This is a genomic window from Lysobacter sp. TAB13, from assembly GCF_052113885.1.
Classification (GTDB): domain Bacteria; phylum Pseudomonadota; class Gammaproteobacteria; order Xanthomonadales; family Xanthomonadaceae; genus Lysobacter; species Lysobacter gummosus.
In genome coordinates this window covers 1-57,045 of the sequence record NZ_JBFRDR010000030.1, presented here as the reverse complement: position 1 = coordinate 57,045, position 57,045 = coordinate 1, and the positions used below count along the sequence as shown (strand labels likewise).

Annotated in this window: 44 protein-coding genes, 1 pseudogene and 2 riboswitches; of the genes and pseudogenes, 28 read left to right on the top strand and 17 right to left on the bottom strand. The window is 67.0% G+C overall.

Going from position 1 to position 57,045, the window contains the following annotated elements; genetic code table 11:
- The first annotated feature begins 78 nt into the window (after window positions 1–78).
- The 4 genes from AB4Y92_RS23445 to AB4Y92_RS23430 all read left to right on the top strand — a co-directional run bounded on the left by AB4Y92_RS23445 (window position 79) and on the right by AB4Y92_RS23430 (window position 6,003).
- On the top strand, window positions 79–1,455 hold the full coding sequence (locus AB4Y92_RS23445; RefSeq protein ID WP_441821824.1) for a dicarboxylate/amino acid:cation symporter: 1,377 nt from the start codon (window positions 79–81) through the stop codon (window positions 1,453–1,455).
- A 437-nt stretch (window positions 1,456–1,892) separates the two neighbouring features.
- Window positions 1,893–3,890 (top strand): transketolase, encoded by a 1,998-nt coding sequence (gene tkt, locus AB4Y92_RS23440; RefSeq protein WP_441821823.1) that lies wholly within the window; start codon window positions 1,893–1,895, stop codon window positions 3,888–3,890.
- A 148-nt stretch (window positions 3,891–4,038) separates the two neighbouring features.
- The gene (locus AB4Y92_RS23435) at window positions 4,039–5,298 is read left to right on the top strand and encodes an acyltransferase family protein (protein WP_441821822.1); all 1,260 of its coding nucleotides are present in this window, start codon (window positions 4,039–4,041) and stop codon (window positions 5,296–5,298) included.
- A gap of 216 nt (window positions 5,299–5,514) precedes the next feature.
- The gene (locus AB4Y92_RS23430) at window positions 5,515–6,003 is read left to right on the top strand and encodes an REP-associated tyrosine transposase (RefSeq protein WP_441821821.1); all 489 of its coding nucleotides are present in this window, start codon (window positions 5,515–5,517) and stop codon (window positions 6,001–6,003) included.
- Window positions 6,004–6,209: 206 nt separating this feature from the next.
- Here AB4Y92_RS23430 and AB4Y92_RS23425 read toward each other — a convergent pair whose 3' ends face one another.
- Window positions 6,210–8,255: an acetyl-CoA hydrolase/transferase C-terminal domain-containing protein gene (locus tag AB4Y92_RS23425; protein WP_441821820.1), complete on the bottom strand. Its 2,046-nt coding sequence runs from the start codon at window positions 8,253–8,255 to the stop codon at window positions 6,210–6,212.
- A gap of 85 nt (window positions 8,256–8,340) precedes the next feature.
- Between AB4Y92_RS23425 and AB4Y92_RS23420 the strand changes: the two genes are divergently transcribed.
- Both AB4Y92_RS23420 and AB4Y92_RS23415 read left to right on the top strand, forming a co-directional pair.
- Window positions 8,341–8,712: a BlaI/MecI/CopY family transcriptional regulator gene (locus tag AB4Y92_RS23420; RefSeq protein ID WP_441821819.1), complete on the top strand. Its 372-nt coding sequence runs from the start codon at window positions 8,341–8,343 to the stop codon at window positions 8,710–8,712.
- Entirely contained in the window at window positions 8,699–9,928 is a 1,230-nt protein-coding gene (locus tag AB4Y92_RS23415; RefSeq protein WP_441821818.1) for a M56 family metallopeptidase, read from the top strand. The genes AB4Y92_RS23420 and AB4Y92_RS23415 overlap by 14 nt, the downstream gene beginning before the upstream one ends.
- A gap of 27 nt (window positions 9,929–9,955) precedes the next feature.
- Here AB4Y92_RS23415 and AB4Y92_RS23410 read toward each other — a convergent pair whose 3' ends face one another.
- The 7 genes from AB4Y92_RS23410 to AB4Y92_RS23380 form a co-directional block, all read right to left on the bottom strand.
- Window positions 9,956–10,618, bottom strand: coding sequence for an ATP-binding cassette domain-containing protein (locus AB4Y92_RS23410; RefSeq protein ID WP_441821817.1), 663 nt, complete (start codon window positions 10,616–10,618; stop codon window positions 9,956–9,958).
- The gene (modB, locus tag AB4Y92_RS23405; RefSeq protein WP_057941776.1) at window positions 10,615–11,307 is read right to left on the bottom strand and encodes a molybdate ABC transporter permease subunit; all 693 of its coding nucleotides are present in this window, start codon (window positions 11,305–11,307) and stop codon (window positions 10,615–10,617) included. Before modB ends, AB4Y92_RS23410 begins: the two co-directional genes overlap by 4 nt.
- Window positions 11,308–11,341: 34 nt before the next feature.
- Complete coding sequence (gene modA, locus AB4Y92_RS23400) at window positions 11,342–12,142, bottom strand: molybdate ABC transporter substrate-binding protein (RefSeq protein ID WP_441821816.1); 801 nt, start codon at window positions 12,140–12,142, stop codon at window positions 11,342–11,344.
- Between the two features lie 217 nt (window positions 12,143–12,359).
- On the bottom strand, window positions 12,360–12,893 hold the full coding sequence (locus AB4Y92_RS23395) for a hypothetical protein (RefSeq protein ID WP_441821815.1): 534 nt from the start codon (window positions 12,891–12,893) through the stop codon (window positions 12,360–12,362).
- A gap of 88 nt (window positions 12,894–12,981) precedes the next feature.
- Window positions 12,982–13,509, bottom strand: a complete 528-nt coding sequence (locus tag AB4Y92_RS23390) for a hypothetical protein (protein WP_441821814.1) — start codon at window positions 13,507–13,509, stop codon at window positions 12,982–12,984.
- Between the two features lie 48 nt (window positions 13,510–13,557).
- The gene (locus AB4Y92_RS23385; RefSeq protein ID WP_441821813.1) at window positions 13,558–14,403 is read right to left on the bottom strand and encodes a S1/P1 nuclease; all 846 of its coding nucleotides are present in this window, start codon (window positions 14,401–14,403) and stop codon (window positions 13,558–13,560) included.
- Between the two features lie 195 nt (window positions 14,404–14,598).
- Complete coding sequence (locus AB4Y92_RS23380) at window positions 14,599–15,222, bottom strand: OmpW/AlkL family protein (RefSeq protein WP_441821812.1); 624 nt, start codon at window positions 15,220–15,222, stop codon at window positions 14,599–14,601.
- Between the two features lie 247 nt (window positions 15,223–15,469).
- Here AB4Y92_RS23380 and gap point away from each other — a divergent pair, with 247 nt between their 5' ends.
- The 3 genes from gap (at window position 15,470) to AB4Y92_RS23365 (ending at window position 19,123) form a co-directional block, all read left to right on the top strand.
- Entirely contained in the window at window positions 15,470–16,474 is a 1,005-nt protein-coding gene (gene gap, locus AB4Y92_RS23375; RefSeq protein ID WP_441821811.1) for a type I glyceraldehyde-3-phosphate dehydrogenase, read from the top strand.
- Window positions 16,475–17,066: 592 nt separating this feature from the next.
- Window positions 17,067–17,720: an ATP-binding cassette domain-containing protein gene (locus AB4Y92_RS23370; protein ID WP_441821810.1), complete on the top strand. Its 654-nt coding sequence runs from the start codon at window positions 17,067–17,069 to the stop codon at window positions 17,718–17,720.
- Window positions 17,717–19,123, top strand: coding sequence for a hypothetical protein (locus AB4Y92_RS23365; protein WP_441821809.1), 1,407 nt, complete (start codon window positions 17,717–17,719; stop codon window positions 19,121–19,123). The genes AB4Y92_RS23370 and AB4Y92_RS23365 overlap by 4 nt, the downstream gene beginning before the upstream one ends.
- 155 nt (window positions 19,124–19,278) lie before the next feature.
- Here AB4Y92_RS23365 and metE read toward each other — a convergent pair whose 3' ends face one another.
- Window positions 19,279–21,558: a 5-methyltetrahydropteroyltriglutamate--homocysteine S-methyltransferase gene (gene metE / locus AB4Y92_RS23360; RefSeq protein WP_441821808.1), complete on the bottom strand. Its 2,280-nt coding sequence runs from the start codon at window positions 21,556–21,558 to the stop codon at window positions 19,279–19,281.
- Window positions 21,559–21,755: 197 nt separating this feature from the next.
- Window positions 21,756–22,026: riboswitch (cobalamin riboswitch) on the bottom strand.
- Window positions 22,027–22,143: 117 nt separating this feature from the next.
- Here metE and AB4Y92_RS23355 point away from each other — a divergent pair.
- The 3 genes and pseudogenes from AB4Y92_RS23355 to AB4Y92_RS23345 all read left to right on the top strand — a co-directional run.
- Window positions 22,144–22,215, top strand: a pseudogene (locus AB4Y92_RS23355) (DUF6053 domain-containing protein); the annotation flags it as partial.
- A gap of 246 nt (window positions 22,216–22,461) precedes the next feature.
- Window positions 22,462–23,625, top strand: coding sequence for a hypothetical protein (locus AB4Y92_RS23350; protein WP_441821807.1), 1,164 nt, complete (start codon window positions 22,462–22,464; stop codon window positions 23,623–23,625).
- Between the two features lie 170 nt (window positions 23,626–23,795).
- Window positions 23,796–25,919, top strand: coding sequence for a TonB-dependent receptor (locus tag AB4Y92_RS23345; protein WP_441821806.1), 2,124 nt, complete (start codon window positions 23,796–23,798; stop codon window positions 25,917–25,919).
- A gap of 52 nt (window positions 25,920–25,971) precedes the next feature.
- On the opposite strand, the gene AB4Y92_RS23340 is transcribed toward AB4Y92_RS23345, so the two are convergent.
- On the bottom strand, window positions 25,972–27,018 hold the full coding sequence (locus tag AB4Y92_RS23340; RefSeq protein ID WP_441821805.1) for an aldo/keto reductase: 1,047 nt from the start codon (window positions 27,016–27,018) through the stop codon (window positions 25,972–25,974).
- Window positions 27,019–27,140: 122 nt separating this feature from the next.
- Between AB4Y92_RS23340 and AB4Y92_RS23335 the strand changes: the two genes are divergently transcribed.
- Complete coding sequence (locus AB4Y92_RS23335) at window positions 27,141–27,767, top strand: hypothetical protein (RefSeq protein WP_441821804.1); 627 nt, start codon at window positions 27,141–27,143, stop codon at window positions 27,765–27,767.
- Between the two features lie 88 nt (window positions 27,768–27,855).
- Here the strand turns inward: AB4Y92_RS23335 and AB4Y92_RS23330 are convergent, their stop codons facing one another.
- The 3 genes from AB4Y92_RS23330 to AB4Y92_RS23320 all read right to left on the bottom strand — a co-directional run bounded on the left by AB4Y92_RS23330 (window position 27,856) and on the right by AB4Y92_RS23320 (window position 31,913).
- A complete protein-coding gene (locus AB4Y92_RS23330) occupies window positions 27,856–28,212 on the bottom strand; it encodes an acyl-CoA thioesterase (protein WP_441821803.1) in 357 nt (118 codons plus the stop codon).
- Window positions 28,213–28,360: 148 nt separating this feature from the next.
- Window positions 28,361–29,380, bottom strand: a complete 1,020-nt coding sequence (locus AB4Y92_RS23325) for a ribonucleotide-diphosphate reductase subunit beta (RefSeq protein WP_441821802.1) — start codon at window positions 29,378–29,380, stop codon at window positions 28,361–28,363.
- 184 nt (window positions 29,381–29,564) lie between these two features.
- Window positions 29,565–31,913: a ribonucleoside-diphosphate reductase subunit alpha gene (locus AB4Y92_RS23320; RefSeq protein ID WP_441821826.1), complete on the bottom strand. Its 2,349-nt coding sequence runs from the start codon at window positions 31,911–31,913 to the stop codon at window positions 29,565–29,567.
- Between the two features lie 419 nt (window positions 31,914–32,332).
- Window positions 32,333–32,625: riboswitch (cobalamin riboswitch) on the bottom strand.
- 123 nt (window positions 32,626–32,748) lie between these two features.
- On the opposite strand from AB4Y92_RS23320, the gene AB4Y92_RS23315 reads away from it, so the two are divergent.
- From AB4Y92_RS23315 to AB4Y92_RS23290, 6 genes are all read left to right on the top strand, one after another.
- Entirely contained in the window at window positions 32,749–35,511 is a 2,763-nt protein-coding gene (locus tag AB4Y92_RS23315; protein WP_441821801.1) for a DUF2339 domain-containing protein, read from the top strand.
- A complete protein-coding gene (locus AB4Y92_RS23310) occupies window positions 35,508–36,881 on the top strand; it encodes a DUF3999 domain-containing protein (protein WP_441821800.1) in 1,374 nt (457 codons plus the stop codon). Before AB4Y92_RS23315 ends, AB4Y92_RS23310 begins: the two co-directional genes overlap by 4 nt.
- A 1,128-nt stretch (window positions 36,882–38,009) precedes the next feature.
- Window positions 38,010–39,185 carry a phosphoglycerate kinase gene (locus tag AB4Y92_RS23305; RefSeq protein ID WP_441821799.1) on the top strand — a complete coding sequence of 392 codons (1,176 nt, stop codon included), beginning with the start codon at window positions 38,010–38,012 and terminating at the stop codon, window positions 39,183–39,185.
- A 5-nt stretch (window positions 39,186–39,190) separates the two neighbouring features.
- Complete coding sequence (locus AB4Y92_RS23300) at window positions 39,191–39,856, top strand: HAD hydrolase-like protein (protein WP_441821825.1); 666 nt, start codon at window positions 39,191–39,193, stop codon at window positions 39,854–39,856.
- Window positions 39,857–40,292: 436 nt separating this feature from the next.
- Complete coding sequence (locus AB4Y92_RS23295; RefSeq protein WP_441821798.1) at window positions 40,293–40,517, top strand: DUF6289 family protein; 225 nt, start codon at window positions 40,293–40,295, stop codon at window positions 40,515–40,517.
- 198 nt (window positions 40,518–40,715) lie between these two features.
- Window positions 40,716–40,934: a DUF6289 family protein gene (locus tag AB4Y92_RS23290; RefSeq protein ID WP_441821797.1), complete on the top strand. Its 219-nt coding sequence runs from the start codon at window positions 40,716–40,718 to the stop codon at window positions 40,932–40,934.
- A gap of 101 nt (window positions 40,935–41,035) precedes the next feature.
- Here the strand turns inward: AB4Y92_RS23290 and AB4Y92_RS23285 are convergent, their stop codons facing one another.
- Complete coding sequence (locus AB4Y92_RS23285) at window positions 41,036–41,647, bottom strand: GNAT family N-acetyltransferase (protein ID WP_441821796.1); 612 nt, start codon at window positions 41,645–41,647, stop codon at window positions 41,036–41,038.
- 119 nt (window positions 41,648–41,766) lie between these two features.
- Here AB4Y92_RS23285 and pyk point away from each other — a divergent pair, with 119 nt between their 5' ends.
- Window positions 41,767–43,233, top strand: a complete 1,467-nt coding sequence (pyk, locus tag AB4Y92_RS23280; protein WP_441821795.1) for a pyruvate kinase — start codon at window positions 41,767–41,769, stop codon at window positions 43,231–43,233.
- A 297-nt stretch (window positions 43,234–43,530) separates the two neighbouring features.
- Here the strand turns inward: pyk and AB4Y92_RS23275 are convergent, their stop codons facing one another.
- On the bottom strand, window positions 43,531–44,820 hold the full coding sequence (locus AB4Y92_RS23275) for a hypothetical protein (protein ID WP_441821794.1): 1,290 nt from the start codon (window positions 44,818–44,820) through the stop codon (window positions 43,531–43,533).
- A gap of 334 nt (window positions 44,821–45,154) precedes the next feature.
- Between AB4Y92_RS23275 and AB4Y92_RS23270 the strand changes: the two genes are divergently transcribed.
- From AB4Y92_RS23270 to AB4Y92_RS23255, 4 genes are all read left to right on the top strand, one after another.
- Window positions 45,155–46,933, top strand: a complete 1,779-nt coding sequence (locus AB4Y92_RS23270; RefSeq protein ID WP_441821793.1) for a hypothetical protein — start codon at window positions 45,155–45,157, stop codon at window positions 46,931–46,933.
- 287 nt (window positions 46,934–47,220) lie between these two features.
- Window positions 47,221–48,231: a class I fructose-bisphosphate aldolase gene (locus AB4Y92_RS23265; protein ID WP_441821792.1), complete on the top strand. Its 1,011-nt coding sequence runs from the start codon at window positions 47,221–47,223 to the stop codon at window positions 48,229–48,231.
- A 194-nt stretch (window positions 48,232–48,425) separates the two neighbouring features.
- Window positions 48,426–49,055: a LysE family translocator gene (locus AB4Y92_RS23260; protein WP_441821791.1), complete on the top strand. Its 630-nt coding sequence runs from the start codon at window positions 48,426–48,428 to the stop codon at window positions 49,053–49,055.
- Between the two features lie 75 nt (window positions 49,056–49,130).
- Entirely contained in the window at window positions 49,131–49,793 is a 663-nt protein-coding gene (locus AB4Y92_RS23255; RefSeq protein WP_441821790.1) for a hypothetical protein, read from the top strand.
- Between the two features lie 172 nt (window positions 49,794–49,965).
- Here AB4Y92_RS23255 and cysK read toward each other — a convergent pair whose 3' ends face one another.
- A complete protein-coding gene (cysK, locus tag AB4Y92_RS23250; protein ID WP_441821789.1) occupies window positions 49,966–50,922 on the bottom strand; it encodes a cysteine synthase A in 957 nt (318 codons plus the stop codon).
- A gap of 369 nt (window positions 50,923–51,291) precedes the next feature.
- On the opposite strand from cysK, the gene AB4Y92_RS23245 reads away from it, so the two are divergent.
- The 3 genes from AB4Y92_RS23245 to AB4Y92_RS23235 are packed head-to-tail and all read left to right on the top strand — an operon-like array spanning window position 51,292 to window position 55,833.
- Entirely contained in the window at window positions 51,292–52,473 is a 1,182-nt protein-coding gene (locus AB4Y92_RS23245) for an efflux RND transporter periplasmic adaptor subunit (RefSeq protein WP_441821788.1), read from the top strand.
- A complete protein-coding gene (locus AB4Y92_RS23240) occupies window positions 52,466–52,711 on the top strand; it encodes a hypothetical protein (protein ID WP_441821787.1) in 246 nt (81 codons plus the stop codon). Before AB4Y92_RS23245 ends, AB4Y92_RS23240 begins: the two co-directional genes overlap by 8 nt.
- On the top strand, window positions 52,708–55,833 hold the full coding sequence (locus AB4Y92_RS23235; protein WP_057941800.1) for an efflux RND transporter permease subunit: 3,126 nt from the start codon (window positions 52,708–52,710) through the stop codon (window positions 55,831–55,833). The genes AB4Y92_RS23240 and AB4Y92_RS23235 overlap by 4 nt, the downstream gene beginning before the upstream one ends.
- Before the next feature lie 78 nt (window positions 55,834–55,911).
- Here the strand turns inward: AB4Y92_RS23235 and AB4Y92_RS23230 are convergent, their stop codons facing one another.
- Window positions 55,912–56,232: a peptidyl-tRNA hydrolase gene (locus tag AB4Y92_RS23230; RefSeq protein ID WP_441821786.1), complete on the bottom strand. Its 321-nt coding sequence runs from the start codon at window positions 56,230–56,232 to the stop codon at window positions 55,912–55,914.
- 88 nt (window positions 56,233–56,320) lie between these two features.
- On the opposite strand from AB4Y92_RS23230, the gene AB4Y92_RS23225 reads away from it, so the two are divergent.
- Window positions 56,321–56,881, top strand: a complete 561-nt coding sequence (locus AB4Y92_RS23225) for a GNAT family N-acetyltransferase (protein WP_441821785.1) — start codon at window positions 56,321–56,323, stop codon at window positions 56,879–56,881.
- Window positions 56,882–57,045 lie beyond the last annotated feature (164 nt).

Sequence of the window (57,045 nt, the reverse complement as noted above, 5' to 3'; positions counted from 1 at the left end):
GGGGGATTTGCTCCACCCACAAAAAGCCCCCGCCAACCCCTGGTGTATCCTTCCCGCTGTTTTAGCCAGGCCGGATTCATGAGCGAAACCCCCAACCCGGGCAAGAAACTGCCACTGCACTGGAAGATGGCGATCGGCTTCGCGGCCGGTCTGATCCTGGGGCTGATCGTCTACGCCGCCGGCATCGGCAGCGTGACCTGGGCGCAGCTGGCCGGCAACGCCTGCCCGGCGCTCGCGCCCGGCGCGGAACTGGGCTGGCAATGCCGCCCGCTGCTCAAGCTGTTCACCGAAATCGTCACCGCGCCGGCCGGCGAAATCTTCCTGCGCCTGATCTTCATGCTGGTGATCCCGCTGCTGTTCTCGGCCCTGGTCATGGGCGTGAGCGAGATGGGCGACATCCGCTCCTTCGGCCGCGTGGGTTGGCGCACCCTGGGCCTGACCGTGATCATGTCCGGTCTGGCGGTGGTGCTCGGCCTGGTCATGGTCAACATCTTCCAGCCCGGCGCCGGCGTCGATCCGGCCCAGGCCCAGCAGTTGATGAGCGAGAACGCCGAGCGCACGCAAAGCATCGTCGCCGGCAGCGCGCATGCCCCCAAGGGCATCCAGATGCTGATCTCGATCGTGCCCGACAACGTCATCAAGGCCGCCGCCGACGACGCGATCCTGGCGGTGATGTTCTTCGCCCTGATGATCGGCATCGGCACCGTGCTGACCCGTTCCAAGGCGGTCGATACGCTGCGCGAAGGCATCCAGGGCCTGTTCGATATTTCCATGACGCTGATCGGCCTGGTGATCAAGCTGGCGCCGTACGCGGTGTTCTGCTTCATGTTCAACCTGGCCTCGGCGTTCGGCTGGGACCTGCTGTTCAAGCTGGCCAAGTACGTGGCCGTGGTAGTCGCGGCGCTGGCCATCCACTTGTTCGTGGTCTATTCGCTGGCGATCAAGTTCATCGGCGGCCGCTCGCCGCTGGAGTTCTTCAAGGGCGCGCAGGAAGCGATGGTGCTGGCGTTCTCCACCGCGTCCAGCAACGCGACCCTGCCGACCGCGCTGCGCGTGGCCGACGAACTCAAACTGCCGCGGCGCATCTCGCGCTTCGTGCTCACCGTCGGCGCGACCGCGAACCAGAACGGCACCGCCTTGTTCGAAGGCGTCACGGTGATCTTCCTGGCGCAGTTCTTCGGCGTCGATCTGAGCCTGGGCCAGCAGGTGATGGTGATGCTGGTGTGCATCCTCGGCGGCATCGGCACGGCCGGCGTTCCGTCGGGCTCGTTGCCGGTGGTGGCGATGATCTGCGCCATGGTCAAGGTGCCGCCGGAAGGCATCGGCCTGATCCTGGGCGTCAACCACTTCCTGGACATGTGCCGGACCACGCTGAACGTCACCGGCGATATCGCCATCGCCGCGATGGTTTCGCGCGGGGTTGAGGATCCGCCGGCGGAGCAGTTGGCCGATTGAGTCGGGCCAAGCTGCGAGAAACGAAAAACCCGCCGGTTCGGCGGGTTTTTTTCTGGCCGAGCCTTCAGCTGTTGTGGGAGGGCCTTCAGGCCCGATGCTTTTCGCTCAGGTCGCTACGCAGCATCGGATCGAAAAGCATCGGGCCTGAAGGCCCTCCCACAAAAGCAGGCCCTCCCACTAGAGCGAAGGCCTTCCTACTAGAGCAAGGGCCCTCCCACTAGAGCGAGGGCCCTCCCGCACCGCACTGCCGGCCATGCCGATCCTGCCAATTCGCCAGCCCCAACCCGCCCCGCGCGCCTGAACCGGCGCCGCCGCGCCGCGGTTCGGGGCGACATCGCCGCCCCGGGATGGGACAATGCCGGCTCTTCGCCGCGTCCCGCCCGCTCGCCTCCGGGTCCGGCTTCCCAGCTCCGCCTTTCCAGCCTTCGCAGACGCCCATGACGACGCCCAGCCGCCGCGACCTCGCCAACGCCATCCGATTCCTCGCCATCGACGCGGTGCAGGCCGCCAACTCCGGTCATCCGGGCATGCCGATGGGCATGGCCGACATCGCCGAAGTGCTGTGGAACGACTACCTCAGCCACAACCCGGCCGACCCGAAGTGGTTGAACCGCGACCGCTTCATCCTCTCCAACGGCCACGGCTCGATGCTGCAGTACGCACTGCTGCATCTGTCCGGTTACGACCTGCCGATCGAAGAGCTCAAGCGCTTCCGCCAGCTGCATTCGCGCACCCCGGGCCATCCGGAAAACTTCGAAACCCCCGGCATCGAGACCACCACCGGTCCGCTCGGCCAGGGCTTCGCCAACGCGGTCGGCATGGCGCTGGGCGAGAAGTTGCTGGCCCAGCATTTCAATCGCGAAGGCCACGACATCGTCGATCACCGCACCTGGGTGTTCATGGGCGACGGCTGCCTGATGGAAGGCATCTCGCACGAAGCCGCGTCGCTGGCCGGCACCTGGGGCCTGCACAAGCTGGTCGCGTTCTGGGACGACAACAAGATCTCCATCGACGGCAACACCGACGGCTGGTTCACCGACGACACCCCGGCGCGTTTCGAGGCCTACGGTTGGCGCGTGATCCGCAACGTCAACGGTCAGGACGCGGTTGAGATCAAGACCGCGATCGACACCGCGCTCAAGCACGACGACAAGCCGACCCTGATCTGCTGCCGCACCACCATCGGCTTCGGTTCGCCCGGCAAGGCCGGCAAGGAATCCTCGCACGGCGCGCCGCTGGGCAAGGACGAAATCGTCGCCACCCGCGCCGCCTTGAACTGGCCCTACGCCGAATTCGAAATTCCGCAGGACATCTACGGCGGCTGGCGGGCGCGCGATCACGCCGCCGCGCAGCAGCAGTGGCAGCAGGCCTTCGACGCCTACGCCGCGCAGTTCCCGGCTGAGGCCGCCGAATTGCTGCGCCGGATCCAGGGCGAGCTGCCGCAAGGCTTCCTCGACCAGGCCGACGCCTACATCGCCAAGCTGCAGGCCGAAGGCCCGACCATCGCCTCGCGCAAGGCTTCGCAGATGGCGATCGAAGCCTTCGCGCCGCAGCTGCCGGAACTGATCGGCGGCTCGGCCGATCTGGCCCATTCCAACCTGACGTTGTGGAAGGCCAGCAAGTCGGTCGCCAGCAGCGATCCGAACGCCAACTACGTGTATTACGGCGTGCGCGAATTCGCCATGACCGCGATCAGCAACGGTCTGCAACTGCACGGCGGTTTCATTCCGTTCGACGCTACCTTCCTGGTGTTCAGCGACTACGCCCGCAACGCGGTGCGCATGAGCGCGCTGATGGGCGCGCACGTGATCCACGTCTACACCCACGACTCGATCGGCCTGGGCGAAGACGGCCCGACCCATCAGCCGATCGAACACATGGCCTCGCTGCGCTATATCCCGCACAACGACCTGTGGCGTCCGTGCGACGCGGTCGAGTCGGTGGTGTCGTGGAAGGCCGCGATCGCGCGCGCCGACGGCCCGAGCTGCCTGGTGTTCTCGCGCCAGAACCTGATCCATCAGCCGCGCACGGCTGAGCAGGTCGCGCAGATCGAACGCGGCGGCTACGTGCTGCGCGACAGCCAGGGCGCCCCGGACGTGATCCTGATCGCCACCGGTTCGGAAGTCGGCCTCGCCACTCAGGCCGCCGACGTGCTGACCGGCGAAGGCGTGAAGGTGCGCGTGGTGTCGATGCCCTCGACCGACGTGTTCGACCGCCAGCCGCAGGACTACCGCGAATCGGTGCTGCCCAACGCCGTGCGCAAGCGCGTGGCGATCGAAGCGGGCATCACCGACTTCTGGCGCAAGTACGTCGGCCTGGACGGCGAGGTGGTTGGCATCGACCGCTTCGGCGCGTCGGCGCCGGCCGAGGCGCTGTTCCCGTACTTCGGCTTCACCGTCGAGCGCGTGGTCGCGACGGTCAAGAAACTGGGCTGATCCGGCCGCCATCGCCGGAATACGAAACGGGGACGCCAGCGTCCCCGTTTTCGTTGGCGCAGCCCGTGCGCAGGATTACAAACCCGCGCCGGCGCCGCACTTACCGCCCCGCGCCACTGGCTTTACTATCCCCGTCAACGGTTGCGCGATGTCCGATCGCGCACCGTCCCGCGCAGGCGAGGGCATCGCCGGATACCGCGCGGGGCGTTCGCTCATCGCCGTGGAATCCGCCTACATGCCGCAAGACCCGCAAGCGCTGCCGCGCCTGCCGCAACTCGACGCCCTGCGCGGCCTGGCCGCGTTGTACGTGGTGCTCTACCACGTCATGGCCATGCCCGATCCCGATCTGCAGGTTCCCGCCGCGGCGCTGCCGATCATCGGCATGGGCGGCAGCGGCGTGGTGCTGTTTTTCGTGATGAGTGCGTTCTCGCTGTGCATGACCTGGCCGCGCCATATCGCCAGCGGATTGCCGCTGCGCAGTTTCTACCTGAGCCGCTTGTTCCGCATCGCGCCTTTGCTGCTGGTGCTGCTCGCGGTGATGGTGCTGCGCGATCAACTGCGCCAGCCCGCGCGTTACGGCGCGAGCGAGATCGGCTGGAACCTGTCGATGCTGTTCGGCCTGTCGCCGCAGTGGCAGGCCGGAATCGTCATGGGCAGTTGGACCATCGGCGTGGAGATGCTGTTCTATGCCGTGTTTCCGCTGCTGGCGCTGCGCGTGCGCGGTCTGCCCGCGCAACTGGCGGTGCTGGCGGCGAGCTACGTGCTGGCCCTGTGGGCCGCGCATGGTTGGCCGGCGCCGCTGGATTTTCTCGGCAACGGCTACGGCCTGCTGACGCAGATGCCGATCTTCGTGCTCGGCTGCGTGATCTTCAGGCTGTGGCAGCGCTTGCGCGAGATCGCGCCGCAACGCCGGCAAACGCTGGGCTTGGGGTTGCTCGCGCTCGGTGTGTTCGGCACTGTGGCGCTGTTCTACCGTTGGCTACCGAGCAATGCCTGGGTGACCGACTGGCATCTGAGCGCGCTGGGCTATGGCTTGATTCTGCTTGGCCTGTTGTTGACAACTCAGCGTTGGGCGGTTGGTTTGCTGGTCAATCGTGCGACGTGTTTTCTCGGCACGATCAGCTATTCGCTGTACTTGGTGCATCCGTTCCTGGTGTCGCGTTTGTATGGCGTATTCGCGCGTCTGTATGCCGCGTTGCCGGAGGGTGTGGCTTATCTGGCCTGCGCCGTGCTGAGCCTGGGTTTGTCGGTGATGGCTGCCTGGGCGACCTATCGTTGGGTCGAGAAGCCTGGGATTCGTCTTGGATATCGGCTGTTTGCGCGGGTGCAGGCGCGCAGGCGGGAGAAAATCGCGGCGGCTGAGCGAAGAGCATCGGGGCTGAAGCCCCTCCCACAAAAGACTTCGTAGCCGCGCGCACAGCTTGCGAGAAACAAGGGGCTTCATTCGTAGAACAAGCGAAGAAGCGATATCGCCGATAGCGAAGCACCGCCAGGATTGTTGTGGGAGGGGCTTCAGCCCCGATGCTTTCCGCTCAGCCGCCGCGCCCCCTTGCCAGAGTTTTCCTATCGCAGCGCACAGCCAACCCCGATAGATCGCTCCCGCCCGCAGGCCCAACCTGCAGGCATGAACCTGCCAATCCCAAACCCCGGCTACAAAGCGCTGCGCCGCGGCCGATGGTCCGAGCCCCAGCGGATCTACCGGGTCACCACCGTCTGCATTCGCCACCGCCGGATCTTCGCCAGCGAACACTGCGCGCAGATCGCCGCGCAAGCCATCGCCGATCCGGAAAAATGGCTGGGCGCGCGCCTGCTGTGCTGGGTGCTGATGCCCGATCACTGGCATGGCCTGATCGAGCTGCACAGCGACATCCGCTTGCAAAGCGTCGTCGCCTCGCTGAAGGGCCGCGCCGCGCGGGCGGTCAATCGCGCCTTGCATCGCAAAGGACTGGTGTGGATGCCGGGCTTCCACGATCACGCGTTGCGTGAGGATGAGGATGTGCTGCAAGCCGCGCGTTACATCGTCGCCAATCCGAAGCGCGCGGGTTTGGTGCAGCGGGTCGGCGACTATCCGCATTGGGATGCGGTGTGGCTGGAACAAAAGCGTCGGGGCTGAAGCCCCTCTCACAAAAGAACTCGTGGCTGCGCACGCAACTAGGTGGCGCGCGCAAAACCTGCAAGTACAAGAAGCGGAATCCGCAGAAGAGGTGATGGCACCGATAGCGAAGCATCAACAGGATTTTTGTGGGAGGGGCTTCAGCCCCGATGCCCTTCGGCCAGTTCGCGGGAGTCTGCAAAAGAACCCAACCAAGCCGCCCGCAATCACTCCGAAGCGCTACGCAACCCCAACCCCACCAACTTGGCCTCAACGCGCTCGCCGAACCCCGAAGGCGCCTCCAACCCCATGCGCTGCAACGCCTCGCGATCCTCGCTCGCCGGCGAGAACAACGCCCGCAACACCGTCCTGACTTTCGCCCCGCGCGTGGCCGTATTCGCCTTCAACCAGCCCAGCGCCTTGACCAGCCGCTGCTCGACCTCGGTGAAGTCGCTGCCCAGCGGATAGTCCGGCAGCACGCCCTCGCGGCGGAACGGCGCCAGCGCCGCGCGCAGGCGCTCGGGCGTATTGCGGCCCGACAGGCGCGGCTGAAATAGCTTGAGCTTGCCGTGATCCATCGCCGCCTTCATCAGCCCGAACTGATGGCGCGAATCGGCGACGGCCGTCATCGCCAGGACGCAGTCCTCGTCGGTCTTGCCGCGAAGGTCGGCGATGCCGTATTCGGTGATGTAGATATCGCGCAGATGGCGCGGGATCGTGGTCTGGGCGTAATTCCAGACCACATTCGAACGCACCTCGCCGGCGCTCTCGCGGGACGCGCGCAGCATCAGCACCGAGCGCGCATCGGGCAGCGCGTGCGCCATCGCCACGAAGTTGTATTGCCCGCCGACGCCGGACACCACGCGGCCGTCGTCGAGCGTGTCCGACACCGCCGCGCCGAGCGCGGTGGCCATCATGCAACTGTTGAAGAAACGCGCATCGCGGCGTTGCAGGCGCTCGAGGGTTTCGTTGCCGCCGTAGAGCTCATTGACTTCGCTGATGCGGCGCATGCTGACGCCGCGCTGCTGATCGGCGGGCATGTGGCGCAGCCAGTCGTAGAAATCAGGCGAGCCCAGATAGAAGCCGCCTTGCAGGAACTCGCCTTCGCGATCGAGCCGCTGCAGATCCTCGGCGCCGGCAGTGCCGTCGTGCACGCGGCGCATCAGCTCCAGATCGTCCACGACCTTGCGTTTGATCACGCCGACTTCGACCAGGCGGCGGAAGCCTTCGTTGATCATTTCGCTACAGCCAAAAAGCCCCACCTGAAATGACCCAAGCGGCGCCACTGGCGCCTTCGCGTTACGGTGGCCGGTGAGGTCACCCTCACCCGAAGCGGTGTCTACGAATCTCTCACCTGGCGCCTTCGCGTTACTTCTTCCGCTGAGGTCATCCTCTACCGAAGCAGTGCCACCCACCCCCAACGCCTCAATCACCCTTAAATAAGCCGCATTATCCGTATGCCGCAACGCCAACGCATGACATAAGGCATCGGCCAGCGTGCCGATGCCGATCTGCAGCGTCCCACCGTCGCGCACCAGGGTGCTGGCGTAGAAACCGATCGCATAGTCGGCGTCGCTGACCGGTTGCCGCGGCAGTCCGAACAGTTTCGGATGCGGGCCCGGCGGCGTCACCACCGCATCGAAGAACGAGGCCTCGACCGTGGCGCTGCCGCCCAGCCACGGCAACTGCGGATCGACTTCGGCGATCAACAACGGCCGCGGCAAGCCGCGCGCGACGATCGCATCGACCGCATCGAAGGTCAGATCGGTATTGCACGACAACGACAGCCGCGTGCCGCCGGCCGGATCGGCCGCGACTTTCTGCACGATCGCGTTGACGCCGCGATCGGCTAGAGCGCGCGCGACGTGGGTGTAGTTGAGGCTGGCGTAACGGCGCTGGGTCGCGCTGGCATTGAGCAGCGAGCCCGACTGCAGATAGAACTCCTCGATCTCGATGTGCCCGGGCAGGGCGTTGCGCTTGAGCGCTTGCACATAGCGCAGGCGCGGGAAGTCGTCGCCGAAATGGCGCTGCGCGAACGGCCCGATGAAGCGTCCTTCCAGACCCTTGCCCGCGCCCGGCGGGTCCAGCGACAGCGCCGTGTACAGATGCAGCGGCCGCCGGGTTTCGCGTTCGGCGCGCTCGTACAAGGCGTTGAGCAGGCGATGCGGCTTGCCCAGGCCGAGCGGCGCGCCCACATGCAGCGCGCCGTCAAGACGGTCGTAGAGAAAATCGACGGCCTCGGCCAGGGATTGGAAACGGGCGGGTTCGTTCATGCGACCAGTATCGCAATCCGCGCCACCGGCTGCTTGCAATTTACGTTTACGGGTGTAATCTCATGAAAAATTACGAATGTAAACGATGCAGATCAGCGAAGCCGAATCGGTGGTGATGCAGGTGCTGTGGCAGCGCCATCCCTTGAGCGCGGAAGAGGTCCTGGCCGCGCTCGCCGATCGTCAGTCCTGGCAGGAAGCCACGGTCAAGACGCTGCTCAACCGGCTGTTGAACAAGGGCGCGATCCAGGCCGAGAAAGACGGGCGGCGTTACCTCTACGCGCCGGTGCTCAAGCGCGAGGAGTGGGTGCTCGGCGAAAGCCAGGGGCTGCTGGAGCGCTTGTTCGGCGGGCGCGTCGCGCCTTTGGTCGCGCATTTCAGCGAACAGCGCAAGCTCAGCCGCAAGGACATCGCCGAGCTGCGCAAACTGCTTGAGGACATCGACGATGAAACACGCTGAACTGATTCGTGTGCTGATCGAAACCAGCGCGGCGATGAGCGCGGCGACGCTGCTGGTGTTGCTGCTGCGCAGGCCTTTGCGCCATTGGTTCGGCACCGGAACCGCTTATGCCTTGTGGCTGCTGGTGCCGCTGACCACGCTGGCGGTGATGCTGCCGGCCGCGCCGCGCCCGGTGATGCCGCAGACCTGGGTGATGGTGTCGAGCGGGACGATGCTGACGAACGCGCCGGTCGCGTATTCGCCCAACGCCGGTCCATGGCTGGCCTTGAGCGCGCTGTGGTTGCTCGGCGCGGTGGCGATGGCGTTGCTGACCGCGTGGCGTCAGCGCCGTTTCCATCGCCGGCTGGGAACCTTGCGGCTGCGCGAGGACGGAACCCATCAGGCCCAGGCGGACGAAGGGTTGCCGGCCGCGGTCGGACTGCTGCGGCCGAAGATCGTGGTGCCGGGCGATTTCGAGCAGCGTTACGACGCCGAGCAGCAGGCGCTGATCCGCGCGCATGAAGCCACCCACATCGCGCGCGGCGATCTGCGCTTCAACGCTCTGGCCACGGCGATGTGCTGCGTGTACTGGTTCAACCCCTTGCTGCATTACGCCGCCGCGCGCTTTCGCCACGACCAGGAACTGTCCTGCGACGCGCGCGTGCTCGCGCGCCATCCGCACGCGCGCCGCGCTTACGCGCATGCCATGTTCACGACGCAGCTCGCGGCGCAGGCCTCGCCGCTGGGCTGCCATTGGGGCAGTACCCATCCGTTACGGGAGAGAATCGAAATGCTCAAACGCGAAACCAACACGCCGCTGCGCCGCGCCGTCGGCGCGACTCTGGTCGCCGGCCTGGCCTGCACGCTCGCTACGGTCGCCTGGGCCGCGCAGCCGAGCCTGTCGCCGCAACAACGAAAGGTGGATGTGCACACCGCGCAGTCGTACTCGCGCTGGACGCCGCGCAGGGTCGGGGAATATGTGGCGGAGCAGGCGGGTCTGCAGATCGTCAATCCGCAAGCGCTCGACGATCGCAAGCGAGTGACCATGGAATTCGTGCAGGTTCCGGCCGCGGCGGCATTGGAACTGGCCGCGTTGGAGAGCGGCGTCGAGCCGCGTTTCGATGTCGACCGCGTTTACTTCGTGCCGAGCACCAAGGCCCAGGTCTTCCTGCGCGAACGTTTCGTGGGACGCGACGGCAGATTGATGCCCGCCGCGACTCCCGCGCCGCAGCGATAAGCGCGGCCGGGGACCGATGCCGCGCCTTCAACCCACGCTATGCACTTCCTCGGCGATGCGCCGCACTTCGTCGGGATAGTGGCTGACGTAGATCATCGGCAACCCGGTTTCGTCGCGCACGCGCCGCAGATAGGGCAGCAGGTCGTCGCGACGGTTCATGTCGAGCATCGACAGCGGTTCGTCCAGCAGCACGATGCGCGGCTGCGACAGCAGGGCGCGGCCCAGCGCGACGCGCTGCATTTCGCCGCCCGACAGGCCGGCGGTGCCGCGCGCCAGCAACGGCCCGATGCCGAGCAGCTCGACGATGGCGTCGAGCTGGAAGCGGGTTTCGCGCGCGGCCTCGCCGCGCAGGCCGTAGAGCAGGTTGCCGCGCACGTCCAGGTGCGGGAACAGGCGCGCGTCCTGGAACACGTAGCCGATGCGGCGCCGATGCGCCGGCAGGTTGATGCGCGCGGCGCTGTCGAACAGACGCCGCCCGGCGATCTCGATATGCCCGCGGCTGGGCCGCAGCAAACCGGCGATGGCGTGCAGCAGCGAAGTCTTGCCGGCGCCGGAATCGCCGACCACGGCGATCACGCGCTGCTCGCTGCGGATGGTGAAGCTGCGGCGGAAGTCGCCGCGGCGCAGTTCGATATCGATGTCGAAGCTGGGCGCACGCGCGGCCGCCGTATCGTTCGCGGGCAAGCTCATCGCTGCGCTCCGGCACGCTGGCGCTGCACCAGCCATTCGGACACGAACACCGCGGCGAAGGAAATCGCGACCGCGACCAGGGCCAGGCGCAGCACGCCCGACTCGGCGTCCGGCGTCTGCATCAGGCCCCAGATCGCCGACGACAAGGTCTGGGTTTCGCCGGGAATATTCGACACGAAGGTGATGGTGGCGCCGAATTCGCCCAGCGCCTTGGCGAAGCACAGCACCGCGCCGGCCATCAGCCCCGGCCACGACAGCGGCAGGGTCACGCCGAAGAACACCCGCCAGGGATTGGCGCCGAGTGTGGACGCGGCTTGCTCCAGGCGGCGGTCGACGCTTTCGATCGACAGCCGGATCGCGCGCACCATCAGCGGAAAGCCCATGATCGCGCTGGCCAGCGCCGCGCCGGTCCAGCGAAAGGCGATGCTGATGTGCAGGTACTCGGCGAGGAAGCGGCCGATCGGCCCCTGCGAGCCGAAGCCGATCAACAGCGCATAGCCGGTCACCACCGGCGGCAGCACCAGCGGCAAGTACATCAGCGTGTCGAGCAGCAACTTGCCGGGAAAACGCACGCGGGCGAGCAGCCAGCCCATCGCCACGCCGAACGGCAGGCTGCACAAGGTCGCCACCGCCGCGACTTTCAGGCTGAGCGCGATCGCGGTGAGTTCGGCGGGACTGAAGTCGGGCATCGACGGCTTAGGCTGCGGCTTCGCTCGGACGCGCTCAGGGCAGCGGCGCGAAACCGCGGCGGCGGAAGATCGCCGCGGCGTCCTTCGAATGCAGCCACTGCGCGAACGCCGCCGCGCGCGGATGCTGGCTGGCCTTGATCACCGCCACCGGATAGACGATGGCCGGATGGGTGTCGGCGGGGAAGGTCGCGAGCACGCGCACCTTGGGCTCGGCCTGCGCGTCGCTGCCGTAGACCACGCCCAGCGGCGCTTCGCCGCGCGCGACCAGCATCAGCGCGGCGCGCACGTTCTCGGCTTCGGCGACCTTGGGTTGCAGCTGATCCCACACGCCGAGCGAAGTGAACGCCGCGCGCGCGTACTTGCCGGCGGGGACGCTGGCGGTCAGCGCCAGCGCCATGCGGCCTTCGCCGAGCAGCGGCAACAGCTTGACGCCGGGCTTGAGCGCGACCGCGCGGGTCTTGCTGGTCGCCGGTGCGATCAGCACCAGGGTGTTGCCGAGCAGGTTGCGGCGGCTGGATTCGTCGATGAGCTTGCGTTCTTGCAGGTAATTCATCCAGTCCAGGTCGGCCGAGAGGAACAGGTCGGCCGGCGCGCCCTGTTCGATCTGGCGGGCGAGCGCGGAACTGGCGGCGTAGGACACGCGCACCTCCTGGCCGGTGGCTTTCTGGTAGGCCGCGGCGGCTTCGTCCAGCGATTCCTTGAGGCTGGCGGCGGCGAACACGGTCAGCGGCGTGGCGGGTGCTGGCGCGGGCGTCTGCGCGGGGGCGGCGAGGGCGGTAAGGATGAGGCCGAGGGCGCACACAGCGCCCAGGATGCGACGACGGATCGGGTTCATGCGGGGGCCCTGATGCGATGGGACTCGGTTAGGTACGGCGAGAGTAGCGCGAAGCGGGGGCGGCGAAGTTGCGGTGGGGGCGCCGGCGTCGGAACGGAAGGCGTCGGGCCTGAAGGCCCTCCCACAAAAGACTTCGGGCTGGCGCGGGGATCGGGCGGATGTTCGAGAGCGCGGCGCTTAGATTCCGGATCCCGAACCGAAATCCCGAATCGCAACTTCAAGGCGCATCCACCACCCGGATCGATTCGACCTGCTTCACCCATCGCGCCGGCCGCGACTCGCCCGGTGCGATCAGTCGCCACGGGCCGTCTTCGGCGGACACGGCGGCGCCGTTGCAGCGGCGGGTCAGCACGACCTGGCGATTGCCGAGGCTGGGGTCGAGCTCGGCCAGCGAGAACGCCGCGCGGTAGCCGTCGCGTGCGCGCACGACAACGACCCGCGCCAACTGCGCGCCGCGCAAGGGCTCGGCCGGCATGGCGCCGCTGGCGTGCAACAGTTCGTGCAGCGCCACGCCTTCGCAACTGAGCTTGCGGCCGTGCGCTTCGCCCTGCGCGGTGACCTGCGGCAGACGCGCGATCACGGCCTCGTCGAGTTCGACTTCGACCGGCCCAACCGGCGCGGCGGGCTTGGCCGCTTCGTGCTTGTGCGGCGCTTCGGCGCGGGCCGGGCCTGTCGAGGCGACGGCGGCGGAGGTCAGCGCGATGGCGAGGGCCAGCGAAACCTGCGAGCGGATCGTGCGGCGGTGGTCCATGGCGGTCCTCCAGAACGGATCGAACGGAAGTTTCAGATTACCCGCGTCGCGAGTCCCGGGTTGCGGCGACGCGCCGCCGCAACGCGGATCAGGGCGACTCGCTCACCACGGTCGCGTTCCACATTGCGTAGTCGCAGCTGAACTTCATGATGGCCGGCGGCGGAAAAACCGTATTCGACTCGAACATCTGGTAGCGCGCGCCATAGGTGTTGAGCGGTTGCGTGGACGAACCGGTGAGGCCAAGGCGATAAGCCGCCGGATTGGACTCCTCGAAACTCAAATGGGTCGGAGGAAGCGTGCGGTCTTCGGGCATGTCCATCACTACGCGGATCGCAGTGGTCTGTACGGTTTCGTTTCCAAGGCGAATGCGGTACCAGCCGCGCGCGACATAGGTCGAAGACTTTTCCAGCCATGCATCGTGTACCGAGCATCCGCCGAACACCGGAGGATCGAAGCGAAGCCGCGCCAGCAGTCGCCCTTGCGCCTGGGCGTCGCTGCTGGACAGCGTGATTGGATTACTGGACGTGTTGGCGCTTTCCCAGAACCCGTTGTAGGTCACCCACGATAAAATCAGCAGGGCCACGACGACGGCGGCGAACCAAAATAATCGTTTCATTGCGCTCGATCGGGTTCAGCGAGACGGAACAGGCGCTTCGTCCGCGGATCAGCGTCCCGGCGCCAGCGCCGCGTTGAGCACTTCGGCCAGATGTTCGCCGCCCAGGCGCAACTGGGTTTCGGCGAGCGGACGCCAGGTGGCGACGTACTCCGGCTCCAGCTTGTGCGTCGGCGGATAGAAACCCGGCTGCAGCATCAGTTTGCACGAGTCCTCGGCCCAGCCGGCGGCGTTGGCGGGCAGGCCGGCGCCGGTCACGGTCGGCACGGCGATCTTGCGCAGTTCGACCAGATAGGCCGCGTCGCTGCGCTTGCGGGTATTGAGCAGGCTGCTGTCCCACAGCGAGTGCAGGTTGCCGCCGTAGCCGTCGGGCCGCTCGGGTTCGCCGGGAATGGCCAGCTGGAAGTCGTTGCCGCCCTTGTCGTGGGCATAGCCGGCGTGCAGCGGCTGGTGCACGTCGCCGACGATGTGGACGACGAACTTCAGCGCCTGCAGACGTTCGGCCTGCGGCTTAGTGCGGTCGGCCAGGATCGCGGTCTGGGCGGTAATGGCGGCGACCGCGCAGTTGCCGTCGGGGCAGTCGCGCGCGGCGTCGTAATGGCATTCGTCTTCGGCCAGGTTCACGTAGTGCCACTTGCTGCTGCGCTTGCCTAGGTCGGGATCGTGAGCGCGCAGTTCGTCGGCCCAGTTGGCGATGCCGGGCAGGGTCGGGTCGGGTTCGCCGGCCAGCAGTTTGTCGGCCTCGGCGCGGGCGGCCGGGGTCATGCCTTCCCAGGCCAGTTCGGCGACCAGGCGATGGCCTTGCGGGCCCCAGGCCAGGGCGTTGAGCGGCAGCGCCAGCAGCAAGGCGGCCAGGGCGCGCAGCGGATTACGGACGGGCAGTCGGGTATTTTTCATGTCGGCCACTGTACTGCACGCGCCGCGCGCGGCCGCTGTCCGAAACGGGCGATGCGGACGTCGGGCGCGGCCGCGCGGAGCGGCGGCGACGGCTCTGCCGGCACCCGAGGATTACGCGACCGGCGGCGAGCCGCGGCAGCTTGCGCGCTGACGATCGCGGCCGCCCGCGCGGCCACGATCGCCGCTTGGCGCCGCTCAGAACTTGATGACGTAGGCCAGCCCGTAGACCAGCGGGTCGATCTCGGCCTTGCCGATCTTCTGGCCGTTGAGCTTGACGTCGGAGTTGATGTCGATCCAGCGCGCATCCACCCGGATCGCGCCGCGCTCGCCGATGCCGAAATCCACGCCCACGTGCGCGGCCACGCCGACCGAATCCTCCAGCTTGAGCTTGGAACCGCGCAGCGGGCCGGTGGTCTTCTCGCTCATGAAAGTGGTGTAGTTGACGCCCACGCCGACGAAGGGCGAGACCGCGCCGTCGCTGTTCCAGTGGTACTGCAGCGAGAAGGTCGGCGGCAGGTGCTTGGTCGTGGCGACCTTGCCCAGGCCCTTGATCTCGATGTCGTGCTTGAACGGCGTCGCCGCCAGCACCTCGATGCCGAGGTTTTCGCGGACGAAATACTCGAACGTGATGGTCGGCTGGACGTTGTCGCCGATTTCCAGCTGGGCCGCGCCGCCGAGCAGGGAGCCGTTGTTCGACTTGGGCTGGACCTGATGCGCGCCGATGCCGATGGTGTAGCTGCGGGCCTCCTGGGCCAGGACGGGTTGGGCCGCGCAGGCCAGGGCCGCGGCGAGAACGCCGCCGATCAGACGATGGTTCATTCCTTGAGTCCCCTGTGGTCGGTGATTGCCCGAAGGCGGAACTGGCTGAACAGGCGAGCGGCCTGTGCCGCACTCTAAATACGGCCAAGAACGGTAAACCTTGATTTCCATCGCAATCCGGGGTCGGGCGATTGCGGTTCTGCGAACTGCAGCCGGGTAACGCGGCGGGACTGCGACACCGGCCACGCCTTGCTAGAATGGCGGTTTCCCCACTTCGAACCGCCCAGCGGCCGCAGGAGTTACCTCAATGACGATCAAGGTAGGCATCAACGGCTTCGGCCGCATCGGACGCAACGTCCTGCGCGCGGCCGTGCAGAACTTCGGCGACGAGATCGAAATCGTGGCCATCAACGATCTGCTCGAGCCCGACTACCTGGCCTACATGCTGCAGTACGACTCGGTCCACGGCCGTTTCAAGGGCGAGGTCAAGGTCGAGGGCAACACCCTGATCGTCAACGGCAAGAAGATCCGCCTGACCCAGGAACGCGATCCGGCCAATCTCAAGTGGGACGAAGTCGGCGCGCAGGTGGTCATCGAATCCACCGGCCTGTTCCTCGACAAGGCTACCGCGCAGAAGCATCTCGACGCGGGCGCGAAGAAAGTCGTGCTGTCGGCGCCGTCGAAGGACGACACGCCGATGTTCGTGTTCGGCGTCAACGACAAGACCTACAAGGGCGAGGCGATCGTGTCGAACGCTTCGTGCACCACCAACTGCCTGGCGCCGCTGGCCAAGGTCATCAACGACAAGTGGGGCATCAAGCGCGGCCTGATGACCACCGTGCACGCGGCCACCGCGACGCAGAAGACCGTCGATGGCCCGAGCAACAAGGACTGGCGCGGCGGCCGCGGCATCCTGGAGAACATCATCCCGTCCAGCACCGGCGCGGCCAAGGCGGTCGGCGTGGTGATCCCGGAGCTCAACAAGAAGCTCACCGGCATGTCGTTCCGCGTGCCGACCTCGGACGTGTCGGTGGTCGATCTGACCGTCGAGCTCAACAAGGAAGCCACCTACGCGGAAATCTGCGCGGAAATGAAGGCGCAGAGCGAAGGCGCGCTGAAGGGCGTGCTGGGCTACACCGAAGACAAGGTCGTGGCGACCGACTTCCGCGGCGACGCGCGCACCTCGATCTTCGACGCCGAAGCCGGCATCGCCCTGGACGGCACCTTCGTCAAGCTGGTGAGCTGGTACGACAACGAGTGGGGCTACTCGAACAAGTGCCTGGAAATGGTCAAGGTGGTCGCGGGCAAGTAAGCCGCGAACCTTCGCCGCGCGCGCCGCCGCATCGGCAGCCCGCGCGAACGACCAGACAGCCCCGCTTCGGCGGGGCTGTTTCGTTTTGTGGATCGGGCGGTGCCGCAACATCGCTTTCCCGAAGCGCCGATCCTGGAATTACCGCGTCCCCCCAAAACGAGTTCCCCCCTTTGAAAAAGGCGGGCAGGGGGGATTCGCTTTTGCTGCACTTCTTCAATAGCTATAGCAATAACAGCGCGCTTGTGGAGCATCGGCTCGCGCGTCCGCGAACGTCGAAGCGCCGGGCGTTTGGTTCCGAGCCCCGCGCCCGAGGGTGAAACCAATGCAAAAAATCAGAGCACTTTCGTACCAGTCCTAATTCCCCCGGATTATTCCCGGACTAGCATGGGCAACAGACTACGAGGCGAAGCGGCCAGATGGCGCGCAGGGGGTCTGCGGAGCCATAAGCCGATCGCGGCGTGGCGGCCCTGGGCTCTGCGCGGTGCCGGCGGCGAAAACGCGCGTTCAGGCCGCCGCCGAAAACCCCGCCTTCCCAAAATGACCGCTGCACACGGCGGAATCAGGATATCGAGGCGATATGAGCAAGCTCGGTTTGCGCGGCATCGTCAAGACCTATCGCGGCAGGAAGATTCTCAATGAGGTGAGCTGCGACTTCGTCCCGGGGCTGACCCTGTTGGTGGGGCCGAGCGGCGCGGGCAAATCGACCCTGCTCAGGCTGGTCGCCACTGCGGAGAGGCCCAACCGCGGCAGCATCGAGTGGAACGGGGAGCCGTTGCCGGGCGCTCGAAGCAAGCTGCGGCAGGCGCTGGGTTACGCGCCGCAGGCCGTCGATCTGCCCGACGATCTCACCGCGCGCGAATTCGCCATGCACATGGCGGCATTGAAGGGGCTGGACCTGGCCGCCGCCGATCTGCAGTTCGCCGCTTTGACCGAGCGCATCGGCCTGCACGCCGACATCAACAACCCCATCGCCACCTTTTCCGGCGGCATGCGGCGAAGGCTCATCTTCGCCCAGGCCATGCTCGGCGCGCCGCGGTTGATCGCGCTCGACGAGCCGACCGCCGAACTCGATCGCGAAACCGCCGAAAGGGTCGGCGCCGTGATCCTCGAACGCGCCGCCGAGGCGATCGTGATCATGACCACTCACCTCGCCGACCAGCTGGCGCCGCGGGCGGTGGATGTATTGCGGATCGACAACGGACTGCTCGCCAGCAGCCGCGGCGGTGGCGGCGAGGAGGCAGCTTGAGCGTCCTGGCCGTCGCGCGCTCGTCGTTCGCGACCTCGCTGCTCCGTTACCGGCGCAGCTGGGGGCTGTGGCTGCTCTTGCTGATTGCGCCGGTCAGCGCGCGCTACTGGATCGCCGGTAAAGACGGCGCCTACGCGGCGATCGTCATCGACGGCAAGGGACCGCTGCTGACCTCGGCGATCCTCGGTGTTTCGCTCGGTATTATCGTCTCGACGATTCTGCTTCCCATCCTCTTCGTCTATCTGCGTACCAATACCACCCGTCGTCAGCCCTGGCAGATCGAAGAGACGACGGCCGCTTCGCGTATCGCGATCGCTGTCGGCCGCTTCGGCGCCGACGCTGTGGTGCTCGGAAGCCTGCTGGCGGCGATGAATCTGGCCGGCTGGCTGCTGGCCTGGGTGGTCGAACCGGTCGATGGCGTGCGGCTGGCCGATATCAGCCTCGGCCTGTGGTTGATCGCCGCTCCGGTCCTGATGGGCGCGGCCGCGCTGCGGATCGCCTTCGACTCATTACGCATCACGCGCAGAGCGCCGGGTGAGGTCTTGGCTTTTTTCCTGTGGCTGATCTTGTTTGCGATATCGGTCGCCAGCATGAAACCGGATCGGACCTTCACCGCCGCCCTTTTCGATTTTTACGGCTTTGCGCGCCCGATTGCCTACACGCTCCCGCCCGGAGACCACAGCGTGGTGATCGGCAGGGCACCGATATCGGCGGGAAGAATCGCCCTGGATGCAAAAGGTGGCCTGCTGTCCGAAGGCTACGGCGCCTCGCGTCTGAGCTGGATGGGATTGGCGGTGATGCTGGTTGCGCTCGCCGGGTTCGTCTACCGGCCACATCGATCTGGCCAACGCTTCCGTCCGGGCGGATGGGTCGCCCGCTTGCTGGCCGCCAGGCCGCCGGCACCGGCGCTGGCCGGCGCGCCTGCCGCGGCCTCGGCGCGGATGCCCGGGCTCGGAGTGTTTTTCGCCGAGTTCAAGCTGATCGCAAGAGGAAGGATCTGGTTGCTGTTGGCGTTACTGGTGGCGGCATTGGGACTGATCAGCGATTTTCGCCGCATCGCCGGCCCGGCCGCGGTACTGCTGTTGATTTTCGGCCTGTCCGCGCACGCCGGTCGCTGCGAGCAGACCGGGTTGCTCGCATTGACCCGAACGATGATCGTCCCGCCGTTCTTGCGAAGAGCCATGTTCGTGCTGGCGGGGACGGCATGGTCGGTGTTGCTTGCGTTGCCGGCGATGGGCAAGGCCGCGTTGGCGGGCAGTTTCGCGCCTGTCGCGATCGCGCCGGCCGCGGGCGCGATCGCCTCCCTGCTCGCGATCGTCCTCGCCGCCTGGGCGCGCTCGGCCGTGGCCCCGCGCCTGATCCTGCTCATCGTCTGGTATGGCTGGATCAGCGCGCCGCAATAGCGGCGGCGTGGATCGACGAAGGCTTCGAGTGCGTCGCCGCCGCAGGCGAAAGCCATCGGATGCGGCGACGCGGATCGGTCGGCGAGCACCGATCCGAAGCCGCGTCGCCGCGAATCCGGGAGCGCCGGGAATCCTCCGCGGCGCTCATGCCGCGGCTATGCCGCCGTCAGGGCCGTTTTGCGCAGTCCCTCGGCCGCCTGCACCATCGCCTGCAACGCCGCCCGCACCTCCGGCCAGCCGCGCGTCTTCAGGCCGCAATCGGGATTGACCCACAACTGCGCCGGCTCCAGCACGTCCAGGGCCTTGTCGAGCAGTTCGCTCATCTCGGCCCGGCTGGGCACGCGCGGGGAGTGGATGTCGTACACGCCCGGGCCGATGCCGTTGGGATAGCGATAGCGCGCGAACGCGTCGAGCAGTTCCATGCGCGAACGCGAGGTCTCGATCGAGATCACGTCGGCGTCGAGCGCGGCGACCGCGTCGATGATGTCGTTGAACTCGGCGTAGCACATGTGGGTGTGGATCTGGGTGGCGTCGCCCACGCCGCTGGCGGCCAGGCGGAAGGATTCGCCGGCCCAGGCCAGATACGCCGGCCAGTCGGCGCGACGCAGCGGCAGGCCTTCGCGCAGCGCCGGCTCGTCGATCTGGATCACGGCGATGCCGGCGGTTTCCAGATCCAGCACTTCCTCGCGCAAGGCCAGGGCGATCTGCCGGCAACTGTCGGCGCGCGGCTGATCGTCGCGCACGAACGACCACTGCAGGATCGTCACCGGTCCGGTCAACATGCCCTTGACCGGGCGATCGGTCTGCGACTGCGCGTAGCGGGTCCAGTCCACGGTCATCGCCCGCGGCCGCGACACCTCGCCGAACAGCACCGGCGGCTTCACGCAACGCGAGCCGTAGCTTTGCACCCAGCCGTGCGCGGTGAAGGCGAAGCCGTCGAGCTGCTCGCCGAAGTATTCGACCATGTCGTTGCGTTCGAACTCGCCGTGCACCAGCACGTCGATGCCCAGCGCTTCCTGCTCGCGCAGACATTGCACGGTCTCGTTTTCGAGGAAGCTCTGGTAAGCGTCGTCGTCGATCTTGCCGGCCTTGTGCTCGGCGCGGGCGCGGCGAACTTGCGCGGTCTGCGGGAACGAGCCGATGGTGGTGGTCGGGAACAGCGGCAGATTCAGCCGTTCCTGCTGCAGCTTGGCGCGCTTGGGATAGGGCGAGACGCGATTGGCCATGGCCGGTTCGACCGCGGCCAGGCGCTTGCGCACGCCGGCGTTGCGCAGCAGCGGCGAAGCCAGGCGCGCGGCGCGAGCGCTCGCGGCCGCGGCCAGATCGCGTTCGGCTTCGGCGTTGCCGGCCAGGGCGTCGGCGAGCAGGCGCAGTTCTTCGATCTTCTGTTTGGCGTAGGCCATCCAATGCTTGAGCGGCGTCGGCAGCTTCTTTTCCAGATCCAGATCGGCCGGCACGTGCAGCAGCGAGCACGACGGCGCCAGCCATTTCGCCCGCGCGCCGGCGCGGCGCGCCAGACTCAGCGCGGCGTCGAGATCGGCGCGCCAGATGTTGCGGCCGTCCACCACGCCCAGGCTCAGCGCGCGGTCTTCCGGCAACAGCGGCAGCACGCTTTCCAGTTGCTGCGGCGCGCGCACCAGATCCAGGTGCAGGCCTTCCACCGGCAACTGCGCGGCCAGCGCGGCGTTGTCGCCGAGCGCGCCGAAGTAAGTAGTCAGCAGGCGCTGCGGCGCATCGACTTCGGCCAGCGCGGCGTAGGCGCGGCGGTAGGCGGCGCGGTCGGCGTCGTCCAGATCCAGCACCAGGGCCGGCTCGTCGATCTGCACCCACTGCGCGCCGGCGGCCTTGAGCTTGGACAGCAGTTCGGCGTAGGCGGGCAGCAGGTTGTCGAGCAGTTCGCGCGGATCGCCGCCATCGATTCGCTTGCCCAGCTTGAGCAGCGACACCGGGCCCAGCAGCACGGGGCGCGCCTCAAGGCCCAGGGCCTGCGCCTGCGCCAGTTCGGCCAGCGGCTTGTCGCCGCGCAGGGCGAAGCGCTGGTTGGCTTCGAACTGCGGCACCAGGTAGTGGTAGTTGGTGTCGAACCACTTGGTCATTTCCAGCGCGCGCAGATCGCGGCGACCGTCCTGCAGGCCGCGGGCGAGGGCGAAGTAACCGGTCAGCGGGTCTTCGTCGAACGCGGCGCGGTGCGAGGCGGGAATTGCGTCGAACAGCACGGTGGTGTCGAGCACATGGTCGTAGAGCGAGAAGTCGTTGACCGGCACGATGTCGGCGCCGGCCTCGCGCGCGAGCCGCCAATGGCGTTCGCGCAGGGCGGCGGCGGTGGCGTGCAGCGATTGCGCGTCGCTGTCGCCTTTCCAGAACGATTCCAAAGCTTGTTTCAGCTCGCGCCGCGCGCCGATGCGCGGGAAGCCGAGAGGGGTGACGCTGATCATGATGAGTACCTGCGATGCGTGGGCATGACGCAGGGCAACGAAGGAAACCACGGCCGCGCCGGCCCGCACGCGGATGCGCCGGACTCCATCGCGAACCTTGGCTTCGACCTTCGCCCCCGCGGGCGAACCGGTCCGCGCTGCGCGGACGGCGTGCGGACACGCCGTCCGGCGCCACGTGGGCCGGAGTCGGACGGAAGGCGAACCTTCCGGTCGCGGCAGGTCTTCGGGCTCGGGACTTGGAGCGAGAAGTAGAGTGCAGACGAGTGAGAAACGAGCCGAAGCCGATGCTTCGCTCACTTCCCACTTGTCTGAACTCTACCCTCGCTTTTTCCTACTGAGGCCGCTTCCCGGGCATACCGCCCAGTGCCATGGCCCGTTCGTTTCCCATACCGCTGCGGGGCAGCTCCGGATTCGAACCGGATTCCCTCTGGCCACCGCCGGCGCGAGGCCGTCGATGGCGTGTCCCATCGCTCTATCTTTATGAAGCGATGTTCACCGTAACGGCGCCAAGGTACGCAGCGGGCGGGGCGAAGTCAATCGGCCCATCCCGCGGACCGAAGCACGAAGTCTTTTGTAGGAGGGGCTTCAGCCCCGATGCTTTTGGCTCAGATCGCGGTGAACGGATCGAAAAGCATCGGGGCTAAAGCCCCTCCTACAAAAACCCCGGCGGCAACGGCTTGTTTGCGGTTTATGGCCCCTGCGCGGCGACACGCGCCCGGCCGGGTTTCCGGCGGCTGGCGTTCATCCGCCGCCGACGAAGATGGCCTCACGCTTACAACCGTAACGCCGCACCTCACGCCGCCGTTGAGCTTGGCGAAGGCTGGGGCTAACGTTTGCATAGGCGCTACGCGCACGGCGCGGACCAGGACGGTCCCGCGCGATCCCGAATCCGGTGGGTGGAACATGTTTTTCGAAAGGACCCCGTTACTGGCTGGCCTGCTCGCATCGTTGCTGTGCGCGCTGGTCCTGGCGGCGTGCGCGAAGGATCCGCCGGCGCCGGCACAGGACGAGTCGGTCACCCTGGGCAGCCAGAACGAGATGCCCAAGGTCGCGCCGGTGCCGCCGAGCGAAGAGGACATCCTCAAGGGCACCTATTGGCCGCCGGCCAAGCTCGACGGCGGCGTCGCCCGGATCAGCTGCGAATACGACTACCCGCAATTCGGCGAAGGCCAGCGGCTGACCTCGCTGGAGTTCTTCAGCCTGGTCGATGCGCTGTCGCCGTGTCAGGCGCGCGGGGTGGTGCGGCTGCGCTATCAGGGCAAGATCGGCGCCGGCTTCACCGCGCTGGTGCAGCGCGTTTCGGCGATGGCCACGCGCATGGAGATCCAGACCCGCATCCTGGATATCGACTCCAGCGGCGGCCATGTCGAAGAAGCGATCCGCGCCGGCGATTCGATCGCCGAATCGGGCTGGGCGATCTGGGTGCGCGAGGACTCGGTCTGCCACAGCGCCTGCGTGCTGGTGCTGGCCGCGGGCGACACGCGTTCGGTCGAGGGCAAGGTCGGCATCCACCGGCTGATGCGCGACCGCTCCACCGCGACCTCGCGCGCCGAGCTCAGCCGCGAACTGCGCGCGATCAACCAGCAGGTGCGCGACTACCTGGAGCGCAACGGCGTGGCCACCGCGGTGTCGGACCTGATGATGACCATCGCCAACCGCGATCTGCGCATCCTGACCCCGGACGAACTCAAGCAATACGGCCTGGACGGCACCAACGCCGCTCAGGACGATCTGGACCGCATCCGCCTGACCCGCAAGTGCGGCGAAGACTTCGTCCGCCGCCGCGACGCCTTCCGCCGCGCCTTCGACGCGCAATGCATGGCCACCGGCAAGAACTTCGAATCCATGCCTCAGTGCGCCAACGCCCTGCAGGGCCAGTTCGGTTTCCCGGACAAGGCCTGCCCGTCCGACAGCCCGGCCGATCTGTACGCGCGCGACCTGCCGGAGCTGTTCCCGACCGAAGAGGCGCAGGCCGCGGACGCCGCGCAGGGCTCCAACGAGGCCTTGTCGAAGAGCGAATCCAAGAGCCTGGCGAAGAAGAAATCCGCGTCCGCGCCGGGCGAATAATCGGCGCAAATCCGGCGAAAACGGCCCGCTCGCGGAGCGCCGGCACGGCCGCGCCGCGGCCTTGAGCGCGCCGCGCACTTGCGATCGCCGTCTCATCCCCGGAAAATCCCCGCCTGTATAGCCAGAGCGCCTGTGGGGCTCGAGCCAAAAGCCTCGCAGGAGTTTTACCGATGTCCGCCTCTCCGCTCTCCCGGCTGGCGCCGGCGCGTCTCGCGCTGGCCCTGTTGCCCTTGTGCCTGTTCTCCCTGGCCGCTCACGCCGACGACGCGGCCGACGCCGGCGATCAGGTCCACGAACTCGACCAGATCCAGGTCCGCGGCGTCGCCGCTCCCAAGTTCGGCGCCCAGCGCAGTTTCAGCGCGACCAAGACCGACACCGCGCTGATCGAAGTGCCGCAGGCCGTCACCGTGCTGCCGCGCGCGCTGATCGACGCGCAGGGCGGGCGTTCGCTCAACGAAATGCTGTCGCTGGTGCCCGGCGTGGGACTCAACAACGGCGACGGCCAGCGCGATCAGGTCGCGATCCGCGGCTTCAGCGCGCTGGCCGACCAATACCTCGACGGCGTGCGCGACGACGCGATGTACTTCCGCGATCTGGCCAACACCGAGCGCATCGAAGTGCTCAAGGGCACCGCGGCGATGTTGTTCGGCCGCGGATCTTCCGGCGGTCTGGTCAATCGCGTCAGCAAGCAGCCGCTGGACACCGCGCAAGGCAAGCTGCGCCTGTACGCCGACAGCGAAGGCGGCCGTCGCGGCGAATTCGACGTCACCGGCCCGCTCGGCATCGGCGCCGGCCGTCTGGTCGGCGCGGTCGAGGATTCGGACACCTTCCGCGACCAGGGCTTCATCGAGCGCTGGCTGATCGCGCCGTCGTATCGCTTCGAACTCGGCGGCGGCCAGTTGCTGCTGCAGGCCAGCGCGCAGCGCGACGAACGCGTCACCGACTTCGGCATTCCCAGCCTGTTCGGCCGCCCGGTCGATGTTCCGATCGACACCTATTACGGTTCGGCCGATGCGCGCCACGACGATTACAGCCGCGCCCGCGTCAATATCTTCAACGCGACCTACAGCAAGGCGCTGACACCGCAGCTGGATCTGCGCGTGACCTTGCGCGGCACCGACTACACGCTCGACCGCCGCAACACCCTGATCACCGGCAATCCGTTCCTGCGCAACGGCCGCTGGATGTCGGCGCGGCGCCATGCCGGCAATACCCGCGACCAGCAGGCCTGGTTCGCCCAGACCGATCTGGTCTACGAAGGCGAGCGCCACCGTCTGCTGATCGGCAACGAGCTGAGCTACGAGCGCAAGGACCAGGCCAGTTACGGCGGCATCGCCACGCCGATCGATCTGCTCAACCCCGTGCTCGACCGTCCGACCTTCAATCCGCGCGCCGAGGCCGCCGCGCGCAGCCGCCTGCGCAACGCGGCTTTGTATGTGCAGGATCAGATCACCTTGAACCCGCAGTGGAAGGCGGTGATCGGCGCTCGCTACGACGACTATCGCCAGCAGACCCGCGACCGCGTCAACGCCGCCGCGCCCGCGCTGGACCGCAGCGATCGCGAATGGAGCCCGCGCCTGGGCCTGATCTGGATGCCGACGCCGCAGCAATCGCTGTACGCGAGTTGGGGCGAGTCGTTCCAGCCCTCGGCCGAGAGCCTGCCGCTGAGCACGGTCAACGTCGATCTGAGCCCGGAAACCACCAGCAATCGCGAAATCGGCTACAAGTTCGCGCGCGCCGACGGCTTGTTGAGTTTCGACGTGGCGGTGTTCGAGACCGAACGCGAACACATCAAGACCACCGACCCGGTCGATCCGCGCAAGCAGATCGGCGTGGGCACGCAGCGCACGCGCGGCGCCGAGGTCGGCTTGTCGGCGTCGTTGCTGGATCAGCGCCTTGATCTGTATGCCGGCTACGCTTATCTGGACGGCGAGATCACCAAATCCAACAACACCGCCAGCGGCGTGTCGTTCCAGGGCCGCACCTCGCCGCTGACGCCGCGCCACAGCGCTTCGGTCTATGCCGAGTACGCGCTGGGCCGCGGTTTCAGCGTCGGCGCCCTGGCCCAGCACGTGGCCATGCAGTACGCCGCGCCGACCAATCTCAGCGTGCTGCCGGCGTTCACCCGCTTCGATTTCAATCTGCGTTATCAGACCCAGTCGTGGGATTGGCGCCTGCGTCTGGAGAACGCGTTCGACAAGCGCTACTTCGCCTCCGCGCACGGTTCGGTCGATGGTTTCAATGCGCCGGGCGCGCCGCGCACGGTCAGCCTGACCATGGATTACCGCTTCTGATCGCGAGCGCGTAACGCGAATGCGGGCGCGGCCTGGGCCGCGCCCGCGACACTCACCAGCCGCGGCGGATCTGAGCGCCGCCGAACATCGCCTGCTGGATGCCGGGCAGGGCGAGGAAATCGTGCGGAAAGCCCAGCGCGATCGCGCTGGCTTCGTCCAGGCGCCGCCGTTGCTCGTCGTCGAATTGGACCTCGAGCGCGCCCAGGTTTTCCTGCAACTGCGCCAGCGTGCGCGCGCCGATCACCGGTGCGATCTCGAACGGCTGCTGCAGCAACCACGCCAGGGCGATCTGCGAGGGCCGGCGTTCGAGTTCGGCCGCGACCGCCTTGACCGTATCGGCGATGACCAGCGCGCGCTCGGTCAACGCGCCGTTGCCGATCGCCACCGCGCGCCGGCCCTGCGCCGTGGCCGGATCGAGATCGGCGCGCGAATACTTGCCGGTGAGCACGCCCGAGGCCAGCGGCGACCAGGCGCTGACGCCCATGCGCAGTTCGCGCGCCATCGGCAGCAATTCGCGCTCGCCTTCGCGCTGGGCCAGGCTGAATTCGATCTGCAACGCCACCAGCGGCGACCAGCCGCGCACCTCGGCCAGTGTCTGCAAACGCGCGGCTTGCCACGCCGGCAGATCGGATACGCCCGCGTACAACACCTTGCCGGCGCGGATCAGATCGTCGAAACCGCGCATGACTTCATCGCCGGGCGTGGTGTCGTCCCACGCGTGCAGATAGAGCAGGTCGAGGTAATCGGTGTCGAGGCGGCGCAGGCTCGCCTCCACCGACTGGCGCAGATTTTTGCGGTGATTGCCGCCGGCGTTGGGATCGCCCGGGTCGGTGCACAGCGAGTATTTGCTCGCGATCACCAAGCGATCGCGGCGGCCGCGCGCGAACTGGCCGAGCAGGGTTTCCGAACTGCCGCCGGTGTAGAAATTGGCCGTGTCCAGGTAATTGCCGCCGCGTTCGACATAGGCGTCGAACACCTGCCGGGCTTCGTCGGCATCGCTGCCCCAGCCCCAGTCCTTGCCGAAGGTCATCGTGCCCAGGCACACCGGGCTGACGCGCAGGCCGGAGCGGCCGAGTGTGCGGTAGTGATCGAGTTGCATCGCAAGCATCCTTGGTGAAGTTGCCGCGAGTTTAGGCAGCGCGTTCGCCTGGAAATATCCGCAGCTTGCGCTTGCGCGCGCGGGGACTAAGATCGCCGTGCAACCATTCACGGAGCCCGTGCATGTCCGGCGACGCGCCCAAGAGCTACAGCATCGATCTGTCGAAGCCCGCGGTGTGGAAGTTGATCGCGGTGATCCTGACGGCAGCGGCCGCGGTGGTCGCGGTGGCGTTGTGGCTGCCCTCGCTCGCCGGCCCGCAGGCGGCGATACCGCAGCCGAGCATGGCGTGGCGGGCGTGCAGTTTCGGCGTGGTGGTCGTGTTGGCGGCGATCGGTTACCGCGCGACCTCGGGGCCGCGATTGCGCGCATGGCGCATTCCGGCGGCGGTGTTGGCGGTGGCGTTGCTGCTGGTGACCTGGCGCACGCTGGGCTTGAGCGTGACTCGCTACAACGCGCACTGGGGGCAGGCTTCGAGCGTGGTCGGCGCGGCGAGCGATTTGCAGCAGCGTCAGCGGCGGGGGCGTGGCGGTGCGGTGACGATCACGTTGCGGTTTACCGTGACGCCTGAGAACGGTCGCGAAACGGCGCCGCTGCGGATCGAAACCCGGCAGCCGCTGGCCTCGGTGTTGGCGGATCGGCCGCGGGTGCGGATCGATCTGCGCCGCAGTTGGGCCGGTGTTTCCTTCGATGCGCTGCGGCCGTGCGTGCAGGCGGGCAGCGAATGCGATGCGGTGGCTGGAGTTCGCTGATGCGGGTGTAGGAGGGGCTTCAGCTCCGAGGCACAATTCCGGACTTACGGCGCAAGCAGGAAGCCGAATCGAAACCCAACGGCACCCATCAACGCGCCAGCGGCGGCACCGGCGTCGGCTTGCCGTCGGCGCCAAGCGCGATCATGGTGAAGCGCCCACGCGTGGCGAGCTGCGATTCGCCGGTAAGCAAGTCTTCCTTGAGCATATCGACTTCGACCTGCATCGAGGTGCGCCCGGTTTCGACCACGCGCGCGATCAATTCCACCAGCGCGCCCTTGGGCACCGCGGTGTGGAAATCGATCTGCTCCGAACGCGCGGTGACCACGACGGTGCGGGCGTAGCGCGACGCGGCGATGAACGCGGCCTTGTCCATCCACGCCAACGCCTGGCCGCCGAACAGCGTGCCCAAGTGATTGGTGTGATCGGGAAAGACGATTTCGGTCATGCGCGCTTCGGTCATGGGGGTGGGGCAGGAATGAGGTGAGAGGAGTGAAGAATGAGTGGGCTTGAGTGAGAAGTGAGTGGGTTGAGTGCAAAGCGAGCGGAGGCGTGAGCTTTTACCCACTCCTCACTCCTCTGCACTCGTTCCTGCCTCAAAAGGCTTCGTCGAACGCCACTTCGCCCTGCACGCCGACCTGATACGCCGACACGCGGCGCTCGAAGAAGTTGGTCACTTCCTGCACGTCCTGCAGGTCCATGAACGCGAACGGGTTGGTCGAGCCGAAATGCTTCGGCATGCCGAGCTGGGCCATGCGCTGGTCGGCGCAGTATTCCAGGTACTGGCGCATGTCCTTGAGCGACAGGCCGACCACGCCGCCGGACAGCACGTCCTGGGCGAACTGGAATTCGCACTCCACCGCGTCCTCGAACATCCTCACCACCTGCGCGCGCAGGTCGGCGTCGAACAGGTCGGGCTCTTCCTCGCGCGCGGTGCGGATGACTTCGAACGCGAACGCCATGTGGCAGCTCTCGTCGCGGAACACCCAGTTGGTGCCCGAGGCCAGGCCGTTGAGCAGGCCGCGCGAACGCAGGTAGTACACGTAGGCGAAAGCGGCGAAGAAGAACAGGCCTTCGATGCAGCCGGCGAAGCAGATCAGGTTGAGCAGGAACTGGCGGCGCTGCTCGCGCGTCTCGATGCGGTGCAGGCCCTGGATCGAATCGATCCAGCGGAAACAGAATTCGGCCTTGGCCCGGATCGAGGGAATCTTCTCGACCGCGTCGAAGGCCTTGGCGCGCTCGTTCGGATCGGGCAGGTAGGTGTCGAGCAGGGTCAGGTAGAACTGCACGTGCAGCGCTTCCTCGTACAGCTGCCGCGACAGGTACATGCGCGCTTCGGGCGCGTTGATGTGCTGATACAGGTTCAGCACCAGATTGTTCGACACGATGCTGTCGCCGGTGGCGAAGAACGCGACCAGCCGCTCGACCAGATGCCGTTCGGCCGGGCCGAACTTGTGCTTGAGATCGTTCACGTCCTGCGAGAAATCCACTTCCTCGACGGTCCAGGTGTTGCGGATCGCGTCGCGGTACATCTCGTAGAAATGCGGGTAGCGCATCGGCCGCAGGGTGAGGTCGAAACCGGGATCGAGGAGGAGGCGGGTTGAATCGGTGGACATGGCAATTCCTTGGATGTTGCTTCCCTTCTCCCGCTTGCGGGAGAAGGTGCCCGAAGGGCGGATGAGGGCGCGCGAGGGTCGGTGACGACGCGAACTGGGCGGTGCGCTGGCCCTCACCCCGGCCCTCTCCCGCGCCCCGAAGGAAGTCACCTTGGGTGGCCAGCGGGAGAGGGAGCAGAGCGTGTTACTGGCAGGCTTCGCAGGACTCGGGGTTTTCCAACGAGCACGCGATCGCCTCGTCGGTGGTGTATTCCGGCTTCGGCGTCGCCGCGGCCGGCGCGCTCACCGTGGTCTTGGCGATCTTGGTGGCTGGACGCGAACGCAGGTAATACGTCGTCTTCAAGCCCTTCTTCCACGCGTACATGTACATCGAGCTGAGCTGGCCGATGTTCGGGCTTTCGATGAACAGATTCAGCGACTGGCTCTGGTCGATATACGCGCCGCGCTCGGCGGCCATGTCGATCAGCGAACGCATCGGCAGTTCCCACGCGGTGCGGTAGACCTGACGCAGCGTCTCGGGCACTTCGGTCACCGACTGGATCGAGCCTTCGGCCATCTTGATGCGGTCGCGCATCTCGGCGGTCCACATGCCGAGCTTCTTGAGTTCTTCCACGAGGTACTTGTTGACCACCAGGAAGTCGCCCGACAGCGTCTCGCGCTTGAACAGGTTCGACACCTGCGGCTCGATGCACTCGTAGCAGCCGGCGATGGAGGCGATGGTCGCGGTCGGCGCGATCGCGATCAGCAGCGAGTTGCGCAGGCCGTGCTCGGCGATGCGCTTGCGCAGCGCGTCCCAGCGCTCGGGCTGCGACGGGGTCACGCCCCAGGCTTCGAACTGCAGCTCGCCGACCGATGCGCGGGTGTCGTCGAAGGACGGGTGCTTGCCGTGTTCCATCGCCAGTTCGTTCGACGCCGACAGTGCGTGGAAATAGATGGCTTCGGCGATTTCCTGCGCAAGCTTGCGCGCCGGCTCGGAGTCGAACGGCATGCGCAGCTTGAAGAACACGTCCTGCAGGCCCATCGAACCCAGGCCGACCGGACGCCATTTCAGATTGGCGCGGCGCGCGGTTTCGATCGGGTAGAAGTTCAGGTCGATCACGCGGTCGAGCTGGCGCACGGCCAGGCGCACGGTTTCGGCTAGCTTGTCGAAATCGAACGCGCCCTTGCCGTCCTCGTACATCTCCACGTGATGGGAGAGATTGATCGAGCCCAGGTTGCACACCGCGGTCTCGTCCTGCGAGGTGACTTCCAGGATCTCGGTGCACAGGTTCGACAGATGGATGACGTTGCCGTCGCGCAGGGTCTGGTTGGAGGCGCGGTTGGACTTGTCCTTGAAGTTCATCCAGCCGTTGCCGGTCTGCGCCAGGGTGCGCATCATCCGGCCGTAGATGTCGCGCGCCTTGACCTTCTTCGCGGCCAGGCCGGCGGCTTCGGCGGCGTGGTAGGCGCGGTCGAAGGCTTCGCCCCACAGGTCGGTCAGCTGCGGCACCTTGGACGGATCGAACAGCGACCAGTCGGCGTCGGCCTCGACGCGGCGCATGAACTCGTCCGGAATCCAGTTGGCCAGATTGAGGTTGTGCGTGCGGCGCGCTTCGTCGCCGGTGTTGTCGCGCAGTTCCAGGAATTCTTCCACGTCGGCGTGCCACGGCTCCAGGTACACGCAGGCCGCGCCCTTGCGCTTGCCGCCCTGGTTGACCGCCGCGACCGAGGCATCGAGCGTCTTCAGCCACGGCACGATGCCGTTGCTCAGGCCGTTGGTGGAACGGATCAGCGAGCCGCGCGAACGGATGCGCGTGTAGCTCAGGCCGATGCCGCCGCTGAACTTGCTGAGCTTGGCCACGTCCATGTAGCGCTTGTAGATCGCTTCCAGCGAGTCGTCGGGCGAGTCGAGCAGGAAGCAGCTCGACAGCTGCTCGTGCGTGGTGCCGGCGTTGAACAGGGTCGGCGAGGACGGGATGTAGTCCAGCTGCGCCATGCGGCGGTACAGCGCCAGCGCGTCGCTGACGTCTTCGCTGAGCGCGCAGGCGATGCGCAGGAAGAACTGCTGCGGGGTCTCGATGACGGTGCGCGCGGTCGGGTGGCGCAGCAGGTAGCGGTCGTACAGCGTGCGCAGGCCGAAGTAATCGAACTTGGCGTCGAGGCTGCGGTCGATCGCGTCGTTGAGCTTGCGCGCGTTGGCCTGGACGAAGGTCACCAGGCGCTCGTTGATCAGGCCCAGCTCATGGCCGCGCTGGATCGACTGCGAGAACGCATGGATTTCGATGCCGGCGACTTCTTTCTCGATCACCCCGGCGAGCAGGCGCGCGGCGAGGCGGCCGTATTCGGGTTCTTCCGCGGTCAGCAGGGCGGCGGTGCGGATCGACAGTTCGTCGAGTTCCTGCGTGGTCGCGCCGTCGTACAGGCCGGAGATGGTGCGGGTGGCCACGCGCATCGGATCGATCGCGTAGAGGTTTTCGCCGCTGCGGGTCACCGCGCGCACGATCTTGTTCAGATCGACCGGTTCGCGGCGACCGTTGCGCTTGGTCACGCTCATGGTCAGGTTGGCCGCGGGCGGGGTCAGGGCGAAGCCGGGCGCGTCTTGCGCGGTACGGGCTGCGGCCGGCTTGGCGGCGGCGTTGGAAGTGGCGGCGGTGTCCGTGGCGGGGGCGACGGACGGATCGGATGCGAGTGTGGTCATGGCATTACTCCGGGGCGTGGGTGCACGGTGCGGAGAACGCGGACGCGCCGGCGACGACGGACCGCGCGCGCGGTGTCATCGGTGGCGCGGCCGTGCCCCCGCGGGCGCAGAGCTTGGGAGTGTGTCGGCTGGGTGTCGCGCGGCCCGAGACGCGAGGTCCGGGACGGCCCGCTCGGCGCTGCGCGCCGGAACGGACGGGCGCGACGGAGGCCCGTCGTGCCGCGACACCGGCCGTCTTCCCCCGAAGACTCCTGTGGGCCGGTACCGCGCGGTTGTGCGACGCGCGGCTGTCGGCAGGTCTTCGGGCTCGGGACTCGGAGCGAGAAACGGGCAAAGAGAAGTGAGCGCTACGGGGTGACCCGGTTCTCACTTTTCTTCGCCCGCTTCTCGTTCCTCCTACCGGGGTCGCTTCCCAGGCATACCGCCCAGTGCCATGACCCGTTCGTTTCCCATACCGCTGCGGGGCAGCGCCGGCTTCGGACCCCGCCGCGAGTGCTCGCGGTCGCGTCCCTACCGACTTCCCTTTTCAGCCGATCGCAAGATCGGCACCGACGGGCACAACATAGTGTGGTTACGCGATTTCGTCAACGCGATATGTGGTGAATGAATCGTGTATATAGCGAGTGAAGGCGACGCTTCCATACGCCGCGCCTTGGTGTAACGTGCCCGCCATAAGGAACGGGGAACTGTGATGGAAGCACTGATTGGCTTGTTGGTACTGGCTTTGCTGTTGGTGCCGGTGCTGCTCATCGTCGCCCTGGTCCAGATCTCCGGGCTCAAGTCCCGGGTGTCGGGCCTGGAACGGACCCTGGCACAGCTTCGTGCGTCCGCAGACGCTCCGGCGGCACCGCGTGGCCGCGAGGACGAAACCCTGGCCGAGCGCATCGAGCGCATCGATCGTGAAGCGCTGCCGCAGACGCCGGCGCGCCCGATCGCCAGCACCGCGCCGCCCGCCGCGACTGCGCCGCGCACTACGCCGCCGCCGTTCCCGGCCACGCCGCCGGCCGTGCCGCCGCCGTTGCCGCCGCAACCGGCCGCCGTGGCGGCCTCGCCCATGCCGCTGCGCGCGCCCGTCGCGCCGACGCCGCGCGCACCGCGTGCGCCGTCGCCGCCGGACATCTTCACTCTCGGCGCGCGCTGGGTCCGGCGCTGGTTCACCGAGGGCAACGTCCCGGTCAAGGTCGGCATGCTGGTGTTGCTGGCCGGCGTCGCCGCGTTGCTGAAGTACGCCAGCGACCAGGGCTGGATGCACGTGCCGATGGAATTCCGCCTGGCCGGCATCGCCGCCGCGGCGATGGGCGGGCTGGTGTTCGGCTGGCAACAGCGCGAGCGCAAGCGCGTGTTCGCGCTGAGCCTGCAGGGCGGGGCGATCGGCGTGCTGCTGCTGGTGGTGTTCGCCGCGTTCAAGCTCTACGGCCTGATCCCGGCCGGCGCCGCGTTCGCGATCAGCGTGGTGCTGGTCGCCGGCACCGGCGTGCTGTCGGTCAAGCAGAACGCGCTGGCGCTGGCGGTGTTCGCGATCCTCGCCGGCTTCCTCGCGCCGATCTGGCTGTCCACCGGCTCGGGCAACCACGTCGCCTTGTTCGGTTACTACGCGGTGCTCAACGCCGGCATCTTCGCGATCGCCTGGTGGCGTCCGTGGCGGGTGCTGAATCTGATCGGCTTCGCCTTCACCTGGGGCATCGGCACCTTGTGGGGCGTGCTGAAGTACCGGCCGGAGCATTTCTCGACCACCGAGCCGTTCCTGCTGCTGTTCTTCGCCTTCTATCTGCTGATCCCGGTGCTGTACGCGCGCCGCCGCGCCGCCGGGCGCCGCGATCTCATCGACGGTTGCCTGGTGTTCGGCACGCCGCTGATCGCTTTCACTCTGCAGGCCGGACTGCTGGATGGCGATCGCATGCCGCTGGCGTTCTGCGCGCTCGGCCTGGGCGCGCTGTACGCGGCGCTGGCGTGGTGGTTGCGCCGCGATCAACGCTTTGTCGAACTGTCCACGCCGTATGCGTTGCTGGCGGTCGGTTTCGCGACCCTGGCCGTGCCGCTGGCGCTGGCCGCGGAAGCCACCGCCTGCGTGTTCGCGCTGGAAGGCGCGGCGTTGGCGTGGCTGGGGCTGCGCCAGCAGCGGTTGCTGCCGCAGCTCACCGGTCTGGGGCTGCAGATCGCGGCCGCGTTCGCCTTCATCGTCGGCGCCAGCGATTCGGTCTGGGAGGGCTATACGCCGATCCTCAACGCCAACTTCGCCGGCGCGGTGTTGATCGCGGTGGCGGGTCTCGCCAGCGCCTGGAGTTATCGCCGCGACGCCGCGCGCGCGCCGGCACTGGCCTATTACCTGTGGGGCCTGGCGTGGTGGCTGGGCGCGACCGGCAGCGAGATCGCCGATTTCGTGGCCGACCGCAACAGCGCCGACGCGGTGCTGATGCTGGTCGCGGTGACCGGCTGGGCGGCGGCGGAAGTGTTCCGTCGCCACGACTGGAAGGCCTTGTCGCTGACCGCGGCGCTGGCTTTCGCCGCGGCGCTGCCGTTGGCGCTGCTGCAGGCCGAAGCGCACCGCTATCCGTTCGCCGAGTGGGGCTGGGCAGCGTGGGCGCTGTATGCCGGCCTGGGTTGGCGCAGCCTGAGCAATCTGCGCGAACGCGCGGGGCCCGAGCTCGCGCTCGGCCATCTGGCCTGGCTGTGGGCGTGGGCGCTGGCGATCGGCGTGAGCTTGTTCCGGTTGCTGCGTCTGTCGATGCAGAACGATGTCGCCGCATTCGGCTCGGGCTGGACCGCGACCGTGCTGTTGCTGCCGGTGCTGGCGATGGCGGCGCTGAGCCTGTGGCGCGCTTCGATCATCGGCCGGCCGGTGGCGCAACGTTTCGAACAATGGCGCGCGCTGGCGTTGGCCAGTTTCATGCTGGTGCTGGTGGCGACGCTGGCGTTGACCCTGCTGACGCCGGCCAATCCGCATCCGCTGCTGTGGATTCCGCTGCTCAATCCCTTGTCGCTGATGCAGATCGCGACCTTGCTGATGCTCGGCTTCTGGCTCGCCACGCCCTTGGTCGGCGAAGCGCTGCGGCGGCGTCGCGTGCCGATCCTGGCCGCGATCGGTTTCGTCTTGATCACCGTCGAAGTGCTGCGCACCGCGCACTTCTGGGGCCATGTCGGATGGGGTTCGTCGATGTTCTCCACCAGCCTGGTGCAGACCAGCCTGACCGTGGTGTGGAGCGTGCTCGGCGTGGCCGGCTGGATCGCCGGCTCGCGCCGCGGCCAGCGCGGGCTGTGGCTGGCCGGCGCGGTGTTGATGGGCGTGGTGCTGGCCAAGCTGGTCGTGGTCGATCGCAGCCATCTGGGCAATCTGCTCGGCATCGCCTCGTTCATCGCCTACGGCCTGCTGTGCACCTTGGTCGGTTACTTCGCGCCGGCGCCGCCGAGCCGTTCCGACGATAACGATCGAAATCCGCAGGAGGCTCAGGCATGAAGCGTTATCTGATGTGGTTGGCGGCGTTGCCCTTGCTCGCCACGGCCGCCCCGCGCCAGGACTACGCGCAGCAGTGGCCCTTGCAACTCAGCCGCGACGACGGCGGCGCGTATCGTGTGGTGCTGGACGAAGCGGTGTATCGCCAGACGCAAAGCGCGCAGTTGCGCGATGTGGACGTGATCGATCGCAGCGGCGCGGTCGTGCCGGCCTCGGTGTTCGCGCCCGAGCAACCGATCGCGCGCGCGCCGCAGCGCGTGATGCTGCCGTGGTTCCCGTTGCCGGCGTCGCCCTCGGGTTCGGCCACGCAAGGCTGGGAGCTGGTCAGCGAAATGGAAACCGACGGCCGCCTGCGCCGGGTCGAAGCGCGCAGCACCGCCGCCGACACCGCCAAGCTGCCGCAGACCTCATTGCTGATCGATGCCAGCCGCCTGCACGCGCCGATCCTGGCCTTGGAGCTGGAATGGGCGCCGGGCGCGGCGCTGGACGCGGCCTATGGGGTCGAAGCCAGCGACGATCTCGATCATTGGCGCAGCCTGGGCAGCAGCGGCCGTCTGGTCGATCTGCAGCGCGGCGGCCAGCGGCTGGTGCAGCGGCGGATCGTGTTCGATGCGGTCGGCGAACAGGCGCGTTACCTGCGGTTGACCCCGCAGGACCCGAAATCGGCCGCGCAGATCAACGCGGTGACCGCGGAACTGGCCGGCAACGCGGCCGGCGCGCCGTTGCAGTGGCGCGAGCTCAAGGGTCAGCGGGTGGAACTCAAGGACGGCGGCATCGCCTTCGAATACACGCTCGACGGCCGCTTCCCGATCCAGCAGGCCGACGTGGCGTTGTCGGGCAATCACGCACTGGAATGGCGACTTGAGAGCCGCGACAACGAAGAACAGGGCTGGTTCGCGCAGGCCGGCCCGTGGATGGCATATCAGGTCGCCGGCAAGGGCGATGGCGACCGTTCGGCGGCGCGGCAACTGGCCTCGACCGTGCGCGATCGCCACTGGCGTTTGCGCGCGAACGGCGCGGTGCCGGGCGAGCCGGTGTTGCGCTTGGGCTATCGGCCGGAAGTGGTGGTGTTCCTGGCGCAGGGCGAGCCGCCGTATGCGCTGGTGGCCGGCAGTGCGCGCGCGGCGCGCGGGGATTCGCCGTTGGCGCATCTGATCGAAGCCTTGCGCACTTCGCGCGGGCGCGACTGGCAACCGGCCGATGCGACGCTGGGGTCGGCTGTGGCGCTGGCGGGAGCGTCGGCGTTGGTGCCGGCTGAGCCTGAGCGCGATTGGCACTCGTACATGCTGTGGGCGGTATTGGTGGCTGGCGCGTTGATCGTGGCGGGGTTTGCTTTCAGTTTGTTGAAGTCGAATAAGCCGGCGGCGCCGTGAGGTAGCGATACGCCGCGGCGGCAGTTGTTTTTGCAGTTGCAGTTGCAGTTGCCAAGATTTTTCTTCGGCTCTGCTTAGAACTGCTCTGCTTTAGCTCTGGCCTGGCGCCGCCTGTAACTCGCGAGACCGAAGGACACCCGAAGGGCGGCGCACATGGACGTGCGCCGGGTGCCACCTTGGGCAGGATGCCCAATGTGGCACCTGCCTGCGCAGGCATCGCACTCGTGGCTTTTGACTCGAAACAGTCAATGCGTTTTCTTTGGTTACTTTCTTTGTCGCTTTGGACAAAGAAAGTGACCCGCCGCTTTATGGCGGAAGCGTTTAGCGTTTGATCTTGCTTGTTGCGTTTGATCTTGCTTGGGGCTTCTAGGGCTTCTAAGAAACCTGAAGTTCCTGATCGAAACAACCAGACCCGCGCACTCCCACCTATCGTCATTCCCGCGAACGCGGGAATCCAGGGCCTTTCGTGCGAGAACGTTTGAAGTCTCTGGATTCCCGCGTTCGCGGGAATGACGAGCAAAAGAAGCCTCAAGCGAGAGCAAGAGCAAGAGCAAGAGCGAGAGCGAGAGCGAAAGCAAGATCAAACGCCTAAAGCTTCCGCCATGGAGCGGCGGGTCACTTTCTTTGTCCAAAGCCACAAAGAAAGTAACCAAAGAAAGGGCTTTGGCTGTTTCGAATCAAGAGCCACGAGTGCGGTGCTTGCGCAGGCAGGTGCCACATTGGGCATCCTGCCCAAGGTGGCACCCGGCGCACGTCCATGTGCGCCGCCCTCCGGGTGTCCCTGGTCTCGCGAGTTACTAGCTGCGCCCGGCAACGGCAACAACAAAAGCGAAGCCGAAGCAGGGCACAGCAAAGCGAAGCCGGGGCAAAGCAAAATCTCGGCAACGGCAACGGCAACGGCAACGGCAACGGCAACCGCAACCGCAACCGCAACGGCAGGCGCGGGGTGGAGCGGCTAGGACCGGCATCCGATGCGCCGTCATCCGGAATTGAGACCTCGCCAGCCCCATCGCCCCCCGCCATTCAGCCCCCAAGGTTTATTTCGCGCCCCCACCCCGCGACAATAGCCACCCCCAGCCGCGCCCCGCGCCGGCCGCAGCATCCCCACGCATTGCCCCAGGAGGCCCCGTGTCCATCGTCCGCATGACCGATCTCGATCTCGCCGGTAAGCGAGTGCTGATCCGCGAAGATCTCAACGTCCCCATCGACGACGGCCGCATCACCTCCGAGCTGCGCATCCTCGCCGCGCTGCCGACCCTGAAGCTGGCGCTGGAAAAAGGCGCGGCGGTGATGGTCACCTCGCACCTGGGCCGGCCGAAGGAAGGCCAGTGGAGTCAGGCCGATTCGCTAGCGCCGGTCGCCCAGCGGCTGTCGGAACTGCTCGGCATCGAAGTGCCGCTGATCAAGGATTGGGTCGATGGCGTGCAAGTGCAGCCCGGCCAGTTGGTGCTGCTGGAAAACTGCCGCATGAATGTCGGCGAAGGCAAGGACGACGAAGCGCTGTCGAAGAAATACGCCGCTTTGTGCGATGTCTTCGTCATGGACGCCTTCGGCACCGCGCATCGCGCCCAGGCCTCCACGCACGGCGTCATCCGTCACGCCAAGGTCGCCGCCGGCGGCCCGCTGCTGATGGCCGAGCTCGATGCGCTGGCCAAGGCCCTCGACAACCCGGCGCGGCCGCTGCTGGCCATCGTCGCCGGTTCCAAGGTCTCGACCAAGCTGGAACTGCTGTCCTCGCTGGTGAGCAAGGTCGATCAGCTGATCGTCGGCGGCGGCATCGCCAACACCTTCATCGCCGCGATGGGCCACGGCGTGGGCAAGTCGCTGGTCGAAAACGATCTGATCGACACCGCGAAGAAGATCATGGCCGACGCCAAGGCGCGCGGCGCCGATATCCCGGTGCCGACCGACGTGGTGGTGGCGCCGGCCTTCGCCGCCGATGCGCCGGCCACGGTCAAGGCCGTCGATGCGGTCGGCGCCGACGACATGATCCTCGACATCGGCCCGGACACGGCCGCGCGTTACGCAGAATTGATCAAGAACGCCGGCACCGTGGTCTGGAACGGCCCGGTCGGCGTGTTCGAGTTCGACGCCTTCGGCAAGGGCACGCAGACCCTGGCGCTGGCGATCGCCGCATCCAAGGCGTTCTCGATCGCCGGCGGCGGCGATACCCTGGCCGCGGTCGATAAGTACGGCATCGAACAGGACGTGAGCTACATCTCCACCGGCGGCGGCGCGTTCCTGGAATTCCTCGAAGGCAAGGAATTGCCGGCGGTGACCGCGCTCAAGCAGCGCGCGGGTTGAGCGCGATGTCCGAGGCGTCGATCCAGGCCGGCAAGCCCACGCTGTTTTTCGATCTCGACGGCACCCTGATCGATTCCTCGGTCGGCATCACCCGCTCGATCTCCTACGCGCTGGAGCAATTGCGGCATCCGGTGCCCAGCGAGCAGGTGCTGCGCTCGTGGATCGGCCCGGCGCTGCGCACCAGCTTCCTGCCGCTGCTGGGCGATGAGCAGCGGGTCGAGCAGGCGGTGGCCTTGTATCTGGAACGCTACAGCCGCGAAGGCTGGACCGAGCACCAGGTCTACGACGGCGTCGGCGACATGCTCGACGCCGCGCGCGCGGCCGGTTACCGCATGGCCGTGGTCACCGCCAAGAACGAGAACAACGCGCGCAAGATCCTCGCCCATCTGCCGTTCGGCGGGTATTTCGAGGACGTGATCGGCTCGACCGTGGACGGCCGGCTGACCCACAAGGTCGATCTGATCGCCGAAGCGCTGCGCCGTTTCGGCCTGCAGGCGGCGCAGTGCCTGATGATCGGCGACCGGCGCATGGACATCGAAGGCGCGTTGCAGCACGGCATGGGCAACATCGGCGTGTTGTGGGGCTTCGGCAGCGAACAGGAACTGCGCGAAGCCGGCGCGCAGCGTCTGGCGGCGGCGCCGACGCAGTTGCCGGGCCTGCTCGCGGCCTGAGTGCGATCGCCGGGGCGTTGCGCGCCGGCGATTCACTGCGATCTGTCGCGGCGGCGCGATTCATTCGACGGCGTTCCTGCGAGAACGCCTCGCGGCAGGCGATGCGCTGCCTGCCGCTACTACCGGTGTACTCCACCGCGCAGCGCCGGATGAACCGGGCGCGCAACGCGCCGCATCATGGTGCGCTGCACGATACGCCCGTCGATCGCGACGCTCCGGCGCGCACATGCAGGCAGCGGCCATCCTGGGGCCTCGCCGTCGCGGGCGCCGCGATTGCGAACGCGTTTACGCATGTCAAAAACGTCAAAAGCCAAACCAATCACGTTTGCGCAAAGTGATGACAGTTCGACTCTCCAATACGCGCCCCTAAGTGACAGCAGTTGGTTAGGGTGCCCGAGCGGCGAATGGGCGCCGCTTAACTCGGGAGAGCAACAGCATGCGTCGTATCGGATTATTCGCCGCGGTGTTCGCGGTCGCGTTGATGGGCAGCGTGTCCTTCAGCGCCGGTGCCAACAGCTGGCAGGGCACCTGGTACTACTACAACGCCGAAGGCGCGCAGATCGGCAAGTGGACCGCCGGCTGCGGCGCCGCCGACGGTCGTTGGGGCGACACCAGCGGTTCGAACAAGCGCTTCACCCAGGGCTGCGCGGTCGAAAGCTGATCGCGAACCGGCCCGGCCGGTCTTCGCGCAAGGCCACGACGAGGCCGCGCGCGAGGGACGGAAGGCTCCGTTCGCTCCGGAGCTTTCCGTTTTACCGGCCGCACGTTTCGACGCCGGCGCCGCCGGCGCAAACCCGCGGCGCGCCGAAACCTCGGCGCCGTCCGCATTCATCGTTCTTCGAAGACAGGAGGGATAGCCATGCGTGTTATCGCAATGTCGTCGTTCGCCGCACTGCTCGCCATCGCCGCGCTGACCGTCAGCGTCAAGGCCGCGCCGCCGTGGCAGGGTTACTCGATCACGTATTTCAACGCCGCCGGCGAAGTCATCGGCGGCGCCACCGCCAATTGCGGCGGGCAATACCTGTCATGGGGCGAGACCTCCGACATCGTCCAGAAACGCACCTGGATCTGCGACTGATCTGATCATCGCTAGCCGCGCCGGGGCTCGTTCGCGGGCCCCGGCGCGTATGCGGGCCTCGCGCGCCGCATGCGAACGCGACGGCCGCGCCCCGATCGCCCTCAGTGCCTGGACCGCGCCGCGCGCCAGTCCTTGACCAACAGCCCGAGCAGCTCGCTGTCGGTCACCCGCTCGCCGACGAAGAAACTTTCCCGCTGCACGCCCTCGGTCACGAAACCCAGGCGGTGCAACAGGGCGCGCGAAGCCGCGTTGGCCGGGTCGATGCCGGCATCGCAGCGATGCAGGCCCAGCGTGTCGAAGGCCCAGTCCAGGGCCAGCGTGGCTGCCTCGCGCGCGATGCCCAGGCCCCACTGCGCCGGATGCAGCGCATAGCCCAGCTCGGCGCGGCGATGGTTGGCGTCGAAGCGGAACAGCGTGCAGCTGCCTATCACCGCGTCGTCGCCGTCGGCGATCACCCAGTTGATCAGATTGCGCTCGGCCATGCCCTTGCGGATCTGCGCGATCAGCTCGTGCGCCTCGCTCATGGCCTGCATCGGCGGACGGCTCCAATAGCGCATGACCTGCTCGTCGCCGAACACGGCGAACAAGCCCTGCGCATCGCGCTCGTCTTCGCGCGGCCCGCGCAGACGCACGCGCGGGCCCTGCAGCAGCGGGAAATCCTCCAGCGCGGCGAGCGCGGCGGCGATGGCCTCGCCGGGTTTCGACATCGTCATGACCACCTCGGACGGTTACGTACTGTGGCGTGTGCACGGTGCGCGCGACCGTAACCCGGCCCGCGGTTCGAAGCGCGGCGAAGCTGTGCTAGCTTGGCCGACAGTCCAGAGAGTCTGCCATGCCCACCACCCCACGACGCACCAAGATCCTCGCCACCCTGGGCCCGGCCACCGATCCGCCGGGCGTGCTCGATGCCTTGCTCACCGCCGGCGTCGATGTGGTCCGCCTCAATTTCTCCCACGGCGATCCGTCTTCGCAGGTCGCCCGCGCCAACGCCGTGCGCGAAGCCGCGCTGCGGGTCGGGGTGGAAGTCGGCATCCTCGCCGATCTGCCCGGGCCGAAAATCCGCATCGAACGCTTCGCCGAGGGCCGGGTATTGCTCAAGGCCGGCGACCGTTTCGACCTGATCGCCGCGGAAAACCCGCCGCCGGGCAATCTGCGCGAAGTCGGCGTCAGTTACCTGGGCCTGCCCGGCGACGTCAGCCCCGGCGACGTGCTGCTGCTCGACGACGGTCTGTTGCAGTTGCGTGTCGGCGCCATCGACGGCGACCGCATCATCACCACCGTGCTCAACGACGGCGCGCTGTCGGATCGCAAGGGCCTGAACAAACTCGGCGGCGGCCTGTCGCTGGGCGCGCTGACCGAGCGCGACAAGGAACTGATCCTGATCGCCGCCGAGCTGGGCGCGGACTTCATCGCCGTGTCGTTCTGCCGCAACGCCGAGGACATGAACGAAGCGCGCCGGATCGCCCGCGCCGCCGGCAGCGATGCCGCGCTGGTGTCGAAGATCGAGCGCGCCGAGGCCATCGAGAACCTCGCCGAGATCGTCGAGGCCAGCGACGTGGTTATGGTCGCGCGCGGCGACCTGGGCGTGGAGATCGGCGATGCCGAACTGCCCGGCCTGCAGAAGAAGATCATCCGCGAATCGTTGCTGCGCAACCGCGTGGTGATCACCGCCACGCAGATGATGCAGTCGATGGTCGACAACCCGATCCCGACCCGCGCCGAAGTGCTCGACGTCGCCAACGCGGTGATCGACGGCACCGACGCGGTCATGCTGTCGCAGGAATCGGCCGCCGGCCGCTATCCGATCAAGGCGGTGGAGGCGATGGCGCGCATCTGCCTGGGCGCCGAGCGCCAGTTCAACCACGACACCGATTTCGAAGCCGCGCCGCGCAACCTGGAACGCGCCGACCAGGCCATCGCCATGGCGGCGATGTTCCTGTCCGAGCACATCGGCGTGCGCGCGATCGTGGCGATGACCGAGTCCGGCGGCACCGCGCGCTTCCTCTCGCGTTTCCGCTCCAACGCGCCGATCTACGCGTTCTCGCGCCACGATGGCGCGCGCCGGCGCATGGCGATGATGCGCGACGTCTACCCGATCGATTTCGACAGCCGCGGCCAGGCCTCGCGCGACGCCGCACGCAACGTGGTCAAGCAGTTGTTCGATTCGGGCAAGCTGGCCCAGGGCGAGCGAGTGATCTTCACCAGCGGCGACACCATGGAACAGCACGGCGCGACCAATACGCTGCGCCTGCTGCAGGTGGGCGAGGGCGGCAGCGCCGAGGGTTTGGGCGAGTTGTAAGGCGGCATATCGCCTGTTCGAAGCATGTTCCAGGCTTGGGAGGTCACCGGTCTCCCAAGTCAGGCATAACCTGCGAGGTCTTTTGTGGGAGGGGCTTCAGCCCCGATGCTTTTCGATCAGGCACTGTGATCTGAAAGAAGAGCATCGGGGCTGAAGCCCCTCCCACAAAAGACCTCGTGGTGTCGATGCAGCGGGATCGTTCCGCCTCGCTCTAATATCGCGGCGCCCGATTGGAAGCGGCATCGGGGCCGAGGTCTGTCACTACAGAAACCTCGAGGTATCGCCACAGCGAGGCGATTACGCCCCGACGTAGCCGCCCCGGAACACCGGCTTCCACTGGCCCGGCTTGCGCGTCCAGATCTGATACTCCGTGCCCTCGTACTGGCCGAGCTGGAAAATCAGTTCCGGTTCGCCGTCGCCGTCGAGGTCCAGGCGATCGAAATAACGATGCGTTTCCACGACATCGCCGCCGGTCAACTGGACCAGCCGGCCGGCGGTCTTGTAGCCACCCTTGCCGTCGGATTCCAGGATCAGCACCGCATCCACGCTCATTTCGGCCGCATTCTCGCTCTTCGGCGGCAAGTCCCAGACCAGGCTGGCGACATGCACGGTGCCGAGCTTGCCGGCGTCGAAGGCATGGATCTGCACGCCGCCGCGTTGCTCGGCGCTGGGGCGGGCCTTGAGCGCCTTGTCGATCTGGCCGCGATCGATCTTCTCGCGCTGCAAGGCCGCGCGCAGTTCGCTCTCGATGGCCTTGCGCGCGCTCGCCGACACCGCGGCATCGGCGTGCGCCGCCTGCGCGGTCGCGACGAAGTTGGTCGCCAGGCCGGCGACGTCGTCGCTGCGCGCGGTCATCGGCGCGAGCCTCACCTGCGCTTCCAGACCGGTGCCCGCGCTTTCGCGCGGCTCGATCACCTGGACCACGCCGTCGGCGCCGCCGCGACGATAGAAATGCAGGCCGCGCCGGACCGGGTAATAGCCCGCCTCGGTCTGCATGCCGGTTTCCAGATAGCGGCCGCCGTCCTCGACCCGCGCGACCGCGACCGCCCAGCCGCGATCCACCGCGAACAGCAGTTTCGGCTCGCCGTTCAGGCGCTCGGCCTTGGGGTTGAGCAACTGGTCGCGGATCAGGCCGGCCTGGCGCGCGCCCTCGCCATCGCCGGCGGCCTGCAGCGCGTCGATCAGCATCTGATGGCTGCGCGCCTGATACGGCGACAAGGCCACCGCGCGTTCGGCCCAGGTCTTGCGCTGATCCGGCGCGGCCGTCGCGTACCCCGAGGCGATCGATTCCGCCGTCGGCACCTTGGCCTGCAGCAGGTCGGCGCGAATCCAGCCCACCGCCGGCGAATCGCCGTCGGTATGCCCGCGGACCCAACCGTTGAGTTCGCATTCGATCGCCACCGCCGTGGCGATCGGCACCCGGCTGACCAGGCCGGCCTCGCTGCGCGGCACCGGCCGCATCAGCGCCGCGGTGACCGAGACATAGCGCGTGCCGGTCTTGGGTGCGGCCTTGCACGAGGCGACGGCGGATTGGTATTCGGCGTCGATGTCGGCGGCGTGGGCGGGGCCTGCGTTGATCGATGCCAACGCGATTGCCAGCGCCAGCGACGATATGCAGACGAGAAGAGGGCTGGGTGCGGGGCGATGTGACATGTGCGCTGTCCTTGGCGGGCGATATCGCCGCGAAGCCTATGATCTCGCGTTGCACTAAGCAATCTTGATGTTCGCGGGGCTGCGCAATGACGTATTTTCCGCGCGTCATATCAACCATTTCTACTGCCGGGTCCCCTTGTTCCGAATCGGCTTGCACGTGTCGCGGAGCACGCGGTCACAGACCTGCAAACTGGAGAGGTAGCATAAGTAGATAAGCCGCCCTGATTTGGTGGCGGTGAGCGCGAAGACTTCTGGCAGGAGAAAGGCAATGAAGTTAGCTAAAGGGATGTTGTTCTGCGCGTCGTTGGCGTTGGTTTCGTTCTCCGCCACAGCTGCGGACGACGATTTTTATGATTTCGGCGGCATGTATGGCGGCGGCTTCGCCAGCGGCAGCCAGATCGCCTATCCGAATCCGGCGACGGGTGAGGCCAGTTGCCCAAGCGGTTACAGCGCTCATCAGGTGTTCGGCACCGCCAACGTGGATTGGTTCGCGTTCCTGTGTACCCGGCCGCACATCGCGGGGCGTGCGCCGCTTTACGATTTCGGAGGCATGGTCGGAGCGGCGGCCAGCGACGTAAACGGCGCCTTGCCGTGGTCGTCGGACACGTTCTATTTCCTCAACCCGCTGACCCATGCGCCGAGCTGCCCCAAAGGCTATACGCGCCAAGCTGTGCTGGGTACGCAGGGGGTCGATAAAGAGTTGTACTACTGTTGGCGCAGTCACACAGGCGCCGACGTGCGCATGCGCTTTGGCGGAATGAGCGGTGATGCCTTGCCGCAGCCGTATCCGAATCCAGCGCGCCCGCAAGGCTCGCCGCAATTCAACGACTGTCCGAACGGCTACAAGCGCTACACCGCGTTGGGTACGCCGAATGTCGACTACACCTTCTACTACTGCGGCATCGCCCAGAATCCTCTGCTCGAAGCGGCCGGTCCAGGCAGTCTCGGCATCGGCGAACCTGTCGTGTCCAATGCCGTAAATCGTTCCCCCACCGACAGCCGCGCCGCGGAAGTCGCGGACTTGGACCAGCAACTGGCGGATATCAAGAGCCTGCGCCCGAGGGTATTGCGCATGTGGATGCTTTCATCGGACATGCTGGTCGATGAATCGACCACCGGGATCAATATCGACCTGTACCGACGCGCTGTGCAGTCGCTGCATGCCTCGGGCATCACCATCGTCGGCATGGACAACTCCTTCCCGCAGTGGATGACCGGTTTTCCGCCTGATGCCGGCATATGGGTCGTGCCCTGCCGTGGGACCGCGGCTTACACGCAGTTCCTGAATCGATACGAAGCCACCTGGTTGACGATGGCGTCTGAATTTCCTCAGATAAAGCACTGGGAAATCGCGAACGAAACCAATGGCGACAAACTGATGAAGCCGCCGGGGGCCGGGCCGGCCGCGTGTGCGATGGGTAAGACGCAATTCACGCCGCAAGATCGCGCCGACATCACCACGGATCTGATGTTCCGTGCGCATCGCGCAATCAAGTTGGCCAATCCGCAGGCGTTGGTTTTCATGCCGCCGCCGTCGCCATTGAATGATCACGTCAAACTGACGCCGATCTACGATTTCATCAAGATGCTGTACGAGAATATTCGAAGCGGTCAGTTCGGCAGTCCGAGCGCCCGCGACTTCTTCGATGGTGCCGCTTGGCATCCGTATATCTTCAAGGATGCGAACGACGAAAGCTGGGTCATCCCGAACAACAGGATCCATGGGCTTCTGGCGGAGTACAACGACGCGAACATTCCGGTGTTGCTGTCCGAAGTTGGAAACTCCAGCTATGGGAACGTCGATGATGTCATCGACGACTGGTTCTTGAATACGGTCAAAAAAACGCATGACGCCTCGATGCCGTGGGTCACTTATCTGATTTGGTTTCGTGCTTTCGACGACCCGCGCGCCAATTGGGGCAACATCGAACAGGAAAAACGTTACGGCATTCTCAAGGGCGATCTCGCGCCCGCGCCGACGGTCCGGACCCGATCGCCAACCGCTGTTCGCTTCTGCCAGATGCAGCGCTGCGATTCGCCGGAATAGGGTCTGCGTCGGGTTTGCCGCTAGTCGCGGCTTGATGTTGCCGCGGCTGTCCGCGGAGCCTGTGACGGCCGAGAGTCTGTTCAGCACGAACGCCCGCCCCGGCTGTCGCCGTGGCGGGCCTGACCGGCCGGTGCCGGTCGTGGCGCGGGCCCGTGGCTGTAATCGATTTCCTTTCCAAACTGTGGCGGATTTTCGCTAAGTGGCTGATTGAACAGGCGTAGCGACAGGGCAACATTCACCGTCAGCCGCTATAATCTCCGGCTTCCCACCGCTGCCGCAGGATCTCCATGAGCATCGAACAGCTTGCCGAAACCGCCCTGGCGATGGTCGCCCCGGGCAAGGGCATCATCGCGATCGACGAGTCGACCGCCACCATCGCCAAGCGTTTCGCCGGCGTCGGTATCGAGAACACGGAAGAGAACCGCCGCGCCTACCGCGAGCTGCTGCTGACCACGCCCAAGCTCAACGAATACATCTCCGGCGCGATCCTGTACGACGAAACCCTGCGCCAGTCCACCAAGGCCGGCGTGCCGTTCGCCAAGCACATGGCCGAAAACGGCATCATCCCGGGCATCAAAGTAGACAAGGGCCCGCAGCCGCTGGCCGGCTTCCCGGGCGAAGTGGTCACCGAAGGCCTCGACGGCCTGCGCGCGCGCCTGGAGGAGTACTACAAGCTCGGCGCCCGTTTCGCCAAGTGGCGCGCGGTCATCAACATCGGCGACGACATCCCCTCGGGCACCTGCATCGAAGCCAACAACCACGCGCTGGCCCGTTACGCCGCGCTGTGCCAGGAACAGGGCCTGGTGCCGATGGTCGAGCCGGAAGTGATCATGGACGGCAACCACGACCTCGACACCTGCTTCGAAGTCACTGAAGTCACCCTGCGCTCGCTGTTCGGCGCGCTGTACGAAAACAGCGTGCTGCTCGAAGGCACGATCCTCAAGGCCTCGATGGTGGTGCCGGGCACGCTCGCCCACGAGCAGGCCAGCGTCGATGACGTCGCCGCGGCGACCTTGCAGTGCCTGAAGTCCACCGTGCCGGCGACCCTGCCGGGCATCGTGTTCCTGTCCGGCGGCCAGTCCGACGAGGACGCGACCGCGCACCTCAACGCCATGAACCAGCTGGGCCCGAACCCGTGGCCGCTGTCGTTCTCCTACGGCCGCGCCATGCAGTCGGCGGCGTTGAAGCTGTGGTCGCAGGACCTGGTCGGCAACTACGCCCGCGCCCAGCAGACCGTGTACGAGCGCGCCAAGGCCAACGGCCTGGCCGCGCTGGGCCAGTGGAAGTCGGCGGCGTAAGCCACCGCCTGGATCGCTGCGAAAAACGCCGGCCTCGCGCCGGCGTTTTTCGTTAGGGCCCGGCACTTCCGGCGCGGGCGCGGGCTGCGCAGAATCGGTGATCGCGCGGCCGGGCCGGTGCCACGGTCCCGGCGTCGCGGATCGAACGCGCACCTTCACAATCCCCGCTCATCGAACGCAAGGCACTCAGACTCATGGAAACCCAATGGCTGGCCTTTTCCATCGCGGCGCTGATGGTGACCGTGGCGCCGGGGCCGGATACGTTTTTGGTGATCGGCAACGCGCTCAGCGGCGGCGTGCGGCGCGGGCTGGCGACGGTCGCCGGCATCCTCACCGGCGGCCTGTTCCACGTGTCGCTGTTCGCCTTCGGCGTGGCGCGACTGCTGATGTATTCCGAGCGCGCGTTCTGGACGGTGAAGATGCTCGGCGCGGTGTATCTGATCTACCTCGGCGCCAAGGCGCTGCGCTCGGCCTTGCGTCCGCGCGCCGATGCCGACATCGACGGCGCCGCGCCGGTCCACGCGTCACTGTGGCGCGGTTATGCGCAGGGCGTGCTGACCAATGCGCTCAATCCGAAGATCGCGATCTTCTATCTGGCGTTCCTGCCGCAGTTCCTCGCCCCGGGCGACGACATGGCGGTGCAGTCGGTGCTGATGATCGGCTTGCATTACGTCATGGGCACGGTGTGGCTGAGCCTGCTGACCTTCGGCGCGGCGCGCATGGCCGCCTCGATGCGCAGCGCGCGCGTGGCGCGCACGCTCGACGGCATCGTCGGCAGCCTGATGCTGGGATTCGGGGTGAAACTGGCCTGGTCTTCGCGCTGAGGCGCTGGGCCCGGGCGTGACGGATCGGCTCGCGGCCCGTTAGGCTGGATGGATTGATGGCCAGGGAGTACGGCGATGTCGGATAACAAAGCGCCCTTCGTGCCGCCGCAGGTGGCGACGTTGCTGAAATCCAAGGACAAGATCCAGGCGATCAAGCTGGTGCTGGACAGCAATCCGGGCATCGGCCTGCGCCAGGCGAAGGACGCGGTCGAGGAGTACGAACGGCGGCTGGCGGTCGGAGCGCTGGCGGCGTCCGCGGTCGCGGCAAACGCTTCGACCAGTCACGCGCCGAAAGCCGGCTTCCCGGAGGCCGCGCGCGAAGCGATCCAGCGCGGCCAGACCATCGTCGCGATCAAGATCGTGCGCGAAGCTTATGGTCTGGATCTGCGCCAGGCGAAGGATCTGGTCGAGGCTTACGCCAAGAAAGGCGAGGCCGCGCTGGGCGGTGTCGCCACACCCGCAGACTCGCTCACGCTGCAACTGCCGGCCGAGGTGCTGATGCTGATCCTCAAGGGCGAACGCACGCGCGCGGCGCAATTGCTGCAGGCCCACTTCGGCCACTCCGCCACCGATTCGGTGAACCGGATCGCCGATTACGAAGCCGCGCGGAAAAAGCGCGGCGTAATCGGCGACAGCGGGCGCACGGTCAGCCCGGGCGACAACAACGGCGGGATGTTGCTCGCCGCGGCGTTGATCGCCATCGTGCTGGTGTTGATCGGGTATTTCGTCGCGGGTTGATCGTGTTGCGGCGGTCGCGAAACTCGTTCGCGACCTTTATCCGGCGGCCGGTCTGATCGCGGCCGCAGCGAGCTGCGACCGCGACAGAGCAACCACGCCGAACCTGCGTTACAGGCGCTTCAAGTCGATATCGCGACTGAGAAAGCGCCGGAGCCGATCGCCGCTGCCGCCATCAGCCCAACGACGCCAACCACTCTTCGTCGCTGCCTTCGTTCACGCCTTCGAACAGGAAGGTGCTGAGGTAGCGCTCGCCGGTGTCGGGCAACATCGCCAGGATCACCGCGCCGGGTTCGGCATCGCGCGCGACTTCCAGCGCCGCGGCCACGGTCGCGCCGGCGGAAATGCCGACGAACACGCCTTCCTCCGCGGCCAGACGGCGCGCGGTGTCGCGGGCCAGCACGTCGTCCACCGGCACGATCGCGTGGGCGGCGTCGCGGTTGAGCACGGCCGGGACGAAGTCCGGCGTCCAGCCCTGGATCTTGTGCGGCTGCCATTGCGCGCCGGCCAGCAGCGATGCGCCGGCCGGTTCGCACGCGGTCACGCGCACCTCGGGCCGAGCCATGCGCAGCACCTCGCCGACGCCGGTGAGGGTGCCGCCGGTGCCCCAGCCGCTGACGAAATGATCGAGCCGGCGGCCGGCGAAGTCCTGCAGGATTTCGGCCGCGGTGGTGCTGCGGTGATAGGCCGGGTTGGCCGGATTCTCGAACTGGCGGGCCAGGAACCAGCCGTGTTTCTGCGCCAGTTCCGCCGCCTTGCGCACCATGCCGCTGCCGCGCTCGGCGGCCGGGGTCAGGATCACCTTGGCGCCGTAGGCGCGCATCAGCTTGCGCCGCTCGACCGAGAAGGTTTCGCTCATCGTCGCCACGAACTTGTAGCCGCGCGCCGCGCAGACCATCGCCAGCGCCACACCGGTGTTGCCCGAGGTCGCTTCGATCACGGTATCGCCGGGCTTGAGCTGGCCGCGCTGTTCGGCGTCGAGGATGATCGCCAGCGCCAGACGGTCCTTGACCGAGCCGCCGGGATTGAAGGACTCGACCTTGGCGTACAGGCTCACGTGCTCCGGCGCCAGGCGCTGCAGGCGCACGATCGGGGTGCGGCCGATGGTGTCGAGGATGCTGTCGTGGATCATGGGACGGGCTCCTTGGGGGAAGCGCCGAGTATGAACCCCGCGCCGAGCGCGGGCCGCGTCGCGACGGTTACCGCGTTGCAACATGCGCAGGCGCACAGTGTCGCGGCGGCATCGGCGGCGCGCATCCGCGGCGCCGGCGGGCCGGCCTGGAGGGACGCGCGACGCGCGCGATGGCGATTTTGCCGATACGGTGGTCAACCAATGGCCCACGCAAGCGTTAACGATCCACCGCTAGAATCGCGCCGGCCGAAGCCTGGGGGCTTCGGCGCCGCGCGGCCGGCGTTCGTCGCGCGCATCGCAGGCCGGGTTCGCCGTACCGTCCGCCAGATTCGCGTCACCGCCCTCACCGGGCCCCGTTCAGAGAACCGCATGCCACCACGTTCCGGACTTCGCACCTGCTGCATCCTTGCTTTCGCCATCGCCCTGGCCGCGTGCGGCAAAGGCGGCAAGACGCAAGGCGGGCCCGCGGGTCCGGGCGGGCAGGGCGGGCAGGGCGATCGTCCGACCCCGGTCACCGCCGAGCAAGTGCATCTGCGCCCGTGGAACGACACCGTGCAGGCGCTGGGCAACGTCAAGGCGCGTGAGTCGATCACGGTCACCGCCAAGGTCAGCGAGATCGTCCAGGGCGTGCATTTCGACAGCGGCGATCACGTCGCCGCCGGCGCTTCGCTGATCACCCTCAGCGGCCGCGCCCAGCTGGCCGCGCTGGCCCAGGCCGAGGCGACCGCGAAAGAAGCCGACCAGTTGCTCAAGCGCCAGACCGAACTGGCGGCGCAGCAGTTGATCGCGCGCTCCTCGCTCGACACCCAGCGCGCGACCCGCGACGCCACCCGCGCGCGGGTCGAGCAGATGAAGGCCGATATCGGCGATCGCGAAGTGCGCGCGCCGTTCGCCGGCGTGCTCGGCATCCGTCAGGTCAGCCCCGGTTCGCTGGTGACGCCGGGCACGCCGATCGCGACCCTGGACGACACCGAGCGCGTCTACATCGATTTCCCGGTGCCCGAGACCCTGCTGGCGCGCATCGCCAAGGGCCAGAGCGTCAGCGGCACCAGCGCGGCCTATCCTGGCAAACGTTTCGAAGGCGAGGTCAGCACCATCGATGCGCGCATCGATCCGGCCACGCGCGCGGTCACCGTGCGCGGCGATTTCCCCAATACCGATCATCTGCTGCGGCCGGGCATGCTGGTGCAGGTGACCTTGCTGCAGCCCGAACGCCAGGCGCTGTTGATTCCGGAAATCTCCGTGGTCCAGGTCGGCACCGATTCCTATGTGTTCCGGCTCAAGCCGGACAACACGGTGGAGCGCGCCGACGTGGAAGTCGGCACGCGTCGCGAAGGCCTGGCGGAAATCGTCGAAGGCCTGAAGGTCGGCGACAAGGTCGTGGTCGATGGCACCGGCAAGCTGCGGGTCGGCAGCAAGGTCGATGTGTCGGCGGCGCCGGCGCCGGCCGCGCAGACGCGCGAGGCCGAGACCGATGCGAAGGCGCCGGCGGCATCGGCACCGGCGTCGTCCGGCGGCGCGGCGGCGGGCAAGGACGGTCGTAATGGCTGATTCGTCCGGGTTGTTCGAACGGTTGCGGCTTTTCATTTCGTCGTTTCCGCGAACGCGGGAATCCAGCGACTTCCGTGCGGATGCGTCAAAGACCCTGGATTCCCGCGTTCGCGGGAATGACGGGCAAAAGCGGAACAGTGATAGCGGCAGCGGCGCGGCGACCGGCAAGGCTCCCGTCTACGTCGCCGCCAAGCGCGGCGAACCCAAGCGCCGCGAAGGCCGGGGCGGCGGTCGATGAATATCTCCGACCTGTCCATCCGCCGGCCGGTGTTCGCCACGGTGATGAGCCTGTTGCTGATCACCCTGGGCGTCATGGCGTTCTCGCGCCTGACCTTGCGCGAATTGCCGGCGATCGATCCGCCGGTGGTGTCGGTGGACGTGACCTATCCCGGCGCCTCCGCCTCGGTGGTGGAAACCCGCATCACCCAGGTGCTGGAAGACGCGCTGGCCGGCATCGAAGGCATCGAGAGCATCGAGTCGCGCAGCGTCAACGGCCGCGCCTCGATCAGCATCGAGTTCACTCTGCAGCGCGAGATCGAAGCGGCTGCCAACGACGTGCGCGACGCGGTCAGCCGCGTTTCCAACCGCATGCCGGAAGAGGCCGATCCGCCGCAGATCGAAAAAGTCGAAAGCGACGCCGACCCCATCTTGTGGCTCAACATGAGCTCCAAGCAGATGGACACGCTGCAGCTGTCGGACTATGCCGAGCGCTACGTGGTCGATCGCCTGTCCTCGGTGGACGGCGTCGCCCAGGTGCGCATCGGCGGCCAGCAGCGCTACGCGATGCGCATCTGGCTGGACCAGGACGCGCTGGCCGCGCGCGATATCACCGTCAACGAAGTCGAAGCCGCGCTGCGCGCGGAGAACGTCGAACTGCCGGCCGGCCGCATCGAATCGCAGGCGCGCGACTTCACCCTGCGCGTCGCCCGCAGCTATCAAAAACCGGCCGATTTCGCCCAGATTCCGCTGAAGAAAGGCGCCGACGGCTATGTGGTGCGGCTGGGCGACGTGTCCAAGATCCAGCTCGACTCGGCCGAACGCCGCGCCTATTACCGCAGCAACGGCGAGCAGAACATCGGCCTGGGCATCGTCAAGACCTCCACCGCCAACAGCCTGGACGTGGCGCGCGCGGTGCGCGCGGCCGCCGATCAGATCCGCCCCGGCCTGCCGCAGGGCACGGACATCTTCGTCGCCTTCGACACCACCATCTTCATCGAGTCGGCGGTCGAGCGCGTGTACCACACGCTGGCCGAGGCGATCGTGCTGGTGCTGATCGTGATCTGGCTGTTCCTGGGCAGCTTCCGCGCCGCGCTGATTCCGGCGGTGACGGTGCCGGTGTGCCTGATCGCCGCGTTCATTCCGTTGTACCTGTTCGACTTCTCGATCAACCTGCTGACCTTGCTGGCGCTGGTGCTGTGCATCGGCCTGGTGGTGGACGATGCGATCGTGGTGCTGGAGAACATCCAGCGCCGCGCCGACCTGGGCGAGCCCAAGCTGGTCGCGGCCGCGCGCGGCACCAAGCAGGTCGCCTTCGCGGTGATCGCGACCACCGCGGTGCTGGTGGCGGTGTTCCTGCCGGTCGGCTTCATGGAAGGCAACACCGGGCGCTTGTTCCGCGAACTGTCGGTGGCGCTGGCCGGCGCGGTGGCGTTGTCGGCGTTCGTCGCGCTGACCTTGACGCCGATGATGTCGTCCAAGTTCGTGCGCCCGCACAGCGAAGAAAAATCCAATCCGGTCAATCGCTGGATCAACGCGCGCCTGGACGGCGTCAGCCGACGCTACAAGGGCCTGCTCGATCACACCGTCGAGCGGCCTTGGCTGTTCGGCATCCTGATGCTGGTCGCGCTGGCGATGAGCTTCGTGCTGTTCAAGTTCGTGCCCTCGGAACTGGCGCCGCAGGAAGACCGCGGCTCGTTCCAGATTTCGATCCTGGGCCCGGAAGGCGCCGGTTACGACTACACCGTCAAGCAGGTGCAGCAGGTCGAGAAGATCGTCGCCTCGCACACCGGCCCGAACGAAACCATCCAGCGCTACAACCCGCGCGTGCCCGGCGGCTTCGGCGCCAGCGAGGAAATGCATACCGGCCGCATCGCGGTGTTCCTGCAGGATTGGGACAAGCGCGACAAGAGCACGGCCGAGGTCGCCGACGGCCTGCGCGGCGAGCTGAGCCGGCTCACCGGCGTGCGCGCGCTGCCGCAGGTCGGCGGCGGTTTGGTGCGCACGCGCGGGCAGCCGATCCAGATCGTGCTCGGCGGTCCGGAATACGGTGAACTGGCCAAATGGCGCGACCGCCTGCTCGCGCGCATGGAGCAGAACAAGGGCCTGTTCTCGGCCGACTCGGACTACAAGGAAACCCGGCCGCAGATGCGGGTGGAGATCGATCGCCAGCGCGCGGCCGACCTGGGCGTGAGCGTCACCGACATCGGCCACGCCCTGGAAACCATGATGGGTTCGCGCCGCGTCACCACCTTCGTGCAGAACGGCGAGGAGTACGATGTGATCGTCCAGGCCGATCGCGACCTGCGCACTTCGCCGGCCGATCTGTCCGCGATCCAGGTGCGCGCGCGCAACGGCGGCCTGGTGCCGCTGTCGAATCTGGTCACGCTCAACGAACTGGCCGAAGCCGGCAGCCTCAACCGCTTCAACCGCCTGCGCGCGATCACCATCAGCGCCGGCCTCGCGCCCGGCTACACCATGGGCGAGGCGATCACCTGGTTGAATCAGGCGGTGGCCGAAGAACTGCCCGAGCAGGCGCAGATCGACTGGAAGGGCGAATCGCGCGAATACCAGAAGGCCGGCGGCGCGGTGCTGATGACCTTCACCCTGGCGCTGCTGGTCGTGTATCTGGTGCTGGCGGCGCAGTTCGAAAGCTTCATCCACCCGTTCGTGATCATGTTGACCGTGCCGCTGGGCGTGCTGGGCGCCTTGATCGGCCTGTGGATGACCGGCGGCACGCTGAACCTGTTCAGTCAGATCGGCATCGTCATGCTGGTGGGATTGGCGGCGAAGAACGGCATTTTGATCGTCGAGTTCGCCAATCAGTTGCGCGATGAAGGGCGCAGCATTCACGAAGCGATCGTCGAATCCTCGGCGGTGCGCCTGCGGCCGATCCTGATGACCTCGATCGCCACCGTGGTCGGCGCGGTGCCGCTGGTGCTGGCCGGCGGCCCGGGTTCGGCCAGCCGCGCGACCATCGGCATCGTGGTGATCTTCGGCGTGTCGTTCTCGACTCTGCTGTCGCTGTTCATCGTGCCGGCGTTCTACGTGCTGCTGGCGCGCTTCACCCGCTCGCCCGAAGCGGTGGCGCAGGAATTGGAGAAGCTGGAGAAGGAAACGCCGCAGGCGGGTGGTCACGCCTGATCGGTGGCGCCGGGGCGCTGGCCTGGCCCCGACGCTGTGAAGCCCCTCCCACAGAGATCTCGGAGCAATGCACCTGCTTCAGTTTGCAGCCGGCGCCTCGCGATACAACCGCAAGAATTTGAACATCTTCGGCCATTCCTCTCGCGGCTTGAGCACGATCGCCACCTCGCGCCCGTCCAGCGCCGATTCGGTCAGCACCAGGTGATCGGCGACCTGCTTGGCGTTCTCGAATTCGCTCGCATTGACCTTGCACACGGCTTTGAAGAACGGCCCGGCCAGCCACTGAGCCACTTCCGGGGTGTCGCGAAACTTCAGGTAACCGGCCAGGGACGCGTGGGCGACGGCGACCATGGCGAAGCCGAGCGGGATGTCGTCGCGGACCAGGATGTACATTTTCATCGGTTGAAAGGCCGTTGGGAGCGAACAGGGGCGGGGCCGCCGGACTAGCCGATTTGCAGCGCGGCGGCCACGTAATTAGGCTAATCCTATGAACCTTCCCCCCTCAGCCGCCAGCCCGCCGCCGCGGGGCGATGGTTTCGTGCTGCGTCCGTGGCGCAACGACGACCTCGACGACCTGGTCGCGCAAGCCAATCACGAGCGCATATCGCGCGGTCTGAGCGACCGTTTTCCGTATCCCTACACCCGCCGCGACGGCGAGCTGTTCCTGTCCGGACAGGTCGTCGATCTGAACGAACCTTTGTTCGCGATCGAAGTCGACGGCCGCGCCTGCGGCGGCATCGGCGCGCATCCGGGCAAGGGCGAGCGCAGGTACGCGGCCGAGTTCGGCTATTGGCTCGGGCATTCGCTGTGGGGTGCCGGGCTGATGACCCGGGTGGTGGCGGCGTTCGCGCCGTGGGTGATGCGCGAGCTGTCGCTGTACCGTCTGTGCGCGACCGTGCTGGATCACAATCCGGCTTCGGCGCGGGTGTTGTTGAAAAACGGGTTTACCGAGGAGGGCGCGCAACGCTGCGCGGTCTTCAAACACGGGCAAGTGCACGACCTGCGCGTGTTCGCGAAAGTACGAAGGAGTTTGAACGATGCAACGTGACGATCCGCCGCGCGGTCCGCGCAAGCCTTACAGCGGGCAGGGCCCGGGACCCAAGCAGGAACCCCGGCCGGATTCGGGGCCGAGCCCGTGGCGCAGCGGTCCGCGCCGCGAGGACGAACGCAACGCGCGTCCCGCCGCGCCGCCGCGCCAGGGCGCGCCGGCGC

Excerpts from the sequence above, each read along its gene's own strand:
- metE (WP_441821808.1), bottom strand. The coding sequence starts at position 21,558 with ATGATCAGCGTCACCCCTCTCGGCTTCCCGCGCATCGGCGCGCGGCGC.
- AB4Y92_RS23245 (WP_441821788.1), top strand. The coding sequence starts at position 51,292 with ATGCCACCACGTTCCGGACTTCGCACCTGCTGCATCCTTGCTTTCGCC.
- cysK (WP_441821789.1), bottom strand. The coding sequence starts at position 50,922 with ATGATCCACGACAGCATCCTCGACACCATCGGCCGCACCCCGATCGTG.
- AB4Y92_RS23300 (WP_441821825.1), top strand. The coding sequence starts at position 39,191 with ATGTCCGAGGCGTCGATCCAGGCCGGCAAGCCCACGCTGTTTTTCGAT.
- AB4Y92_RS23435 (WP_441821822.1), top strand. The coding sequence starts at position 4,039 with ATGTCCGATCGCGCACCGTCCCGCGCAGGCGAGGGCATCGCCGGATAC.
- AB4Y92_RS23380 (WP_441821812.1), bottom strand. The coding sequence starts at position 15,222 with ATGAACCATCGTCTGATCGGCGGCGTTCTCGCCGCGGCCCTGGCCTGC.
- AB4Y92_RS23385 (WP_441821813.1), bottom strand. The coding sequence starts at position 14,403 with ATGAAAAATACCCGACTGCCCGTCCGTAATCCGCTGCGCGCCCTGGCC.
- AB4Y92_RS23260 (WP_441821791.1), top strand. The coding sequence starts at position 48,426 with ATGGAAACCCAATGGCTGGCCTTTTCCATCGCGGCGCTGATGGTGACC.
- AB4Y92_RS23225 (WP_441821785.1), top strand. The coding sequence starts at position 56,321 with ATGAACCTTCCCCCCTCAGCCGCCAGCCCGCCGCCGCGGGGCGATGGT.
- AB4Y92_RS23350 (WP_441821807.1), top strand. The coding sequence starts at position 22,462 with ATGTTTTTCGAAAGGACCCCGTTACTGGCTGGCCTGCTCGCATCGTTG.
- AB4Y92_RS23425 (WP_441821820.1), bottom strand. The coding sequence starts at position 8,255 with ATGAACGAACCCGCCCGTTTCCAATCCCTGGCCGAGGCCGTCGATTTT.
- AB4Y92_RS23255 (WP_441821790.1), top strand. The coding sequence starts at position 49,131 with ATGTCGGATAACAAAGCGCCCTTCGTGCCGCCGCAGGTGGCGACGTTG.
- modA (WP_441821816.1), bottom strand. The coding sequence starts at position 12,142 with ATGAACCCGATCCGTCGTCGCATCCTGGGCGCTGTGTGCGCCCTCGGC.
- pyk (WP_441821795.1), top strand. The coding sequence starts at position 41,767 with ATGCCCACCACCCCACGACGCACCAAGATCCTCGCCACCCTGGGCCCG.
- AB4Y92_RS23270 (WP_441821793.1), top strand. The coding sequence starts at position 45,155 with ATGAAGTTAGCTAAAGGGATGTTGTTCTGCGCGTCGTTGGCGTTGGTT.
- AB4Y92_RS23315 (WP_441821801.1), top strand. The coding sequence starts at position 32,749 with ATGGAAGCACTGATTGGCTTGTTGGTACTGGCTTTGCTGTTGGTGCCG.
- AB4Y92_RS23285 (WP_441821796.1), bottom strand. The coding sequence starts at position 41,647 with ATGACGATGTCGAAACCCGGCGAGGCCATCGCCGCCGCGCTCGCCGCG.
- AB4Y92_RS23335 (WP_441821804.1), top strand. The coding sequence starts at position 27,141 with ATGTCCGGCGACGCGCCCAAGAGCTACAGCATCGATCTGTCGAAGCCC.
- AB4Y92_RS23290 (WP_441821797.1), top strand. The coding sequence starts at position 40,716 with ATGCGTGTTATCGCAATGTCGTCGTTCGCCGCACTGCTCGCCATCGCC.
- AB4Y92_RS23230 (WP_441821786.1), bottom strand. The coding sequence starts at position 56,232 with ATGAAAATGTACATCCTGGTCCGCGACGACATCCCGCTCGGCTTCGCC.
- AB4Y92_RS23265 (WP_441821792.1), top strand. The coding sequence starts at position 47,221 with ATGAGCATCGAACAGCTTGCCGAAACCGCCCTGGCGATGGTCGCCCCG.
- AB4Y92_RS23310 (WP_441821800.1), top strand. The coding sequence starts at position 35,508 with ATGAAGCGTTATCTGATGTGGTTGGCGGCGTTGCCCTTGCTCGCCACG.
- AB4Y92_RS23340 (WP_441821805.1), bottom strand. The coding sequence starts at position 27,018 with ATGCAACTCGATCACTACCGCACACTCGGCCGCTCCGGCCTGCGCGTC.
- AB4Y92_RS23415 (WP_441821818.1), top strand. The coding sequence starts at position 8,699 with ATGAAACACGCTGAACTGATTCGTGTGCTGATCGAAACCAGCGCGGCG.
- AB4Y92_RS23320 (WP_441821826.1), bottom strand. The coding sequence starts at position 31,913 with ATGAGCGTGACCAAGCGCAACGGTCGCCGCGAACCGGTCGATCTGAAC.
- AB4Y92_RS23325 (WP_441821802.1), bottom strand. The coding sequence starts at position 29,380 with ATGTCCACCGATTCAACCCGCCTCCTCCTCGATCCCGGTTTCGACCTC.
- AB4Y92_RS23390 (WP_441821814.1), bottom strand. The coding sequence starts at position 13,509 with ATGAAACGATTATTTTGGTTCGCCGCCGTCGTCGTGGCCCTGCTGATT.
- AB4Y92_RS23330 (WP_441821803.1), bottom strand. The coding sequence starts at position 28,212 with ATGACCGAAATCGTCTTTCCCGATCACACCAATCACTTGGGCACGCTG.
- AB4Y92_RS23345 (WP_441821806.1), top strand. The coding sequence starts at position 23,796 with ATGTCCGCCTCTCCGCTCTCCCGGCTGGCGCCGGCGCGTCTCGCGCTG.
- modB (WP_057941776.1), bottom strand. The coding sequence starts at position 11,307 with ATGCCCGACTTCAGTCCCGCCGAACTCACCGCGATCGCGCTCAGCCTG.
- AB4Y92_RS23430 (WP_441821821.1), top strand. The coding sequence starts at position 5,515 with ATGAACCTGCCAATCCCAAACCCCGGCTACAAAGCGCTGCGCCGCGGC.
- AB4Y92_RS23295 (WP_441821798.1), top strand. The coding sequence starts at position 40,293 with ATGCGTCGTATCGGATTATTCGCCGCGGTGTTCGCGGTCGCGTTGATG.
- AB4Y92_RS23410 (WP_441821817.1), bottom strand. The coding sequence starts at position 10,618 with ATGAGCTTGCCCGCGAACGATACGGCGGCCGCGCGTGCGCCCAGCTTC.
- gap (WP_441821811.1), top strand. The coding sequence starts at position 15,470 with ATGACGATCAAGGTAGGCATCAACGGCTTCGGCCGCATCGGACGCAAC.
- AB4Y92_RS23240 (WP_441821787.1), top strand. The coding sequence starts at position 52,466 with ATGGCTGATTCGTCCGGGTTGTTCGAACGGTTGCGGCTTTTCATTTCG.
- AB4Y92_RS23445 (WP_441821824.1), top strand. The coding sequence starts at position 79 with ATGAGCGAAACCCCCAACCCGGGCAAGAAACTGCCACTGCACTGGAAG.
- AB4Y92_RS23420 (WP_441821819.1), top strand. The coding sequence starts at position 8,341 with ATGCAGATCAGCGAAGCCGAATCGGTGGTGATGCAGGTGCTGTGGCAG.
- AB4Y92_RS23395 (WP_441821815.1), bottom strand. The coding sequence starts at position 12,893 with ATGGACCACCGCCGCACGATCCGCTCGCAGGTTTCGCTGGCCCTCGCC.
- AB4Y92_RS23235 (WP_057941800.1), top strand. The coding sequence starts at position 52,708 with ATGAATATCTCCGACCTGTCCATCCGCCGGCCGGTGTTCGCCACGGTG.
- tkt (WP_441821823.1), top strand. The coding sequence starts at position 1,893 with ATGACGACGCCCAGCCGCCGCGACCTCGCCAACGCCATCCGATTCCTC.